The sequence below is a fragment of the uncultured Corynebacterium sp. genome (assembly GCF_946998835.1).
Taxonomy (GTDB): domain Bacteria; phylum Actinomycetota; class Actinomycetes; order Mycobacteriales; family Mycobacteriaceae; genus Corynebacterium.
This window is the reverse complement of sequence record NZ_CAMQAZ010000003.1, coordinates 1-57,671: the sequence shown is the minus strand read 5'-3', so window position 1 is coordinate 57,671 and position 57,671 is coordinate 1. Positions and strand designations below refer to the sequence as shown.

Annotated in this window: 45 protein-coding genes (1 of these 45 running past the window's edge); 27 read left to right on the top strand and 18 right to left on the bottom strand. The window is 59.0% G+C overall.

Annotated features, from left to right (window positions below; all coding sequences use genetic code 11):
- The 6 genes in view from Q0U90_RS01665 to Q0U90_RS01640 are tightly spaced (at most 10 nt apart) and all read left to right on the top strand, a layout consistent with a single transcriptional unit that may run on beyond the window.
- Window positions 1-342, top strand: the 3' portion of a protein-coding gene (locus Q0U90_RS01665; protein ID WP_297450706.1) for an NYN domain-containing protein. Its footprint begins 213 nt before the window's first position; 342 of the gene's 555 nt are visible here — the last part of the coding sequence; its start codon lies off the left edge, out of view; the stop codon is at window positions 340-342.
- Window positions 343-2,268: an N-6 DNA methylase gene (locus Q0U90_RS01660; protein ID WP_297450703.1), complete on the top strand. Its 1,926-nt coding sequence runs from the start codon at window positions 343-345 to the stop codon at window positions 2,266-2,268. It abuts the gene before it with no gap.
- A 10-nt stretch (window positions 2,269-2,278) separates the two neighbouring features.
- Entirely contained in the window at window positions 2,279-3,865 is a 1,587-nt protein-coding gene (locus Q0U90_RS01655) for a class I SAM-dependent DNA methyltransferase (protein ID WP_297450700.1), read from the top strand.
- 2 nt (window positions 3,866-3,867) lie between these two features.
- On the top strand, window positions 3,868-5,073 hold the full coding sequence (locus Q0U90_RS01650; RefSeq protein WP_297450697.1) for a restriction endonuclease subunit S: 1,206 nt from the start codon (window positions 3,868-3,870) through the stop codon (window positions 5,071-5,073).
- A 2-nt stretch (window positions 5,074-5,075) separates the two neighbouring features.
- Window positions 5,076-8,252, top strand: a complete 3,177-nt coding sequence (locus Q0U90_RS01645) for a type I restriction endonuclease subunit R (protein ID WP_297450694.1) — start codon at window positions 5,076-5,078, stop codon at window positions 8,250-8,252.
- Window positions 8,252-9,262, top strand: a complete 1,011-nt coding sequence (locus Q0U90_RS01640; RefSeq protein ID WP_297450691.1) for an abortive infection family protein — start codon at window positions 8,252-8,254, stop codon at window positions 9,260-9,262. The genes Q0U90_RS01645 and Q0U90_RS01640 overlap by 1 nt, the downstream gene beginning before the upstream one ends.
- Before the next feature lie 104 nt (window positions 9,263-9,366).
- Here Q0U90_RS01640 and glf read toward each other — a convergent pair whose 3' ends face one another.
- Window positions 9,367-10,563 carry a UDP-galactopyranose mutase gene (gene glf / locus Q0U90_RS01635; protein WP_297450892.1) on the bottom strand — a complete coding sequence of 399 codons (1,197 nt, stop codon included), beginning with the start codon at window positions 10,561-10,563 and terminating at the stop codon, window positions 9,367-9,369.
- 330 nt (window positions 10,564-10,893) lie between these two features.
- On the opposite strand from glf, the gene Q0U90_RS01630 reads away from it, so the two are divergent.
- Both Q0U90_RS01630 and Q0U90_RS01625 read left to right on the top strand, forming a co-directional pair.
- Window positions 10,894-12,399: an N-acetylmuramoyl-L-alanine amidase gene (locus Q0U90_RS01630; RefSeq protein WP_297450688.1), complete on the top strand. Its 1,506-nt coding sequence runs from the start codon at window positions 10,894-10,896 to the stop codon at window positions 12,397-12,399.
- Between the two features lie 84 nt (window positions 12,400-12,483).
- Window positions 12,484-14,964, top strand: coding sequence for an N-acetylmuramoyl-L-alanine amidase (locus Q0U90_RS01625; protein ID WP_297450686.1), 2,481 nt, complete (start codon window positions 12,484-12,486; stop codon window positions 14,962-14,964).
- 67 nt (window positions 14,965-15,031) lie between these two features.
- On the opposite strand, the gene Q0U90_RS01620 is transcribed toward Q0U90_RS01625, so the two are convergent.
- Together Q0U90_RS01620 and Q0U90_RS01615 are read right to left on the bottom strand one after the other, a co-directional pair.
- On the bottom strand, window positions 15,032-15,865 hold the full coding sequence (locus Q0U90_RS01620; protein WP_297450683.1) for an HAD family hydrolase: 834 nt from the start codon (window positions 15,863-15,865) through the stop codon (window positions 15,032-15,034).
- 6 nt (window positions 15,866-15,871) lie between these two features.
- Window positions 15,872-17,563 carry a 1-acyl-sn-glycerol-3-phosphate acyltransferase gene (locus tag Q0U90_RS01615; protein WP_297450680.1) on the bottom strand — a complete coding sequence of 564 codons (1,692 nt, stop codon included), beginning with the start codon at window positions 17,561-17,563 and terminating at the stop codon, window positions 15,872-15,874.
- A gap of 442 nt (window positions 17,564-18,005) precedes the next feature.
- Here Q0U90_RS01615 and Q0U90_RS01610 point away from each other — a divergent pair, with 442 nt between their 5' ends.
- The 5 genes from Q0U90_RS01610 to Q0U90_RS01590 all read left to right on the top strand — a co-directional run bounded on the left by Q0U90_RS01610 (window position 18,006) and on the right by Q0U90_RS01590 (window position 23,963).
- Window positions 18,006-19,742 carry a glycerol-3-phosphate dehydrogenase/oxidase gene (locus Q0U90_RS01610; RefSeq protein WP_297450677.1) on the top strand — a complete coding sequence of 579 codons (1,737 nt, stop codon included), beginning with the start codon at window positions 18,006-18,008 and terminating at the stop codon, window positions 19,740-19,742.
- 247 nt (window positions 19,743-19,989) lie between these two features.
- Window positions 19,990-20,739, top strand: a complete 750-nt coding sequence (locus tag Q0U90_RS01605) for an MIP/aquaporin family protein (RefSeq protein WP_297450674.1) — start codon at window positions 19,990-19,992, stop codon at window positions 20,737-20,739.
- Window positions 20,740-20,841: 102 nt separating this feature from the next.
- Window positions 20,842-22,398: a glycerol kinase GlpK gene (glpK, locus tag Q0U90_RS01600; protein WP_297450671.1), complete on the top strand. Its 1,557-nt coding sequence runs from the start codon at window positions 20,842-20,844 to the stop codon at window positions 22,396-22,398.
- Between the two features lie 390 nt (window positions 22,399-22,788).
- Window positions 22,789-23,124 (top strand): PadR family transcriptional regulator, encoded by a 336-nt coding sequence (locus Q0U90_RS01595; protein WP_048732795.1) that lies wholly within the window; start codon window positions 22,789-22,791, stop codon window positions 23,122-23,124.
- Entirely contained in the window at window positions 23,121-23,963 is an 843-nt protein-coding gene (locus Q0U90_RS01590) for a hypothetical protein (RefSeq protein WP_297450665.1), read from the top strand. Before Q0U90_RS01595 ends, Q0U90_RS01590 begins: the two co-directional genes overlap by 4 nt.
- 428 nt (window positions 23,964-24,391) lie before the next feature.
- Here the strand turns inward: Q0U90_RS01590 and serS are convergent, their stop codons facing one another.
- Window positions 24,392-25,654 carry a serine--tRNA ligase gene (gene serS / locus Q0U90_RS01585; protein ID WP_297450662.1) on the bottom strand — a complete coding sequence of 421 codons (1,263 nt, stop codon included), beginning with the start codon at window positions 25,652-25,654 and terminating at the stop codon, window positions 24,392-24,394.
- A 46-nt stretch (window positions 25,655-25,700) separates the two neighbouring features.
- Window positions 25,701-26,351: a LysE family translocator gene (locus Q0U90_RS01580; protein ID WP_297450659.1), complete on the bottom strand. Its 651-nt coding sequence runs from the start codon at window positions 26,349-26,351 to the stop codon at window positions 25,701-25,703.
- Between the two features lie 170 nt (window positions 26,352-26,521).
- Between Q0U90_RS01580 and Q0U90_RS01575 the strand changes: the two genes are divergently transcribed.
- The 3 genes from Q0U90_RS01575 to Q0U90_RS01565 all read left to right on the top strand — a co-directional run bounded on the left by Q0U90_RS01575 (window position 26,522) and on the right by Q0U90_RS01565 (window position 28,708).
- Window positions 26,522-27,709 carry a septum formation family protein gene (locus Q0U90_RS01575; protein WP_297450656.1) on the top strand — a complete coding sequence of 396 codons (1,188 nt, stop codon included), beginning with the start codon at window positions 26,522-26,524 and terminating at the stop codon, window positions 27,707-27,709.
- 65 nt (window positions 27,710-27,774) lie between these two features.
- Window positions 27,775-28,119, top strand: coding sequence for a metallopeptidase family protein (locus Q0U90_RS01570; protein WP_297450653.1), 345 nt, complete (start codon window positions 27,775-27,777; stop codon window positions 28,117-28,119).
- Between the two features lie 43 nt (window positions 28,120-28,162).
- The gene (locus tag Q0U90_RS01565; protein ID WP_297450650.1) at window positions 28,163-28,708 is read left to right on the top strand and encodes a DUF1707 domain-containing protein; all 546 of its coding nucleotides are present in this window, start codon (window positions 28,163-28,165) and stop codon (window positions 28,706-28,708) included.
- Window positions 28,709-28,743: 35 nt separating this feature from the next.
- On the opposite strand, the gene Q0U90_RS01560 is transcribed toward Q0U90_RS01565, so the two are convergent.
- On the bottom strand, window positions 28,744-29,535 hold the full coding sequence (locus Q0U90_RS01560; protein ID WP_297450647.1) for a histidine phosphatase family protein: 792 nt from the start codon (window positions 29,533-29,535) through the stop codon (window positions 28,744-28,746).
- 3 nt (window positions 29,536-29,538) lie between these two features.
- Window positions 29,539-30,474 (bottom strand): prephenate dehydratase, encoded by a 936-nt coding sequence (pheA, locus tag Q0U90_RS01555; RefSeq protein ID WP_297450644.1) that lies wholly within the window; start codon window positions 30,472-30,474, stop codon window positions 29,539-29,541.
- Between the two features lie 33 nt (window positions 30,475-30,507).
- Between pheA and Q0U90_RS01550 the strand changes: the two genes are divergently transcribed.
- Entirely contained in the window at window positions 30,508-31,914 is a 1,407-nt protein-coding gene (locus tag Q0U90_RS01550) for an amidase (protein WP_297450641.1), read from the top strand.
- On the opposite strand, the gene Q0U90_RS01545 is transcribed toward Q0U90_RS01550, so the two are convergent.
- Window positions 31,911-32,720 (bottom strand): fructosamine kinase family protein, encoded by an 810-nt coding sequence (locus Q0U90_RS01545; RefSeq protein ID WP_297450638.1) that lies wholly within the window; start codon window positions 32,718-32,720, stop codon window positions 31,911-31,913. The two genes, Q0U90_RS01550 and Q0U90_RS01545, sit on opposite strands and share 4 nt — an antisense overlap.
- Before the next feature lie 131 nt (window positions 32,721-32,851).
- Here Q0U90_RS01545 and Q0U90_RS01540 point away from each other — a divergent pair, with 131 nt between their 5' ends.
- Window positions 32,852-34,255, top strand: a complete 1,404-nt coding sequence (locus Q0U90_RS01540; protein ID WP_297450637.1) for an LCP family protein — start codon at window positions 32,852-32,854, stop codon at window positions 34,253-34,255.
- A 23-nt stretch (window positions 34,256-34,278) separates the two neighbouring features.
- On the opposite strand, the gene Q0U90_RS01535 is transcribed toward Q0U90_RS01540, so the two are convergent.
- From Q0U90_RS01535 to Q0U90_RS01520, 4 genes are all read right to left on the bottom strand, one after another.
- Window positions 34,279-35,196 carry a DUF5926 family protein gene (locus tag Q0U90_RS01535; RefSeq protein WP_297450635.1) on the bottom strand — a complete coding sequence of 306 codons (918 nt, stop codon included), beginning with the start codon at window positions 35,194-35,196 and terminating at the stop codon, window positions 34,279-34,281.
- Window positions 35,197-35,244: 48 nt separating this feature from the next.
- Window positions 35,245-36,153 carry a hypothetical protein gene (locus Q0U90_RS01530; RefSeq protein WP_297450634.1) on the bottom strand — a complete coding sequence of 303 codons (909 nt, stop codon included), beginning with the start codon at window positions 36,151-36,153 and terminating at the stop codon, window positions 35,245-35,247.
- Between the two features lie 94 nt (window positions 36,154-36,247).
- Window positions 36,248-38,209 (bottom strand): pyruvate kinase, encoded by a 1,962-nt coding sequence (locus Q0U90_RS01525; protein WP_297450632.1) that lies wholly within the window; start codon window positions 38,207-38,209, stop codon window positions 36,248-36,250.
- A 138-nt stretch (window positions 38,210-38,347) separates the two neighbouring features.
- Window positions 38,348-39,295, bottom strand: a complete 948-nt coding sequence (locus tag Q0U90_RS01520; protein ID WP_297450629.1) for an L-lactate dehydrogenase — start codon at window positions 39,293-39,295, stop codon at window positions 38,348-38,350.
- A gap of 110 nt (window positions 39,296-39,405) precedes the next feature.
- Between Q0U90_RS01520 and Q0U90_RS01515 the strand changes: the two genes are divergently transcribed.
- From Q0U90_RS01515 to Q0U90_RS01505, 3 genes are all read left to right on the top strand, one after another.
- On the top strand, window positions 39,406-41,358 hold the full coding sequence (locus tag Q0U90_RS01515) for an alpha/beta-hydrolase family protein (RefSeq protein WP_297450626.1): 1,953 nt from the start codon (window positions 39,406-39,408) through the stop codon (window positions 41,356-41,358).
- A gap of 136 nt (window positions 41,359-41,494) precedes the next feature.
- Complete coding sequence (locus Q0U90_RS01510; protein WP_297450624.1) at window positions 41,495-42,091, top strand: superoxide dismutase; 597 nt, start codon at window positions 41,495-41,497, stop codon at window positions 42,089-42,091.
- A 177-nt stretch (window positions 42,092-42,268) separates the two neighbouring features.
- Complete coding sequence (locus Q0U90_RS01505) at window positions 42,269-43,114, top strand: crotonase/enoyl-CoA hydratase family protein (RefSeq protein ID WP_297450621.1); 846 nt, start codon at window positions 42,269-42,271, stop codon at window positions 43,112-43,114.
- Window positions 43,115-43,133: 19 nt separating this feature from the next.
- Here Q0U90_RS01505 and Q0U90_RS01500 read toward each other — a convergent pair whose 3' ends face one another.
- Window positions 43,134-44,957 carry a ribonuclease H-like domain-containing protein gene (locus Q0U90_RS01500; RefSeq protein WP_297450618.1) on the bottom strand — a complete coding sequence of 608 codons (1,824 nt, stop codon included), beginning with the start codon at window positions 44,955-44,957 and terminating at the stop codon, window positions 43,134-43,136.
- Window positions 44,958-45,132: 175 nt separating this feature from the next.
- Between Q0U90_RS01500 and Q0U90_RS01495 the strand changes: the two genes are divergently transcribed.
- The 3 genes from Q0U90_RS01495 to Q0U90_RS01485 all read left to right on the top strand — a co-directional run bounded on the left by Q0U90_RS01495 (window position 45,133) and on the right by Q0U90_RS01485 (window position 48,526).
- The gene (locus Q0U90_RS01495; RefSeq protein ID WP_297450615.1) at window positions 45,133-45,912 is read left to right on the top strand and encodes a DUF6474 family protein; all 780 of its coding nucleotides are present in this window, start codon (window positions 45,133-45,135) and stop codon (window positions 45,910-45,912) included.
- 171 nt (window positions 45,913-46,083) lie between these two features.
- Entirely contained in the window at window positions 46,084-47,847 is a 1,764-nt protein-coding gene (locus Q0U90_RS01490) for an alkaline phosphatase D family protein (protein WP_297450612.1), read from the top strand.
- A 325-nt stretch (window positions 47,848-48,172) separates the two neighbouring features.
- On the top strand, window positions 48,173-48,526 hold the full coding sequence (locus Q0U90_RS01485; protein WP_297450610.1) for an Lsr2 family protein: 354 nt from the start codon (window positions 48,173-48,175) through the stop codon (window positions 48,524-48,526).
- 223 nt (window positions 48,527-48,749) lie between these two features.
- On the opposite strand, the gene Q0U90_RS01480 is transcribed toward Q0U90_RS01485, so the two are convergent.
- The 3 genes from Q0U90_RS01480 to Q0U90_RS01470 all read right to left on the bottom strand — a co-directional run bounded on the left by Q0U90_RS01480 (window position 48,750) and on the right by Q0U90_RS01470 (window position 51,257).
- A complete protein-coding gene (locus Q0U90_RS01480; protein WP_297450608.1) occupies window positions 48,750-49,370 on the bottom strand; it encodes a TetR/AcrR family transcriptional regulator in 621 nt (206 codons plus the stop codon).
- A 347-nt stretch (window positions 49,371-49,717) separates the two neighbouring features.
- Complete coding sequence (locus Q0U90_RS01475) at window positions 49,718-50,011, bottom strand: GlsB/YeaQ/YmgE family stress response membrane protein (RefSeq protein WP_297450605.1); 294 nt, start codon at window positions 50,009-50,011, stop codon at window positions 49,718-49,720.
- 346 nt (window positions 50,012-50,357) lie between these two features.
- Window positions 50,358-51,257 (bottom strand): universal stress protein, encoded by a 900-nt coding sequence (locus tag Q0U90_RS01470; RefSeq protein ID WP_297450602.1) that lies wholly within the window; start codon window positions 51,255-51,257, stop codon window positions 50,358-50,360.
- Between the two features lie 295 nt (window positions 51,258-51,552).
- Here Q0U90_RS01470 and Q0U90_RS01465 point away from each other — a divergent pair, with 295 nt between their 5' ends.
- The 3 genes from Q0U90_RS01465 to Q0U90_RS01455 are packed head-to-tail and all read left to right on the top strand — an operon-like array spanning window position 51,553 to window position 56,051.
- Window positions 51,553-52,572, top strand: a complete 1,020-nt coding sequence (locus Q0U90_RS01465) for a pseudouridine synthase (protein ID WP_297450599.1) — start codon at window positions 51,553-51,555, stop codon at window positions 52,570-52,572.
- A gap of 39 nt (window positions 52,573-52,611) precedes the next feature.
- Window positions 52,612-53,406: an ABC transporter ATP-binding protein gene (locus tag Q0U90_RS01460; protein WP_297450595.1), complete on the top strand. Its 795-nt coding sequence runs from the start codon at window positions 52,612-52,614 to the stop codon at window positions 53,404-53,406.
- Window positions 53,407-53,426: 20 nt separating this feature from the next.
- Window positions 53,427-56,051: an ABC transporter permease gene (locus Q0U90_RS01455; RefSeq protein WP_297450592.1), complete on the top strand. Its 2,625-nt coding sequence runs from the start codon at window positions 53,427-53,429 to the stop codon at window positions 56,049-56,051.
- A gap of 81 nt (window positions 56,052-56,132) precedes the next feature.
- Here Q0U90_RS01455 and Q0U90_RS01450 read toward each other — a convergent pair whose 3' ends face one another.
- The gene (locus tag Q0U90_RS01450; RefSeq protein ID WP_297450589.1) at window positions 56,133-56,576 is read right to left on the bottom strand and encodes a DUF2871 domain-containing protein; all 444 of its coding nucleotides are present in this window, start codon (window positions 56,574-56,576) and stop codon (window positions 56,133-56,135) included.
- A 91-nt stretch (window positions 56,577-56,667) separates the two neighbouring features.
- Complete coding sequence (locus tag Q0U90_RS01445; RefSeq protein WP_297450586.1) at window positions 56,668-57,438, bottom strand: SDR family NAD(P)-dependent oxidoreductase; 771 nt, start codon at window positions 57,436-57,438, stop codon at window positions 56,668-56,670.
- Window positions 57,439-57,671: the final 233 nt, after the last annotated feature.

Here is a 57,671-nt window from a genome sequence, read left to right as displayed (position 1 = left end):
GGTTGGAAAGGTCCCCGCCTACTTATGGGAGTGGGGGCTGACGGCGCGGATAATCAACTAATCGAGGAGATTGAATACATGAACATCGGCCAGTTTGACGAGATTGCACTCGTCTCCGGAGACGGAATCTTCGCTAAGCCCGTTGCTCGCGCTGCTGAGCTCGGAGTGCCGACCACGGTTTACTCCCACAAGTTCCAGCTTTCCAAGCAACTCCAGCTTGCAGCAGCAGAGGTTTACCTAGCCGAGGATGGCTACGGTCGAAAAACTACTAAGACTGCTACATCCACAACTACGAACGCCGACATTATTCAGCTTTACCCAAACTCCAAGGAGACCGCATAAATGGTTGCCACCACCGGACATCTCACCCTCAAGGACATCGCAGAACTCGCCGAAGTCAGCCGACCAGCTGTCAGCAACTGGCGAAGGCGCCACGATGACTTCCCCATGCCTGTGGAGGAATCCACTCCACGTAAGCCACTTTTTGAAGCAGCGGCCGTTGTCGCTTGGCTTAAAGACAACGACCTCTTACCTAAAGATGCTGAAAGGGAGCTACAGCTCACGGGCCTTTGGGCTGTAGCGAACCTACTCCGCAATGAAATCGCCGTTGATGACATTCCATTAGTAATTCTCACGCTATTAGCTCTCGATAAAGACCCATCGTTTGAGCCCTCAGAGGAATTCAACGAGCTTCGGTCACGGATAAGTGCCGATACGCTAGAAGACGTCAAGCAGGGCATCGTCAAACTTAATGTAGATAATCACGGCGAAGCCGCCCGCTCAGTGGTCGACCGTTTCCTTGGTGTCGGATCACGAGGCGACCGCAGCCAGTACGGCACTGCCACCTCGCTTTCCAGCGCTACAATCGTAGCGGCCGCCGGCACCTCTGCTGAAAATGCTGACACTGTTTTGGACCCAGCCTGCGGCATTGCCGGGACACTTCTCGGAGTCGGACATTACACCCCAGAGGCTCAGCTATTCGGTGTCGAACTGCACCAACAGACTGCAACTCTGGCGCGCTTGCTTGTACACCTGACTAACAATGATGCGACCATCGTGACTGGTGATTCACTGACGAACGATCCGTTTGCGGACGTACGGGCCAATCTCATAGTTTGTGAACCTCCGCTAGGCATGCGCATTCCCCGAGAAATCTCAGAGCAGATGCAACGCAGTAGCTTCTTCGGTCACTCATTACGTAGCCCGCTCGGTGAGGAGCTGTTCCTGCTTTATGCGGCTCAGCATCTGGCCGCCGACGGTCATGCGTACATCCTCACTAGCATGTCCCCCACCTTCCGAGCACCGTTCAAGGAACAACGGCAGCGCCTCACAGCAGAGGGGCATGTCGAAGCCGTCGTAGAGCTACCAGCTGGACTGTTCTCAGCTACGCGCATACCTGCTGTGTTGTGGGTTCTGAGCTCCGAGGAAGTGAAGGAACCGCTGCTCATCGATGCCTCCACTCAGCCACCGCAATCGGTCCCCAACCGAATCGCGGAATGGTTGTCTGCTGCCCGCAACCATGAAGACACCGACGTGCCGTACAGGAGGGTGACACTGGCAGATGTTGTCACCAACGATGGTTCACTGTGTCCGTCGACCTATCTCACCGAGCCCACCAACCCCGCTGAGGCAAGGTCCACTTTCGACGCCGCTGTTCAATCCCTTGAAGAAGCCACCAAGGAACTCATGCATATCCGCACTCCACGCGTCACCGCAGACGTGATTCCCGTGTCCACCACGTTCACCACCCTCGGTGAGCTCATCCAAGATGGCCACTTCAAACGCATCAACGGCACTTACAGCCGCGACAAAGACATCGAGACGGGCAGCGCCTACCTCGCTGTCCCCAACCGGAATGCAACTCCTGCGTTCGTCGATGACTACGACGGCGCCGACGTCCTTCGCCCCGGCGACATCCTCATGCCTCGCGGCGGGCTCTCCGCCTGGGTCCACGAGGACGACGACAAGACCTGGGTCCCGTCGAACATGGTCACCGTGCTCCGTCCGCGGTCGGAAGAATATGACCCATACTTTATCGTTGCGTGCCTCAATGCACCTGCGAATATCGACACTCGAGGCACAGGTACAGTGACTCGCCGCCACCCGCTGTCCCGGATTGCCATCCCAGAGCTCAACCGCACTCAGCGTGCAGTCATCGCCGACACCACCCGCGCGCTCAGCACTGCTCACTCTGTTGCCCTCCAGCTCACCCACGAAGTCGAACAAACCAGCGATGCTTTGTTCAGCCTCATCCTCTCCGGAAAGTAAGCTCACAGATATGACTCCCACCCCCGCCAAGGAATTCGAGGACACTCTATGGAAGGCCGCCGATAAACTGCGCGGTTCCATGGATGCCTCTCAGTACAAGGACATCGTCCTCGGACTGGTGTTTCTGAAGTATGTGACCGATGCCTTTGACGCACGCCGCGAGGAACTCCTGGCAGAGCTGGAAGAAGATGGCGCAAGCGAAGAGGATATTCTCGAAGACCTCGAAGACCGGGACGCTTACCTGGAAAAGAACGTCTTCTGGGTAGCAAAGGAAGCCCGTTGGGATTACCTCCAACGCCACTCCAAAGGCAAGACCGCGAACGCCGGCAAAGAGTTTAAGAGCATCGGCAAGCTTATCGACGAGGCCTCTGAAACCCTTATGGCCGATAACCCCTCCTTGGATGGCACACTGCCGCACAATTACAACAGTGAGAGTGTGGATCAGCGCCGTCTGGGTGAGCTCGTGGACATGTTCAGCACGACTCGCTTCACTGCAGAAGGCCCGGAACGCGCACGTGACCTACTTGGGGAAGTGTACGAGTACTTCCTCGCACGCTTCGCTGCTGCTGAAGGAAAGCGTGGCGGAGAGTTCTACACTCCTCGCTCAGTGGTGCGCACGCTGGTGGAGATTCTCGAGCCGACAGAGGGCCGCGTCTACGACCCGTGCTGCGGTTCCGGCGGCATGTTCGTCCAGGCGGAAAAGTTCTTGGATGCCAACGATAAGGACCCGTCCGCAATCGCTATCTACGGCCAGGAGCTAAACGAGCGCACCTGGCGCATGGCGCGCATGAACTTGGCTATCCATGCACTTAGTTCGAAGGGCCTTGGTGAGCGTTGGGGCGACACCTTCGCCCGCGACATCCACCCGGGCGTGGAGATGGACTACATACTGGCCAACCCACCGTTCAACATCAAAGACTGGGCGCGCAGCACCGATGACAAGCGTTGGATTTACGGTGTGCCGCCGGAGAAGAATGCGAACTTCGGCTGGATGCAACACATCATCTACAAGCTCAGTCCTCAGGGTGAAGCGGGCGTGGTGATGGCTAATGGCACCATGACCTCCAACACCTCAGGCGAGGGTGAAATCCGTAAGAACATGCTTGAGGACGACATCGTCTCCTGCGTGGTCACGCTGCCTGCTCAGCTGTTCCGCGGCACGCAGATTCCGGTGTGTGTCTGGTTCTTCGCTAAAGACAAGGGCGCCGGTTCCAAGGGCTCCGTGGATCGTCGCGGGGAGTTCCTGCTGATCGACGCCCGCGAGCTCGGACACATGGTCGACCGCACCGAGCGCACCTTCTCAGACGAGGATGTCCAGAAAATCGCGAACACTTTCCGCACCTGGCGTGGCCGCTCGTCCGCTGAGGGGGAGTACGAAGACATCCCTGGTTACTGCAAGTCCGTTTCGTTGGATGAGATCCGTGAGGCTAATTACGCTCTCACCCCAGGCCGCTATGTCGGTTTCGCGGAGGAGGAAGAGGACGGCGAGCCGATCGACGAGAAGATCGCGCGCCTCACCGCAGAGCTCACAGCAGCCCTGGACGAGTCCGCGCGTCTCGACGCCGTGGTCCGCGAGCAGCTGGGGAGGTTGGTGTAACGATGCGACAGCTGAAAGATATCGGCCAGATCTATGACGGCCCTCATGCAACCCCCAAGCGCATCAACACAGGTAATCTGTACTTCCTTAATATCAGTGGACTATCCAATGGTCGCTTAAATCTATCTACTGCCGATAGACTCTCCCCTGCGGATTTCCGCACCTGGACTAGAAGGGTTCAGCCCAGGCAGGGCGACCTGTTGTTCTCGTATGAAACTCGCATTGGCGAAGCAGCCTTGATGCCACCAAAAATCGATGCTGCGCTCGGGCGTCGAATGGCTTTGCTAAGACCAGACATGAGTCTGATTGACCCCCGTTACCTTCTCTACTTCTGGTTAAGTCCCAGGTGGCAGTCTTTCTTGCAGGAGCGAACGCTATATGGGGCAACGGTAAACCGGATACCAATCGGCGAAATGCCTAATTGGCCAATTGATATCCCGGCAATCGCTATGCAAGAAAAAATCAGTGAAGTTCTCGGTTCCCTCGACGACAAGATCGCCGCGAACAACCATATTCTCGGAATCATCGACGAAACGATTCAATCTTTGTGGAAGCACGCTATTCAGTTGGGGGCAACCAATACCCGACTCGACGACGTGATTCAGATTAACCCAAGGACTCCTATCCCTAAGGGCACGGTAGTCAGGAAAATCGAGATGAAGAACCTTCCTGAAGCTGGGTTTTCCATCAGTGAATGGGAAGAGCACGAGGCCAAAGGGGGGTCCCGCTATCGAAACGGCGACACCCTTCTAGCTCGAATAACTCCCTGCTTTGAGAATGGAAAGTGCGGGTTCGTCGATTTCCTCGAAGCCGATGCAGTTGGTGCCGGATCAACGGAATTCATCGTTATGCGTCCACAGCTGGACATTCCACTCGCAGCACCATACGCAGTTGCTAATTCAGCAGATTTCCGCGCCTTTGCGGCACAGACAGTGACGGGCACTTCTGGCCGGCAGAGGGTTCAAGCTCGTGACCTGGCAGCATATGAAACCGTATGGCCCAACGAAGAGCAGCTCTCTAACTTTGGCTCCAGAACCACCCCGCTACTCGATTTCGCTGGCGAACTGCGCGACGAGGTTCGAGTCCTCACCAAAACCCGCGATGAGCTGCTTCCCCTGCTCATGAATGGGAAGATCACGGTGAGGGAAGCAAGCCAGGAAGCAGCAGCCGCCGGGGCACAGGTCTCGAGTGAGGAGAACGAGGTATAACCATGGCTTACAGTGAGGCGATGCTCGAAGTCGACGCGCTCGAGCTGCTCGGCGAGCTCGATTGGAAGCCGACCGAAGGTAAAGAACTCGCCCCCGGCAGCGGGGAGCGGGAGAATTGGCGCGACATCGTGCTTCGAGGTCGCCTCCTCAACGCCCTGCGCAACCTCAACCCCGGGGTTCCAGACGAGTACCTCCGCCAAGCAATGGCAGAGGTTCTCACCCCGCAATCCCAAAGCGCGATTGCGGAGAACCACCGCCTCCACCAGATCCTCGTGGAAGGCTACCGCGGCATCGAATACACCGACGCCGAGGGCAAGCACCAGAACCCCACCATCACGTTCTTCTCCCGCGACCCGAACAAAAACGACTACATCGCGGCGAACCAAATCACCATCCGGAACCTGGACAAGGAACGCCGCTTCGATGTAGTGCTCTACGTCAACGGCATGCCCCTGGCCATCATGGAGCTGAAACAATCCGGGTCCACCGCAACGGTGGAAGACGGCTACAACCAGCTGCGCACCTACGTCGAAGAATTCCCGATGGCTTTCCGCTTCGCCAACGTCGTCGTCGCCTCCGACGGGCTCGAAGCGATTTACGGCACCCCGTTCACCCCGCGGGAACACATGAGCAGCTGGCGCGTCGACGACGACGGCGAACCCTACATGCAGGGCCCACTCGTCGTCGTGGGCGGCGAGCAGATGACCGAGTTCGACATGCTCATGTGGGGTCTGTTCAACATCGAACGCTTCGGCCAAATCTTCATTGATTTCACTGCATTCGACGAAATCAATGGTGAGCTGCGTATGCGCGTAGCCAAGCCACACCAATACTTCGCCGTCTCTAAAGCCGCGGGCAGGACTATCCAGGCCGCCCGCAGCGACAAGAAGGCTGGCGTGGTGTGGCACACCACTGGCTCCGGCAAGTCCATGGAAATGGAGATGTACACCGCGAAGATCATGCGCGACGCGCGGCTGGACTCCCCCACCGTGGTCGTCCTGAACGACCGCAACGAGCTGGATAAACAGCTCCACGACACCTTCGCCGTCTCCACCCTCTTGCCCGAACCCCCGACCCACATTTCCAGCCGGGAGGACCTGCGCAATCAGCTTAGCCAGCGCCAATCAGGCGGGATCTACTTCGCCACCCTGCAGAAATTCGGCCTGAAGGGCGCAAAGGAAGACAGAGAGCTAGAACACCCTGTTCTTTCAGAACGCCACAACATCATCGTGATCTCCGACGAGGCGCACCGCTCCCACTACGGCTTCGGCGACACGAACGCCGACGGCTACGCGCACCACCTCCGCACCGCGCTGCCCAACGCCACGATGATTGCGTTCACCGGCACCCCGATTGACGAGTGGGACCGCAAAACCCGCGAGGTCTTCGGTGGTGAGATTGACGTCTACGACATGAACCGCGCGGTGGCTGACGGCGCGGTGGTCCCCGTATATTTCGAGCCGCGACTCATCCCGCTGGAGCGCATCCAGGGGATCACCGACGAGGACATCGACGACGCGGCAGCGGAGATCCTCGCCGACATCGAGGACGAAGACCGGGAGAAGGCGCAGCGCTCCGTCGCCGTGCTGAACACCGTGTACGGCTCCAATCAGCGCCTCAGCACCCTCGCGCTGGACTTCATCCTCCACTGGGAGGATCGCCGCGAGAACATGCGACAGTTCATCGGCGGGCCAGGTAAGGCGATGATTGTGGTGCAGACCCGCGACATCGCAGCCAACCTGTACGAGAAAATCGTCGAGCTGCGTCCCGACTGGCACAGCGACGATGACCTCGCCGGCAAAGTCAAGGTGATTTTCTCCGGCGCGGCCTCCGACCCCGCGCACCTACAGAAACACATCCGCAACCAAGCTCGGATGGATGCAATCAAGGACCGCATGAAGGACGCGGACGACGAGCTCGAAATCGCAATCGTGCAGGGCATGATGCTCACCGGTTTCGACGCTCCTCCGCTGCACACGCTATACCTCGACCGGCCGCTGAAGAGCGCTCTGCTCATGCAGACGCTGGCCCGCGTGAACCGCAAGTTCCGCCACAAGGAAAGCGGTCTACTGGTGGCCTACGCCCCGCTCATCGACAACCTGCAGAAGGCCATCGCTGAATTCACCAAGAGCGCCCCCGACGAAGATGAGAAGGTGATCGGGCAGAATATCGAGGAAGCCCTCGGCATCGTCCGCGGCTTCCTTGGCAAGCTCCACACCCTCGTGGGCGAAGACTGGCGCGAGTTAGAGGCCAATGGCGAGCAACGCAAGGCCCGCCTGCAGATCCTGGCCAAGCTTCGCGACCCACAGACCGCCGATGAGGAGGGCCGTTACCCGCTCGCCAAACAGTTCACCGAAACCGCAGGCAAACTAGCCCGGGCGTGGGCGCTGGCTTCCGGTAGCCCCGACGCCGCCCAGTACCGCGAGGACGTCCGCTTCTACTCCGACGTGCGCAACCAGCTGGCGAAGATGGACGCTGCCGACCGTCGGGCCAACGGTGAGCCACTGAGCGACGAGGTCCTCACCCTGCTCAGCCAGCTCGTCGTCGACTCAAGTGCCTCATCCACCGTCATCGACGTCTACGAGGAAATCGGCCGCGACCTGCCCAACCTGCAGGACCTGAACATCGACGCCTTGAAGACCAAGGACAAGACCGCCTCAGAGACCGCGCTGCTAATCGACGCGCTGCGGCGCTCCCTCCTCCAAGAATCCCGGGTAGCCACCGGAAACAACGAGGTTCGGGCGAAGCAGTTCTCCGAGCGCATCCGTGAGCTGATGAACCGCTACACCAACCAACAGCTCACCTCCGCCGAGGTCATCGCCGAGCTCATCGAGCTTTCGAAGGAGATCGTTGCGGAAAGCAAGCGCGGGGAATCCTTCAATCCGGCGCTCAGCAACGATGAGCTCGCGTTCTATGACGTCATCGCTGATACCAACTCCACCGATGAGGTCCTCGAGGACGATGTGTTGGCCCAGATTGCGCGCGATCTCGTCGAGACTCTCCGCCGGGATGCGAAGACAGACTGGACCGTGCGCGATGATGTGCGCGCCAAGCTACGGCGCTCGATTAAGACCTTGCTGCGCAAGCACAAATACCCGGCCGACAAGCGAAGCGAAGCTGTTGTTCTCGTGTTAGAGCAGATGGAGCGCTTTGCGCCCCGCTGGGCGGAGGCTGCGTAGTGAAGGAGCTTTTCAATGCTCATATCCTGGTCCCCCTGCAAAGACCAAACTATCTTGGATCTGAATACTGGAACGCTATTGACCTTGAACATCAGCGGCTCTTGCGAGCTCACGAAGCTAATGACCTAGGTGAGGTCGTTGGGCAGTGCAAGGCCTTGGTCGAAAGCATCAGCCGTGTGACGTTAGAGCTGGACGGAAGGCCCGCAGCCAGCGATGATTCTTTCGACAAGATTGTTAAAAATGCGCACAATCTACTGGTCGACCAACGAACTGAAGGCGACTCAGTTGATAGCGCGGGGCGGACAGCCGCAACACAGATTCGGAAGCTAGTTTGCTCTCTGGGGCCCTACCGAAACTCGAAGGGCTCGGGCCATGGACGAGCCTTCGTACCGGAAATCCTTGACGACACCGCCGGCCTGATTACCGTGTCATCCCTTGTTTGGGTTCATTGGGCGCTACCTCGAGTTGGAAAGTTTGCATACGGTCGGCCTGAGGCTCTCATTCGCGACCTCATCCTCGAAAGAGCCATCTTCCACCGCAACAGCCTCCTCGAACGCCTCCGAGATGCGGGCCTCCCAGAAATGGATCCGAAACACCAACGGGAAGTTGGCGTCGCTGTGGCCAGACGGGCAATGCAAGAAACCTTCATCGTGCAGCAGGAGGGCGTCGAGTCATGCAATCGATCAGATTCCTTGGATTTCTGGACCGAGCAATACCGACTTGGGGTTGCCACGGGGCTGTTCACGGACAAGAACGGCGAACTAACAGTGAATAAATGGGGAGTTGAACATGCACTCGCAGTATTGAACCCACTCAAGAACTTTGCGAACGAAATTGACAAAATCAATAATCTGCTCTGCCACTCATTATGGCCAGCCAAACCGTTCCTCACCAAAGAAGAAAAAGATCAGCTGGCTGAGGTCTTCACCCTCGCTGAGGAGTCCCACACCGGTGAGGATCTTCGGGCTATCCAAGCACTCCGCGAAACTCTTGACGTTCCGCCCTTCTGACCCGCCTACCTGTTCGAGCTAAGACGACGATCCAGCTATCCCTAAAAAGAGCCAGATTCCCAGAGCCAGCCGACCAGAGGAACCACAGCCCCCGAAGTCCGTGCTTAGTGCCCGCGCTCCTGCTCAATCGCTTCGCCGTCGTTGAAGAACGGTGCAATCTTGTTGTCGAACATCGACAGCGCCGAACCAATGGCCATGTGCATGTCCAGGTACTGGTAGGTGCCCAGACGACCACCGAAGAGAACCTTGTTCTCCTGCGCTTCTGCTGCAGCGAGCTTGCGGTAGGCCTCCAGCATCTCGCGGTCTTCCGGAGTGTTGATCGGGTAGTACACCTCGTCGCCATCGTCGGCGAAGCGGGAGTATTCCTTAACAATTACCGTCTTGTCCTTGACGTAATCGCGCTCCGGGTGGAAGTGGCGGAACTCGTGGATACGGGTGTATGGCACATCAGCGTCGTTGTAGTTCATCACCGAGGTGCCCTGGAAGTCGCCGGTGTTGAGGACTTCCATCTCAAAGTCCAGGGTGCGCCAACCCAGCTTGCCCTCTGCGTAGTTGAAGTAGCGGTCCAGCGGGCCGGTGTAGACGACCGGAGCATCCGGGGAGACAGCGCGCAGTTCGTCGCGCACCTCGAACCAGTCAGCGTCGACAACGACGTCAATCTTGTCGGAGGTCACCATGTTTTCCAGCCAGGCGGTGTAGCCGTCGACAGGCAGGCCTTCGTAGGTGTCGTTGAAGTAGCGGTTATTAAAGGTGTAGCGAACGGGCAGGCGGGTGATGTTTCCAGCCGGCAGGTTCTTCGGGTCGGTCTGCCACTGCTTGGCGGTGTAGTGCTTGACAAAAGCCTCGTACAGCGGACGACCGATGAGGGAGATAGCCTTTTCTTCAAGGTTCTTCGCGTCGCGCGGATCCAGGCCATCAGTCTGATCCTTAATCAGTTGGCGAGCCTCGTCCGGGCTGTAGTACTTGCCGAAAAACTGGTTAATCAGCCCCAGCCCCATCGGGAACTGGTACGCGGTGCCCTTGTACATAGCGAACACCCGGTGCTGGTAGTCGGTGAAGTCGGTGAACTGGTTGACGTAGTCCCACACCCTCTTATTAGAGGTATGGAACAGGTGCGCACCGTACTTGTGCACCTCGATGCCGGTTTCCGGCTCTGCTTCCGAGTAGGCGTTGCCGCCAATGTGGTTGCGGCGCTCGACAACGAGCACGCGCTTACCCAGCTCATTGGCGGTCCGCTCAGCAACGGTCAAACCGAAGAAACCCGAGCCGACCACGATGAGGTCGTAGTTGTTGTCCTTGATGTCCTGTAGGGACTTCGGAGCAAATTCATTGGCAGTGGTGTTCTTTTCGCTACTCACGCCTTAAAACCTATTGCATTTCCATCCGGTTTGCGGGTGTACACGCGGGCTTTACGACGTCCACGTGAACGTCCCCCAACGTTCATTTGGTCACACAATTCAATATTTTCCCCAAAATTAACGTAGAAAAACAGTGGCCTCACTAGATTTTTCTAGTCACACTGGTAACATCTTTCTCAGTATTTTCTGTTGCTGTGCAACTTTTCTTCAATTCGACCCCGGGCGACACCCCGGGTTGATGACTCTGTACCCCACATTTTTGGAGCTTTTACCGTGCCAACTCGCCGTCGCATCAATGCCCCGTCGATGGGCCGTCGTACCTTCCTCTATGGACTGGCAGCCACCGCTGCCGCAGCTCCGCTTGCATCCTGGGGTGTCCGCCAGGCGCCCACTCTGGTAGAAAGCCCTGGTATTTCCCCCATCGCGGCTAAGATCTCGACCTCGCCGCTGGCCGACGCTGTCACGATGATGATTGATGACGCGGCCGTCGGCACGCATGCCATTGCCGATGCCCTGCACCCACTTCGCGGATTCGTCAAGGACATCACCCGCGACGAACCGTTCTCGCAGTTCGCGCTGACCTGGCCAGGCGCTGAAAACCTGCAGCTCTACGTTCGCGCTGAGCGCGAAGACGGCACCTTTGGCCCGTGGTTCCACGCCGATTCCCACGGTCCGATGAACAACTCCGGACAGTCCGGCACTGAGCTGCTGTTCGTCGAGCCAACCAAGCGCGTGCAGGTCTCCACTGTCGGCCTGAACCTCCTCGAGGGGCTGGATCCGCGTAGCATCATTGGTGCCGACAACCTCGACCCCGCCACAATTGGCGACACTCTGCAGGGCCTTATCGACGGCACCGCATCGCTGGCACTCAATGCTGTCCAGGCGGTCTTCGTCGACGGTGTCGAGCAGTCGGGTGAGATTATTCAGCCGGTTGCATATGAGTCTTCGATTGCCGGTGCGCCGAGTGTCATCAGCCGTGCCGCATGGGGCGCTGACGAGTCCGCACGCGGCGGATCGAGCTCCTACAGCACTTTCAAGGGCACCTGTATCCACCACACCGCTGGCTCCAATAACTACTCGGAGTCCCAGGGGCCGGCCATTGTCCGCGGTATTTACGCCTACCACGCAAAGACACTGGGCTGGGGCGATGTTGGCTACAACGCGCTGGTCGACAAGTACGGCAACATCTACGAAGGCCGCTACGGCGGCCTGGACAAGAACATCGAGGGCGCCCACGCAGGTGGCTTCAACAATGGCACTTTCGGCATCTCGGTGATGGGTAACTACGACCAGCTGCCGATTCCAGCTGCGGCTATCACCGCGCTGGGCGAGATGGTCGGCTGGCGCATGAAGGTCGGTGGCGTTGATCCGATGTCCACCGCCGCGCTAACCAGCTCCGGATACTCGAAGGCCCGCTACGGTTCGGGCCAGACCGTGAACCTACCGGCCATCTTCGGTCACCGCGACACCGGTTACACCTCATGCCCAGGCAACTTCGGCTACCAGCAGATGGACGACATCCGCGCGGCAGCCAAGGCCAAGTTCGACGGTGCCAGCGGAGCCGGCATTCCTGGCGGTTCGGCGGAGCCGGGCAACCAGGATGGAGAGGCCGCCAACCTCCCGCCAGCTCCGGGTGCCGGTGAGTCGAGTGACGACGGAGGTTCCCTCGGGAACGCGGAAATGTCATCTCCAGCCCAGGCGCTGGGCGAATATCTGACCGATGGGCTCCCGGCCAACCCGGCCGAAGCCGCCCAGGCACTGTTCGCACCACAGAACTAAGTCCCCTTCCCTCCCCAGTACGCATAACCGCATCACATTGTGGTGCAGCAGCAGATTCTCAGTTATCACGCAGGAGTTAATAACGTGTTTAGTCGTCGCCGCATTAATCGCCGCGCAGGCACCAAGCAATCTTTGGTGCTCGCTGCTGTGGCGACCCTTGCCCTGACCCCAGTTGTGGTTGTCGGTGGGGGCGCCGCTTATGACCTCATCGAAGACAACGGTTCTGGCCCCATCGACCCCGTCGTCCAGAACAAGTCACTTGCCGACAGTGAATCGGTTCTCGTCGATGATGCCGCGATTGCGACCCAGTCGATTGCCGACGAGGAGCACCCCAACCGCGGTGTCGTCAAGGAAATTACCTCCGACACCGAGTTTTCCCAGTTCGCGCTTACTTGGACCGGTAACCCTGATATCGCCAGCTACGTCCGCGCCGAGCGTGCCGACGGCTCCTGGTCGGACTGGTACAGCGTCGAACCGGACTACCCCGCGGACGGCAACGGCAGCGGCCTGAACGGCACCGAGCTGATCTACATCGAGCCGACCAAGCGCGTCCAGGTTTCCACCCACGGCCTCAATATCTTCGGTCCGGGCTCCGGTGTGGAGCTGGAGGACGTCAAGGGCGCCGAGAAGCTGGACATGTCCCAGATCAACCTCGACGAGATTAATGCCGAGGGCGAAAAGCAGGCTCCGGAAGCCGCTCCAGAACCTGCTTCTGAGACCACTCCCGAGGACGCATCCGAGGAGCAGATGGCTCAGGCCGACACCAAGACCGATGCCGACGCCCCGAAGCACGAATCGGAAAACACCCCTGTGAAGTGGACTGACATCGAGCCAGTCGCCGATGAACTGCCTATTAATCAGGTCGACGCAGTACTTATCGACGGCCAGGCCGCCGCATCCGGCATTGACCCGATTGTGGATGCCAAGAATGTCACGGGCATGCCAAAGGTCATTACCCGTGCCGGCTGGGGCGCCAACGAAAATAACCGCTGCCAGGGCGCATACTACGACAATAAGCTCGTCGGCGCGACCGTGCACCACACCGCTGGTTCGAACAACTACACCGAGAGCCAGTCCGCTGGTATCGTTCGCGGCATCTACCAGTACCACGCTCAGACTCTGGGCTGGTGCGATATCGGATACAACGCGTTGGTCGACAAGTACGGCAACATCTTCGAAGGCCGCTACGGTGGCCTGGACAAGAACGTCCAGGGCGCCCACGCAGGTGGCTTCAACACCGGTACTTTCGGTATCTCGATGATGGGTAACTACACCTCGGTTGCGCCGAGCCAGGCAGCACTGAACTCGGTGGGCAACATGATTGGTTGGCGCCTGAAGGTCGCCGGCATCAAGCCGACCGGCCAGATTCAAATGACTTCCGGTGGTACCAGCTACTCCAAGTACGCATACGGCACGAAGGTCACGCTGCCGACAATTTTCGCGCACCGCGATGTCGGTAACACCACCTGCCCGGGCGACGCTGGCTACGCCCAGATGAACCAGATCCGTTCGATTGCCGAGAAGAAGTACAACACCCTCACCAGCGGAAAGGTCGAAAACGAGGGCCCGAATGGTCCGAGTGACCTACTCGTCCCGCAGGACAACGATGCCGACAAGGGCAAGACGACGCAGTCGAGTACGTCGAGCACTTCGACCACTCCGAGCACGACCAAGTCGAGCACGTCGTCCAAGACGACTACTTCTACCTCCAGCTCGGCAACCTCGACCAAGTCGTCCAAGTCGACCACCTCGACTAAGTCAAGCTCGACCACGTCAACCAAGTCGACCACCTCGACTAAGTCAACCTCGACCAAGTCGACCACGTCGTCCAAGACCTCCTCCAGCACAACGAACCGCTCCTCAACGCCGAGCACCAAGTCGACCACCTCTACTACGGCAGAGCCAACCGACGCTACGACCACCACTGGCACTTCTACGGCTAAGCCCCCCGCCTCGTCGTCAAGCGAACCGAGCGATTCCGCCGCACCAGCCACACCGAATGCACCTGTCGATCCGCAGAAGGCACAGGCCCTGGAAGCAGTTGCGGGCGCACGTTCGATGCTGGCCTCCGCACTGGGAATGCTGGGCGCACCGGGCCTGGGACAGACCGCCGAGGCGATTCTGGGTGCCGTTGGACGCTCGATTGAAAACGGCCCATCCATCGCCGACCTGCCAGTTCTGATTGATCAGATCATCGCGATTGACGAGCAGAACGATCTGGCCGCCGAATGGCGCCATGTCACCGAGGAAGTAGGTTCTGTGCTCGGCTACGCAATGTCCGGCATTCAGAACGGTTCCACTGTGGCGAACAACGCTGGCCAGGCCGATGTCCTGCGCTACGTGAAGTTCTCCAACGGTGTCATTACTGACTCCGAGACCACCGGCGCCCACGCAATCTGGGGCAAGATTGCCGACGAGTGGGCTCGCCAGGGCTTCGAGGTTGGCAAGCTGGGCGCCCCAACGGCAACCCAGGTTGTCGACGGAGATGTCGAGCGCGCCGAGTTCCAGAACGGAACGATCATCTACATCCGCACAACCGGCGAAATCAAGGTTGAGCTGAAGTAAACGCTGAAGGCAGCCACTGTCGGAGCGCTGGTCAGCTAGCTGGCGCGGTAAATAACCGCAAGATCAGCTAGAACCAGCGCTCCAACACACGAGCAACACCGTCATCATCATTGGTGGCGGTGATTTCGTCTGCAATCTCCTTGACGTTGTCGGCCGCGTTGCCCATTGCTACGCCCGTGCCCGCCCACGACAACATCTCAATATCGTTCGGCATATCGCCGAAGCAAACCACATCTTTCGCGGTTGCGCCGACCAATTCAGCCACGTATTCCAGCCCGGCGCGCTTGGTCACACCCGGCGCGGACACCTCCAACAGCCCGTCAGGCATGGAGTACGTCACGTGCGCGAGGCTTGCATCAATTGCAGGGGCAACCAGCTCGAATAGCTGCGCACTGTTCACATCGGAGTTACGCAATAGGAGCTTCGTCGCGGGCTCCGAAAGCACGGCATCTTCAGCAAGCTCACCGTGCTCGTCCGATTCCCACGCATGGTCATAGGACGGTGCCACCACGAAGAGCTCATCGATGGCATCGTTCGCCGATGTCCCAGCGCGCTCAGCCGCAATACCAATTCCGCCGATGGACCGCGTCGCTTCGCGCGCACGCTTTACGACGTATCGCAGCGTCTCCGGCTTCAACGTATTAGCGGCGACCATTTCATCACGACTGGAGTCATAAATCACCGCGCCATTAGCGCAGACACACAGTGGCCGAACCGGAAGCTGCTCGAGCACTGGCTGCAACCAGCGAGCGGGCCTTCCCGTAGCCAACACCAGCGGGGTGCCGCGGCGTAGCATCCGTGCGACAGCCTGACGCAGACGCGGAGTCACCCGTTCCCGGGAGTCAATGAAAGTTCCGTCAATATCCGAAGCCACGAGTAGTGGATGTAGTCTCTCGGTCACGGCGAATTACTTGCCGTCCTCAGCGTTGTCATCGCCAGAGTTGTCAGCCTTACCGTGGGCATCCTCCGCATTGTCACTGAACCGTTCGTGCAACAACTGCAGCGTCGCAGCCACTCCCCCGTGCTCGACGGTGTCGATGACCCAGTCCGCAGTCTTCAGCAGAGGCCAATCTGCATCGGCCATAACAACTGGCATACCGACGCGCTGCGTGGCCTCTTCAAAGTTCGAGCGAGCCGCAAAAAGCATCGCGGTCTCTTCCCCGCGAGCCTGCTTGCGCAGGGTCGTCACTACCGCATTGGTCACATCCAGCTTGCTGGCGTCCTCCGGCAGTTCCACAACCTGCAGGTCAGCGCATTCCAAAGCCGACAAGTCCGGCTTATCCCCCGGCTCATGCAGGACGACGATTGTGGCGCCGTCATCACCGAGCTGCTGCAAGGCGTTCAAGGTTTCTTCGCTGATGTTGCCCGCATCGTCGGCAAGCGAAACGGAGTAATCGAAGATAAACGTCTCCGGTTTAGCGGTGATGAGCTTGTTCAGGCGCTGTGGCAGCTTGTCGCGGATCATCTTCGACTGGCCGATGAGACGGTAGACGCTCTGTTGTGTCAGCTCAGCGCCGGAGGCGGAAGCCTTCTCCAACTGCACATACGTTTCGCGGAACGTCACGCGCATCGAATCCGTGGCAGCGCGAACGGAATCCTTACTTTCCTTGGCGCCGGCGACGACTTCATCGGCCATCTGCTCCACAGACTGACGCAGCTGTGCGAGCATCGCGGTTGTCTGTTCCTTAGCGCGAGCGGACTCCGCGCTCATCGTTTGAGTCATCGTCTGCGAAGCTCCTGTGAACTGCTGCTTCGTCTTATCGCCGAATTCACGTGCGTTATCAGCAAATTCACGTGCCGACTCAGCCAGCTTGTCCTTAAATGCGGCCAGGTCACTGCGCAAACGACGGATGCGCTGACGCTCTTCTTCGACCTTGAGGTCTTCTGCTTGGGCCTCTTCGAAAGTCGGCGCGCCACCGCCTAGACGTGCCGGTACCCAGTAGGCGCCCTTCGGCAGTGGCCCTTCTTCAGCTGCGTACTCGTCCCAGAGCTGACGAACGCCCTGATCCATGATTTCGTGCAGCTTCTCCGTTTCCTCTACCGGATCTCCCTCCGGGTACCACGGCGGCAAAACCGAAATGTGAATCGGAGTATTGCTACGGCCGAGATGCTTGGGGTGTCCCTTCGTCCACACGCGCTGGGATCCCACAATCAGCACGGGGATGATGGGCTTGCCGGTGCGCTGCGCCATACGCACTGCGCCGGACTTCAAATTCTTGACCTCGAAACTGCGCGAGATAGTCGACTCCGGGAAGATACCTACCAACTCGTCTTTTTCCAGCTTCTTGCAGGCCTCTTCGAAAGACTTCGAGCCGTCGGTGCGGTCGACCGGAATGTGCTTACAAGCGCGCATGATTGGCCCTGCAATGGAATGGTCGAAGACCTCTTTCTTCGCCATGAAGCGCACGTAACGACGGTACTTGCGGAAGGGAAGACCGACATAGGTGAAGTCCATGTATCCGGTGTGGTTAGTAACCACCACGGCGCCAGAATCCTTCGGTACGTTTTCCCAGCCCTTAACGGTGAACTTCAAACCTTGGGCAAAGAAGACGGTGCGCGCCAATCCGATAATCGTTAAGTACACAGGATCCTTGAACATGACCTTTACTCTACAATCTTTCGCACCCCTTAGCGGGGCAATATGTGCTGGTATCTGCATCGGTATCTGCATCGGTATCTGTTGCCCGCGAATAAAGGTCGTTACAGGTCAATAGTCGTGTGTAACAGCCGATACGACCGGCAGTCGCCGCCCCTGCATGCATTGCGTGCACTACCAGCCTTTTGCTACCCCATCATGGGGGTATTTCTAACAGCCCTCGTCTCCGGTGATAAAAATAGGAAAATTCTAAAATTATAGCCCCTACCTGGGACTATATGAATAGTAGCTTCAATGCCTTTCGCTGGCCTTTTCAGACCTTTGTTTATATCTACGTAACCGTAGGTTAGCGCTCACGAATGGGCGCATTTTTTGTTAACGTGAGCCGTGAACCGAGAAATTCTCTTCGACGAAATACAACGCCCACACCGGGAAGGATTGGAAAATGTCGTCCTCTTCATCTCTCGCCCCCTCTGCCGTTCTCAACAAGGAACAGCACGAAAAGACCTGGGAGAAATTCGGTAACGAGCAATACGACGTCGTCATTATCGGCGGCGGTTCCGTAGGCGCTGGCGCTGCGCTCGATGCTGCTACCCGTGGTTTGAAGACTGCAGTCATTGAAACCCGCGACTTCGCAGGCGGTACCTCCAGCCGCTCCTCCAAGATGTTCCACGGCGGTCTGCGTTACCTGCAGATGCTGGACTTCCGCCTGGTTGCCGAATCCCTGCGCGAGCGCGAACTGTCCATGTCCCACTTGGCACCGCACCTGGTCAAGCCACTGCGCTTCGTCTTCCCACTGACTCACCGTGTGTGGGAGCGCCCGTTCATGGCATCCGGCTTCTTCCTTTACGACGTCATGGGTGGCGCTAAGCAGGTTCCGATGCAGAAGCACTACTCCCGCAAGGGAACCCTGAAGCAGGCTCCGGGTCTGAAGGAAGACGCTGTGGTCGGCGGTGTTCGTTACTACGACACTCTGGTTGACGATGCCCGTCACACCATGACCGTCCTGCGCACCGCTGCTCACTTCGGCGCTGATGTCCGCACCTCCACTCAGGTCGTCGACTTCGTCAAGGAAGGCGAGCGCATCGTCGGTGCAAAGCTCCTTGACACCGACACTGGCGCTACCACCACCATCCGCGGCAACGTTTTTGTCAACGCCACTGGCATTTGGTCCGATGAGATTGAGAAGCTGGCAGGAGTGACCGGCAAGTTCCGCGTCCACACCTCCAAGGGTGTCCACATCGTTATTCCGAAGTCCGCTCTCGAGGGCTCGGTGGCAATGACCTTCGTGACCGAGAAGTCCGTCCTGTTCGTTATCCCGTGGGGTGAGTACTGGATCATCGGTACCACCGACACTGACTGGACCATGAACCTGGCCAACCCAGCAGCTACCCGCGCTGACATCGACTACATCCTCGATCACGTCAACGCCAAGGTTCGTCGTCCGATTACTTACGACGACATCGTCGGCGTCTACTCGGGTCTGCGTCCGCTGGTGGAAGGTGACTCCGACTCCACCACCAACCTCTCCCGCAACCACGCTGTTGCCCACGTTGCTCCGGGCATGGTCTCCGTCGCAGGCGGTAAGTACACCACCTACCGCGTCATCGGCGCCGACACCATTGACGCTGCAGTCCAGGATGTCCCACGTAAGGTACCGGAGTCCGTCACCGCTGATGTTCCGCTGCTCGGTGCTGATGGTTACCACGCACTGAACAACCAGAAGGCAGAGCTGGCCAAGCAGTTCGGTATCACCGAGAAGCAGGTCGAGCACCTACTCAACCGCTACGGCTCCCTTATCTACGAGGTTCTGGCTCCGGCAGCTGAGGACAAGTCCCTGCTCGAGCCACTGGAGGCCGCTGAGCAGTACATGCGCGCTGAGGTCCTCTACGCAGTGACCCACGAGGGCGCAATGCACCTCGACGATATCCTGGAGCGCCGCCTGCGTGTCTCCATGGAGTACGCACACCGCGGCGTCGACAGTGCCCGGGCCACCGCAGAGCTGGTTGCCCCGGCTCTGGGTTGGGACAAGGAGACGATGGAGAAGGAGATCAAGGTCTTCATCGAGCGCGTCGAAGCAACCCTGGCAGCTGAGCATGAGCTGACCGACAAGGCCGCTAACGAGATTGCCGCTCACGCAGTGGAAACTCGCGCGGACGTAGACGTTAGCCTCGACCGCTAGATCATTTCCCACCCTCCCCTAGGTGGCCATACGAGTTAGCTCCTGAATGGCCACCAGCGCTGTAGCCACAACGAAATAGCTTCCTTCTTGAAAAATGGCTTCGCACTTCAAAGGGCTGATGGGGTCGAAATAAAAGTGCCGGCGAAAAATAGTTTCTCGCCGGCATTTCTTATACCTAAAGAATTCTACGTTGCAAGATTCATCGTGACCTTGCCCGGTCACGACTCACAGAGAGTTTCTACATCTCATGGAGACAATCACAGGATCCCAGGCATTCCTCTGGGAGTTTTTCGGAACCGCAATTTTGATTCTTCTCGGTAACGGAGTCTGTGCCTCTGTCAACCTTCGGACAACCCGTGCGGCAAATGCCGGATGGCTAGGCATCGCCTTTGGTTGGGGTTTGGCCGTTTTCGCCGGTGCATCTATCGCTGATGTATCCGGTGGCCACCTGAACCCGGCGGTAACCGTTGCCCTGGCGGTCAAGGGCAGCTTGGAATGGAGTCTCGTCCCGTACTATGCCGCAGGTCAGCTGTTGGGCGCATTCGTCGGAGCCATCCTCGCATGGGCCGCGTTTAAGCAGCTTTTCGACGCCAACGGTGTCGACGACAACGGCAACCCAACCAATGCCAATGCCGAAACAGGCGGCAACTTCTTCACCGCACCGGTTCACCCGAACAACTTCTGGAATGCCGTCACTGAGTTCATCGCAACCTTCGTTCTGCTGTCGTTCATTCTGTTCGGCCCAGCTGGCGGCGAGCTTGGTCCGCTGACCTACTTCGGTGTCTCGTTCATCATTGTGTCGATTGGTCTTTCCCTCGGTTCCCCAACCGGTTACGCCATCAACCCGGTTCGTGACCTCGGCCCCCGTCTGGCCTACGCTTTCGTTCTTCCAATCAAGGGCAAGGGCGATCCGAACTGGGCCTATGCATGGGTTCCAATCGTCGCACCGATGCTAGCGGCTGTGGCTGCAGGCGCTCTTGCCTTTGCCATCGGGTAACGGGAACATGAGAGCAACCGCACAATAAAGTAGCGCGAGTCTGAAAAAATAGCGCTAGTTCACAACTCACATCTACACACAATTTCGCTAGGAGTATCCCCCATGATGCACAGCAAATACGTCCTCGCCATTGACCAGGGAACCACTTCCACCCGCTGCATCATTTTCAACCATGAAGCAGAAATCGTCACTGTCGCTCAAATGGAGCACAAGCAGATCTTCCCGGAAGAGGGTTGGGTCGAGCACGACGCTCAAGAGATTTGGACAAACACCCGTCGCGTAGTCAGCGAAGCTCTCGCAGACGTCGACATACCCTCCGAGGATGTTGATGCCATCGGTATCACTAACCAGCGCGAAACCACTGTCGTCTGGGACAAGCACACTGGCGAGCCGATTTACAACGCCATCGTGTGGCAGGACACCCGCACGAATGAGATCTGCAAGGAGCTCATGGGTGACGAAGGTCCCGACCGCTGGCGCGAAACCACTGGCCTGCGTATCAACTCCTACCCGGCCGCACCAAAGGTGCGCTGGATTCTCGACAACGTCGAGGGAGCTCGCGAAAAGGCTGAGGCCGGCGACCTGCTCTTCGGCACCATCGATACCTGGCTGCTGTGGAACCTCACCGGTGGCGCAGAGGGCGACAACGGCGAAGATGCAGTTCACGCAACCGATGTCACCAACGCCTCCCGCACTCTCCTCATGGACCTCAAGACCCTGGAATGGGATGAGGACATTTGCCGCGAAATCGGCATTCCGATGTCGATGCTGCCTGACATCCGACCGTCGGTAGGCGACTTTGGGCGTATCCGTGCCCGCGGCTCTCTTGCAGGTCGGCCGATTACTGGCATCCTCGGCGACCAGCAGGCTGCCATGTTCGGTCAGGGGTGCTTCGGCGAGGGCGACACCAAGAACACCTACGGCACTGGCCTGTTCATGCTGATGAATACTGGCGAGAAGCCGAAGTGGTCCGACCACGGACTCATCTCCACCGTCTGCTACCAAATCAAGGATGAGAAGCCGGTCTACGCTCTCGAGGGCTCTGTCTCCATGGGTGGTGCACTTGTTCAGTGGCTGCGTGACGAGCTGCAGATGATTCCGAATGCCGCGTCTATCGAGAACAAGGCAAAGAGCGTCAAGGACAACGGTGGCGTGTACATCGTGCCGGCCTTCTCCGGTCTGTTTGCCCCTCGTTGGCAGCCGGATGCCCGCGGTGTCATTGTCGGCCTAACCCGCTTTGTCAACCGTAACCACATTGCCCGCGCCGTACTGGAGGCCGCTGCGTACCAGACCCGCGAGGTCCTCGACGCTATGGTCGCAGAATCGGACACGGACATTACGACGCTGAGCGTCGACGGTGGCATGACCATGAATGAATTCCTGATGCAGTTCCAGTCCGACATCCTGGACGTTACTGTCACGCGCCCGAACAACATTGAAACTACGGCTCTTGGTGCGGCATACGCTGCGGGTCTCGGTATCGGCTTCTGGTCCGACCTGGATGAGGTCAAGGCTCACATCACGATTGACAAGAAGTGGCGTCCGAAGATGGAAGCCGAAGAACGCGACCGCCTGTTCCACCAGTGGAACCGTGCTGTTGAGCGCACCTACGGCTGGGTCGAGGATTCGGATGCCGAAGAAGCACCGAAGCCCGAGTAGAAAGCGCTTCCGGACGTCCGAGCGCTGCTGTCAAAGTTTATGGACTCTTCGTCCATGGGCTCTCCGTCGACTGGCGAATTCTCGTTAGAGCCAACTCGATGGAATGAGGGACGGTTGCCTTTTGGCAATCGTCCCTCATTTTTCTTTGCGCTCTTTTGTTTTGCACTGTTCTAAATATGCTGCCTTTAGATGCGCTGTTTCAGGCGCTCCCCCCACATTGCACAGCAGGAATCGACTCAACAGTCCTACACACAGCGCTTCATCCACAACCCAACCACTACTTGGCAATACAAACTACTGCGCCTATAGTTGGCATTACAAGGTACTAGGTATGGACAGGGTTCCATTCGAGCAGATCTCTCCATACCGCTGGAAAGAAGGCAGAACGCAATGCCCAAACGCCCACAAACGCAACTGAAGAAAGGGGTACTTGAGCTCGCCATTCTCAAGCTGATTTCTCGCGAAGAGCTCTATGGCGCGGCACTCGTCGCAAAGCTCAATGCCTATCCTCACCTCAGCGCGCCCGCAGGAACTGTCTACCCCCTACTCTCGCGGCTGACCAGCAACGGCTTGATCAGCAATCGCTGGGAGGAGTCCCCCAAGGGACCACCTCGCAAGTACTACTCGCTGACAGAAAAGGGGCAGCAAACACTCACGCAGCTACATCAGGACTTCATCGACCTATCCGCCGACATGACCGCACTATTTTCCGAGGAGCCCCAATGAACACCTACCTCACCGCCATTGACCGCAAACTGCGTGAAATCGGCACGCCGCACGCGCAACGCCAGGCAATCATTTCCGAGCAGGAGAGTCTTCTGCAAGAGCTTAACGACGTCCACGCGGACCTGGCCGAAGAGCTGGGAACGGCGACCGAATATGCCGAGCGAGTCGCCGAACAAGTTGGTGAACCGAGCGTTTTGCGCAGGTACCTCTCCAAACCGCTTCGGGTATTTTCCAAGCAAGGTCGCACTTCCCTCTGGAACATGGATGACCCGCGGATCCTCCAACCTCACCTGCTCGGTTTTGGCTGGTCAATCAATTGGGCTGCGGTAGCGATCAAGCTGGGAATCGTCCGCCCGGACGATATCGACGGCGAGGTCGTCTCTGAAATTCCGACTCGCGCACTGCAGGCGACTGCTCTTCTGCCTGCGGCCATGACGGTTGCACACGGGCTTGCACTGACCATGTCCTGGAAGCAGTTGCCTTCAGAAGTCCACACAAAGTGGAAGTACAACGGCGAGGCAGTTCAGAAAACTGCACCAAAGGGCGCCCTACTTCTCCCCTTGGCAATTTCTTCCGTCGGAGCTGGGCTTTCGGCCGCCTCCTTGCTCAATGACGGCGACCGTGAAGACACTTTGCGAGTTGCATCCCTGGGCACTCTCGCAAGCACAATTGCGCCATCTCAGCTGATCGGCGTTCTCACGGAAGAAAACTCCAAGGTCAATCCAGCATTAGTGCGAGCTGGTGTTGCCTTCACCTCGGCTGTGGCTTCGTCCGCCTGCCTCACCCTTCCCCTCCGAGCCGGACTGAAGGCTACCTGGAAGAAAGCTGGGGTGTCGTAAATCACGGTGCAGCAACGTCAGCGCAGCTGTTGTAATCCCGAATGTTGCAAACAACCTCTACCGCCTCGAATGAGGCTATCCCCTGGTTCGGTTGCGTTTTTAGTTGTGTTTTCGGTTGTGTTTCTACTATCAACCTTCCTGGTGTTTCCACCTTCTCAATCCCCCCAATTAATTTTTTAGCGCAGTTAAACGACTCGCGCCCGAAAAAAATAGAAAATTTTTCAAACAGAATCAATCAAAGTTAGTCAAAGCTGGTCAGGGCCGGTCGGAGCTGGTCGGAGCCGACCGAAGTTCCGCCACCCCCGAGCCGGCCGAAGCTCCCCCCTAGGGCACTTCACGACACCTATGGCACCTCATGCCACCTCCGCAGCTGGCATGAGGTGCCATAGGTGTCGTGAAGTGAATGTGTGGCTGTGTCGGGGCCACACCTACTTAACCGGCTCGAGAACTTCCTTGCCCATCATGAACGGACGCAGCGCCTCCGGGATCACCACAGAACCATCGGCCTGCTGGTGGTTCTCCAGAATGGCGACCAGCCAACGCGTCGTGGCCAGCGTGCCATTCAGGGTGGCGCAGTACTGCGACTTGCCGTCGGCATCGCGGTAGCGGGTCTTCAAACGACGAGCCTGGAAAGTCGTGCAGTTCGAAGTCGAGGTCAACTCACGGTAAGTGTTCTGAGTCGGCACCCACGCCTCGGTATCGAACTTGCGGGAAGCCGATGCACCCAGGTCACCACCAGCAACATCGATGATGCGGTACGGAACATCAACCGCGGCCAGCATCTCGCGCTCCATGTTCAGCAGCTTCTGGTGCTCCTCCTCCGCCTGCTCCGGCGGACAGTAGGAGAACATCTCCAGCTTGTCGAACTGGTGCACGCGCAGAATACCGCGGGTGTCCTTACCGTAAGAGCCCGCTTCACGACGGAAACAGGAGGACCAACCCGCGTAGCGACGCGGCCCCTCCGACAGGTCAATAATCTCGTTGGAGTGGTAGCCGGCCAGCGCGACTTCCGAGGTACCGACCAGGTAGAGGTCATCTTCCTGCAGGTAGTAGATCTCATCGGAGTGCGCACCGAGGAAGCCAGTACCCGACATGGTCTCCGGTCGGACCAGCACCGGTGGCACCATCAGCTGGAAGCCGTTCTGGATTGCCTTCTGAGCAGCCAAGTTCATCATGGCCAGCTGCAGCATGGCGCCATAGCCGGTCAGGAAGTAAAAGCGGGAGCCGGAGACCTTGACGCCGCGCTCCATATCAATAAGACCCAGCGATTCGCCGAGATCCAGGTGGTCCTTGGGCTCAAAGTCGAACTGCGGAATCTCGCCAATCTCCTCCAGCACGACAAAGTCATCTTCGCCACCTGCAGGCGCACCGGTAACGATGTTGCCAATCAGGTACTGCAGACGCTCGACCTCAGCCTCAGCTTCCTTCTGCTCCGCTTCGGCTGCCTTCACGGCGTCGGAAAGCTCCTTGGCCTTCTCCAGCATGGCCGGACGCTCTTCCTTCGACGCCTGACCAATCTTCTTACCGAAGCCCTTCTGCTCCGAACGCAGCGCGTCCGTGGAGGCAATAACCTCACGGCGCTTAGCGTCAGCCTCCAGCAGCTGATCGACCAATGCCGGGTCCTCACCACGGGTGCGCTGGGACTCGCGGGCTACTTCAGGGTTTTCGCGGAGAAATTTGAGATCAATCACGTCACCTAGAGTACCTGGTTTACGTCGATAAGCAGGTACGCGTGGTCTAGAGCGCCGCTTCCGCTCCTGAAGCGACCAGCATCGCGCCGAGGACGAGGAAGATTACGCCGGCAACGGTGTCAATCCACGGCCCTGCCAGCACCATTCGCTTCACGACGGCATCCGTCGACACCACGATCGCGATAAATAGGAAGAAAGCAATTTGGGAGGCGATTAGCACCAGCGTACAAAGCACAAGCGTGCCCACGGATGCGCCTGCGGGAATGAACTGTGAGAGCACTGCCGTGAGGAAGAGAACAATCTTCGGGTTCGACATATTGGTGAAAAAGCCCTGGCGGAATGTTGCCTTCGGCGATTTCAGAGTCTCGCTACCGAGAGCCGGGGTGGCGCCTGCACGCAGTTCGCGGAGGGTGCTGATGCCCGCCTTGGCCATGCTGATGCCCATGTAGATGAGATAACAACCACCGACGAGCTGAATCACGCCCATCAACAGCGGATTTGCAGTAATGATGGCTGCAAAACCAAAAACGGTAAGCGTCATCCAGATAGTGGCACCAGTACTGATGCCCGCAACTGCCGCGATGGCATGCTTACGGGATTTGGTGGCAAGGCGCAGAATTAAGAAAACGTCAGGCCCTGGTGAGGCCATACCAATAATATGGACGCCCAACAGGCTGAGTAGTGCAGTCCAGGTCAAGAATCGTGTCCTCGGGTAGCGAACAAATACCGGACTATTGTAGTGCTTAACGCTTCTGAACGAACTCGGGCAGGGCATAGGCGCCAAGGCAGCAACGCTAATGGGGGCGTTGCCGCTTTCTACGCGTTGCCTTGTCCACAGGCTCGCTACCGATGCACAATAGGGACACTATGGCTGATGACAATTTGAACCAGGATTGCGGGTACGCTGCCGCCACAGACAACGCCGCCACAGACACTGATGCCGGCACCGATACTGGCACAGCGGCCGGTGCTGGTGCAGCTGCCGCAGCCATTAACGACACCAACGCTTCCGGCACTTCACGCGGAAGTTGGGGGATGCGCGCTCTGTCGACAGCAATGCTGGTAGGTGCCGCGGGCATGGCTTTCGCTCTGCAAGTGGGGGCTATCGAACCGCCGACGGGGCCGCTTGGGGGCGGGGGCACGTCGTCAAGCGTGACTTCGTCGACTACAACGAGCATCGCCGATAAAGAGACGACGGCGTTCACCAGCGCGACCGCGGGCGACTGCCTGAATTGGAACCTGGCGGCGGATTTGAATGTCTCTGACTTCCGCGTCGTTCCCTGCTCGCAGCCACACGCCTATGAGGTGGCAAAGAAGCTGAACCTCTCCGACTACGAGGAGTATTCGGGTCAGTACTCTAAAACAGCCGCTTACCCGACCGCAGAGAACCTGATTGCCCTACAAAATGGTGTGTGTAGCGAGACCGTGACGGAATATCTGAACGGCAAATACGATCCGCAGGGGCGGTTTATTACGGCGCCGATTATTCCTTCGCCCAGCCAGTGGGAAAAGGGCGATCGCACCTTCCTGTGCGGCATCCAGGTCGTCGATGAAGACGGCAAGACGGCGCGCATGGCCGGACCGGCCGCGGGACAGGATCAGTCCCGTGTATTCGACGGCGGCCGCTGTGTGACGCTGGATGAAAACGGTTCCATCCAGCAGGTGCCCTGCACCGAGGATCACCTGATGGAATCAACCGGCATTGTTAATCTGCGCGACCACTTTGGTGACTATGCTCCCACTGACCAGGAGCAAAATGATGTGCTCGCAGAGCAGTGCGTAACTCTGGCGCAGAATTACCTCGGTGGCGATGACGCGTTGTACAACTCCACGCTGCTGCCGTTTTGGACATCGCTTTCGCCCGAGTCAGTTAATGCGGGCTCGCGAAGTGTGAACTGCTGGCTGATTAAGGACAACGGTCAGGGCGGGTTCTCCACCCTCAATGGTCATGCCAACGAGTCCTTCACTATCGACGGTCAGCCGCCAGTGGCTCCGCCGCCGCGCAACCCGCTGCGGGAGGAGCAGGGTGAGGCGAGTGCTGGCGCCGGCCAGTAGAACGACCGCGCCGCAAAACGACGAGATAGTACAACAGCAGGACAGGTTGCGAGGCAGCATCAGAAATGGTTGACGTGAGCCCGGAGCATTTCGATGCGCTCGTCGATGAGGCCATCGACCGTATCCCTACGCAGTTTCTCGACCAGCTCGATCAGGTCATCATCCAAGTTCACCCGTACAACCTCGACAAGCCCACGCTACTGGGACTCTACGAGGGCATACCTCTGACCGAACGTGACAGCGCCCACTGGGGGCCGCCCGACCAGATCAGCCTGTACCGCGACATGCTCTGCCACATCAGCCACACTGAAGAGGAGCTGGTGGAACAGATTCGGGTCACGCTCCTGCACGAAATCGGGCATTACTTCGGTCTCGAAGAAGAAGATCTGGACCGACTCGGCTACGGGTGAGTTCGTCTTCCCTCACGTCTTCTTCCCTGTAGCCTTATCAACTATGAGCGACAACTCGAGCAACACACCAGAGATCCGAGTCGGCGATAGGGAGCGCAACGCCGCCATGGAGCGTCTTGGCAATCATTTCGCTGATGGTTACTTGGATATCAATGAGTTTTCCAAGCGCACCGAAGCTGCCGCCGTCGCAAAGACCCGCGCTCAGCTGCAAACACTCTTTGCAGATCTTCCCGCTGAGGTAGAGTCAGACAGCTCACAGAACACTCCTGCTAACGCGCAGCACCAAAGTGTCGATCAAGAGCTGCAAAGCCTGCTGAAAAAGGGCCGCCAGCTCAACATTATTGACTCTGCTGCAGGCGTAATTGTCTTAGTCACTATCGGCCTGATGATTTTCACCGATATCGACAAGGCGTGGTTCGGCTTCATCGCCGCTGCGGCCGTAGCCATTATCGGGCGCGCTGCCCTGAACATCGATGATGACGAAGAAGAACTCCTCAACGAAATCAATGAGGAGGAATCCAAACGTCGCGCTGACCGCCTCCGCCTGGCAGCTCAAAAACGCCGCGAAATTCAGGAGGGCCAGCAGTAACGGCCAGCGGTGACGGTCGCCGCCTAGCTCCCCTTCTACGGCAACTCGTTGTCGCCCCAACGGCGCACATCCCACGTGCCCGGCTCGATGCCAGCACGCTTGTCGACGGTCGCTGCGTTCGGAACCAGCTCAATTCGCTCGGTATTCGCGATGCGGTGTCGCAGTGCGTATTCCGGGTCCACGCCGGTCAGGTACTGCCCAATCAGTCGGATAGCCGCACCGTGGCTGACAATGACAACATCCTTGACATCCTTGTTGCCGTCCTTCTCGGATGCTCCACCTGTCGCTCCTTCCTGCTCCAGCAGCTGCTGTAGCGTCGGTAGGTAGCGATTCAGCACGTCTGTCCCGGAGTCACCGCCGGGAAGGCGGTACTCCAGCTCCCCGTTGAGCCACTGGTAAAAGGCGCGCATGTACTCCATGTGCGCATCGCGGTCGTTACGTCCCTCCAGGTCACCGGCCTGAATCTCGTGGAGACCATCCTCATGGCGAATACGAACGGAAGTCTCTCCAAGGTGGTGCAGGCTTGCGACCGCACCCGCGCCAGTTTGGCGTGCACGCAGGGCATGAGATGTGACGATGTCACCGATTCTGTGGACGTCGGGAAGCAAAAGGCGCCCCAGGCTGCGTGCCTGCCTCACGCCGAGGTCGGTGAGCGGTGCGCCCGGCAGCGCGGTGTCCAGACGGCGGTTGATGTTGCCGGTGGTCTGACCGTGGCGGATGAAAATAATGCGCTGCGAGTCCACCGGCATGATAGATTCCGGGTGGTCAGGACGGTCGTCGAGGAATGGCAGCTGTCCAACTGGGTTTTCGGGCGCGGCGGGAGTCATGTTTTACCTTCGTCCTTCCTTCAGTGCGTCGACCCATTCGATTGACTGGGAGAGGTCTGGCGGCGGGGTCATAATGCTGCGACGGCCACCCTCCGCGACTGGCCAGGATCCCAGAAAACGCAGATCCTCGGCGTATTCGTGCAGTGCTGCGAGCGCAGCGGCAACCTGCGAGTCATCGACGTGACCATTGCAGTCGATATAGAAGCGATAGAGGCCGAACAGCTCGCGCGTTGGGCGCGACTCGATGCGAGTGAGGTTAATCTGCCGCACTGCAAACTCATTCATGGCACGCATCAATGTTCCGGGCTGATTCGGCAGCGTGAAGGAGACCGAGGTGCGGTCGGCACCCGTGCGCGGCGTCGGCACGCCGGGGCGCCCCACCAACAGGAAACGAGTGCGGGCGCCGCGCACGTCAGCGACCTCAGTGGCCAGTGCCTCCAGTCCGAGCAACTCACCCGCGCGAGCCGGGGCCGCGCAGGCATCGTGGGTACCCTCAGCGACCTGGTGGGCGGCCGCCGCATTAGAGCTGGCCTGGTGAACTTCCACACCTGGAAGGTTGGCATCCACCCACTGTTTAACCTGCGGATACGCTACCGGATGTGTTGTAAAAGTACGTACCTGCTCCGCCTTTGTGCCGGGGCGAACCAGGATGGAGAACACCACTCCGACCTCGGTTTCGCGGAAGACCTGGAGCTCCGGACCAGCGGTCAGGGCATCAAACGTTGGCGTGACCGGACCATCCACGCTGCTTTCGATGGCCACGCAGGCAAAGTCCGCCTCACCTCGGCGCACGGCTCCGAGCGCGGTCGCAGGGCTATCCACCGGCACCGCCTCGACTGCGGATTCCCCTGCCGGATCAATTTCTCCGGCACGCGCCATATCCCACAGCGCCTGCTCGGTGAATGTTCCCGCAGGACCCAAATAAGTAACCGTTGTCATAAGCTCAGATTAGAGGGCTTCTACACTTATTGCATGACCTTTTGCCCTGAGATGCCCGCCCGCGCCCTCACCGAAGCCGTGCGCAGTGGCGCAATCTCGGTATTGGAAATCGCTTCGGAATTTGCCACGCTTGCCGACGATGCCGCGACCACCCCCGCTCGTTCCGGCATTGCCACGTCCCTGGCTGGACACGCTGTCGACCGCGCACGCAGCCTCAGCGGCGAATCCGAAACCACCCGCCGCGCAGGCCACGGTCTCCCGCACGACCTCCTGGGCCTGCCAGTGGCGGTCAAGGATCTGTTCACCATCGCCGGTGTCGAATGCACGATGGGCTCGACCAACTTGGCCTTCACAGCGATCGAAACGTCCGAGCCCGTGGCGAAACTCCTGGCTCGCGGTGCCGTTCTTACCGCGACTACGCACACCTCCGAAGTTGGGATGACGGCCTACACCGAACCGATTGGCTACACGGCCCCGGAAAACCCCTACTTCACCGCGCCCAACCAGCGGCCTACTCGGCTGTCTAATCAGCCTGCCAATCCCCTCGGCGGCCAGCCGCGGACTCCCGGCGGCTCCTCGGGCGGCAGCGCGGTGGCAGTGGCCACTGGTGTCGTTCCTGCAGCTCTGGGCTCTGACGGTGGCGGCTCCATCCGTGTGCCGGCCGCCTGCTGTGGCCTCGTCGGGCTGAAGCCGGCGCACGATATTACGGGCGGAAATCTCTCCACGCCCGCCTTTCTTACGCGCACAGTCGATGACGCAGCGCTGCTGTCCGGGGTGCCATTTTCCCCAGGCCAGCTCGCTTTCCGACGACCCCAGCGCCCCCTTCGCATCGGTGTTACCGTCAGCCCTTTTCATGCTGAAGTGGACGTCGATAAGCGATGGGCAAACGGTGCGTGGGCGGCGGCTGACCGTCTTGCCGACGCCGGGTACGACGTGGTGGAAGTGCCCAGCCCCTATGACCCGTCGGGACCGGACGTGTTCGAGATTTTTCGACGGACCATCACGAGGATGTCCACAAAGCTACCGCACGCGGACTACTCCGAGATTGTGCAGTGGATTCGAGCCTGTGGCCAGGAGATTTCTGCCGCAGAGGCGGCGGCGACACATCAGCAGCGACTGGCCCTGCCCGGCGTGATTCGGTCGCGTTGGGACGTCGATGCGGTAATCACGCCCACGCTGGCGTTTGATCCGCCGCGCCTTGGGCACTTCTCTGCGTTGGCGCCGTGGGAGGACTTCGACGAGCAAACCAGGTGGACACCGTGGCTATCGCTATGGAATCTGACCGGCTGGGCGAGTCTTTCGGTACCGATTGCCGTGGCGGACACTAGCGGCGCTAGCGCAGCACTCCCCGCCACCAGCGTCAACGTCGGTGCGGTGCGCTGTGGCGAAGCAGAACTGCTGCAAATTGCTAGCGTGCTGGAGGGTTCTACGAACGGTTAGCGCACATACTTCGCCGCAATCGCCGCAGCCTGTCCGGCGTATCCGCCACCAAATAGCACTGCGTGCATGAGCACAGCGTACAGCTGGTGGAGCTCGCAGCTCTCGGCGAATCCAGGCACGGGATGCACGGACTCGTAGCCACGTAAGATCTCGTCGAAGTGCGTTGCTCCGAATAGCGCCAGCAGTGCCAGATCCTCCTCGCGGGCGCCACCGTGTGCCGCCGGATCAATCAGAATCGCGCCGGTTGCATCCCACATGAGATTTCCCCACCACAGGTCACCGTGGACGCGCGCCGCATCTGGTTCGTTGTCAAAGTCACCCGCCACGAGCCTGTCAATGAGCTGGTCAAAGATATCTAACTGACGATTATTGTAGGAGCTTTCCAACTTTCCCAGCGCGGGCAGTAGGCGCCCTTTCGCCCAGTATTCACCGAAGCTTTCCCGTGGTGTCAAGTCCATTTGTAGCGGTTGATCCAGCGGACCGAAGTAGCCGTTCCCCTCCCAGCCATCGGGGCCGGCACCCCAGCCAGCAGCACCCTGGTCGTGGGTGATGGCCAACGATTTTCCAAACTCGTATGCGGCCTGTGGGGTTGGTGCCGCGGACTGGACTCGACGCAAGTGCAGCGCATGCCCACTGACACCCAGCACATCCACCACGCGCGCACCGCCCTCGGCCTCCCCCTCGCGCAGCCAGTCCAGTCCTGCCGCCTCACAGGCGAAGAAATCTCTCGGGACGCCATGCCGACTCTTGACATAGGCATCCGAGTCGCTGACTGCACGATCGTTTTTCTGGCTCATTCCGGACATAGCTCGACCATATTCCTCTTCGCCCCTAGCCCCGTTTAGGGCGCTGAAATTACGCTAGCGCCAGCACTACCACGAGTTGTATTGCTGTCGAGGTTCTCTAAGTGCACTGTCGTTGCCTATTCTTAATTGCTATGGAAGGCAACTTCGACGACTCACGCATTGCCCGCGACCGATATGGTCGGCCGCTTAAAGATCGCTACGGCCGCCCCATCTACCGCCGCGTGGACGAGGCGACGCCGAAGCCTGACCGCCCGCTCGGGTCCAATTCGCATCGTGCTTCACGACGGCCCATTCCTCCCCGCCCCGATGCCTCTTCTCGGGCAGGGGCAGCTCGTCCGGCGGAAAAGCCTCAGCGCAGGCCAGCGCCGCAACCGGAACGTCGGCAAGCGGCGCCCAGCAAGGAGCTGTTGAACGAAACTCGTATTCAGCCCCGTCCGTCGATGCGTAGCGATGGCAGCGATCCGAGGTTTCCGCCACCCGGCTATGACCCAGATGCAGATTTCCGCTCCTCCTCGCGGGGTTCGTCATACGGCGGCTACAGCCGAACTCAGCAGCAGAACTTTTCCCCGGCCCCGCAGCCAGGCGGTTCTGGCCGTGGCGGCGGCATGTCCGGTCTTCGAAAGCCACGGATTCGGCGTCCGCGCATGCGTTTTAAGGGCATCATCCTGGTTCTCGTCATCTGCCTCGTTGCGGTAATGGCACTTGTCGACATCCGGCTGACCAGGGTCGACGCCTTCTCCGGCCTGCAGAATCGTCCCTCCAACACCATGGCCTCCAACTGGCTACTGGTCGGTTCGGACTCCCGCGCGGGCCTGTCTGAGGAGGATGGGGCGAAGCTGGCGACGGGAAGCGGCGATGTCGGTCAGCGCACCGACACCATCATGATTGCCCACATTCCGGTTTTCGGTAAACCAAAACTGGTCAGTATCCCGCGTGACTCCTTTGTGGATATCCCGGGCAATGACAAGAACAAAATCAATGCGGCATTCGCATTTGGTGGTCCACAGTTGCTGATTGACACCGTGGAGAAGAACACCGGAATCCACATCGACCACTATGCCGAGATTGGCTTTGGCGGCTTCGCCGGTGTTGTCGACGCCGTCGGTGGCATTGAGATGTGTCCGGAAGAGCCCATCGACGATCCGCTTGCGGGTCTTAATATTCAGCCCGGTTGCCAGAAGTTCGACGGCCCAGGCGCCCTGGGCTACGTGCGCACGCGCGCCACTGCACAGGGAGACCTGGACCGCGTGCAGCGACAGCGTGAATTCATGGGTGCGCTGATGGGACGGCTGAAGTCACCTGCGGTATGGCTTAACCCCTACCGCGGACTTCGCCTTGCCAATGCCGCCACCAAGGCCATGTTCGTCGGCGATGGTGACCACGTCTGGCATATCAGCTGGCTGATGTTACGCATGCTCTTCGGCGCCGATTCGATAACCGTGCCCACTTCTGGCGCCATGGATGTCGACTACGCAGGCAATGTGCTGCTCTGGGACGAGATCGAAGCGCCGGCATTGTTTGCGGAACTGAGATAGTTCCCCCCCCAAAAAAAAGGAACCTAGTTCCGAATGGTCACCTGGCGCGACACGATGGTCTCGCGCGACTTACGCTCGTCAGCGGTCAGCGGCTCTTCGCTGGCCAGCGCCTCAGCGATACGTTTGTCGGCCTCTTCCACGGCAGCAATCCAGTGGTCGTGCGGCTTGGTGTTGTCCAGGTCCCAGACCGGCACCAACAGGCCATCGGTGCGGAAGACTCCGGCGAACTTCGTGCCCTCGCCCAGCGAGAGGTTATCCGCAGCGTGTACGCGTGCCAGGGCATCCAGTAGTGGCTTTTCCTCTTCACGGCGGACCCAGCGGATGTGCGCACGCTCGCCCGGATCAATCCACCAGACAGCGCCAGCGACCTTCGCATCCAGGCGGTACGACGGCAGGACCGCGTCATTAGCCACGGCCAGGTTCTGCTCAATCATCGGGGTGCGCTCGGTGCCCTTTGGAATCCACCACTCGAAGTCCTGGTGGACCTCCATATTGTCGAGATCCACGGCGGTCAGAACGTCGGTAAGCGGTGCGGCCTCGCCGTCGGTGGCAGCGGAGAGCTGCTGACCCGACTCTACGTCGCGAGCCCACGCCAGCGCACGGGAGAGGTCCGCAGCGCCGTCATTGGTGCGAGCCTGCGTCTGCAGCGCAACGAAAGCCTCATTGCCCTGATCAGCGGCACGAGTCAGCGCGGCAACGCCACCCGGTAGCACCGTGCAGAGCTTAATGTCGCGCTCGGCGCCAGCGACCGTGACCGGAATGACCACAGACGGAGCGAACTCGCGGACGGCCACAATGTCGGCTTCTTCGTCATAGTCCTTGAATGGACGCGGATTGCCCAGCAGTGCCGCACGCTCAGCGGCGCGGGCAGCCAGTTTCGCCTGACGGCGGCTCATGCCCTCCGGGGCCTGATTATTCTTCTTACGAGATTTCTTTCCCACAAGGCCACAGAATACCTATTCACCGTCCGGTCTGAGCGACTACCTCTGTCACTTATAAAAATCGTCGACGAAATCGCTCGCCGTTCCCTCGAAAAGCTGCTTGTCGACGGCCACTGCGCCCTCATCCCCCTGCTCATCGGTAGCTTCACTGGGAATGAAACCCTTGGACCAGAAGCCGGGCTGGGTGCGCTCCCGGCCGGCCCCAACGGGAATGTAGCGGTGTACTTCCTCGGGAGCCAACACGTAGCGGAGTAAACGCGCCGTAACAGCGGTCGTCGCACAGGCTAAAACGGTGATGATACCGGCCTGGAAGTATGTCCGGGATACGTCGGCGGCGATAAACCAACCGACTGCAAGCGGCCACAATATGCAGGTCAGATACCAGATAAAGCGGCCTGGCCCCATCACGGCGGTGACTCCTGTTTCCGCCAGAGCGACTACCGGTCCCGTGATGTTGCGCACCGGCCACATGTGCATCGTGGCCACATCCGTCGCCGTGCGCGACAGCAGCGGCCGGGCATACGTTGCGCGGTCGCGCAGCACTTGGAGTGTCTTGTAGACCGAAAATCCCAGGCCAATGAGGGAAACCATGCCGCAGAGACCGAAAACCCCCGCCCCCAGTTCACCGAGAAGGGAAACCACTAAATCCTGGCCTGGGCTCAGGATGCTCATCCAAACAAAACCGGAGAAAGCAGCGAAAACTCCGGCACCGCTCATCGCCCACCGAAAGACGCTGTCCGAGCGTGTGCGGACAATCTCATCGGCCTTCCAGCGCGGTGTCGCACCCACTATGGTCAAATCCGACACAGGCGGCTGCCAAGCCTGCGGCGATGGCATCACCACCTGTGGTGGCATTTGGGGTGCCTGCTGCCTCTGTGGCGACGGCGACGGAGACTGAGGCGGCGGGGACTGAGGCGGCACGGCCCACCCCGCGTTTTCTGCCTGTGCATTAGACATCTTCCGCAGGGCTCCTCTCTCGCGCATGACCGGATTTCTTCCGCAGTCTTTTCCGACCGCGGTCTTTGTAGGCGCGCTCCCTAACCTACCTAAATTAATCCGACCAGCTGCGAATCTTCCGCAGCATGATGCGGCTCTTACGCTGCGAGCGACCCATCTTCCGGGCCAGGTTGTTCAAAATTGCGATGGCCTCAGTGATGTGCGGTCCCTTGTTCAGCATCACGCACTCGGCACGCAGGGCGAAGGCCGCATCGGTAATCTCCGCGCGGGACGGCAGGCCGGCCTTGGCCATGTTCTCCAGCACCTGAGTACCCAGAATGGTCGGCACACCGGCTGCCTGCGCCAGCGTCAGAATCTGGCCCGGAACCTCGCCCATGCGGTCGAAGCCCAGCTCCACGGCGAGGTCACCGCGGGCAATCATCAGACCGGACTTGGCTCGCTTCATGCTGGTGATGATAATCCCCGGCAGGTTCTGGAACGCCGGAATGGTCTCAATCTTCAGCACAACGCCCAAGTTCCGAGCCCTCGACGCCAGATCCTCGCGGCCTTCCGCCTCATGTTCCGCCGCAATCTCGTCGAGCACCTTATAGACGTACTCAGCATCCTCCTGCGTACGAATAAAGCTCACCGCAGCAATGTCCGCATGTTCCACAACAAAGCGCAGGTGCTCGATGTCCTCATCGGTAAGTGAATTGAGCGGCAAATCGGTGTTCGGCAGATTGATGCCCTTGTGCGCTGCCAACGGCTGCCCATTCGGCTTGGTGCGCAGGACACGCAGACGGGCATCGACGTAGCCATCTTCGCTTGCCGACGTCTCGGAGACCTCAACCACCTCAGCGCCGAGTGCACCGTCGTCGAAAAGCACCGGATCGCCCGGCTTCAGAGCCGCCACGGCAGACGTCAGCGAGCAGGAGACGCGCGGAATCTCGTCGTCGGTGCGTGGAATGGTGGTGATTTCCTCGCGGCTGGTGAGGATGAACTCGTCGCCGGTGTGGAAACGTAGCTTCTGCACGGTCGGCGGCACTCCACCAGCGCGAGTGACCTCGTAGTTGCTGCGCAGGTGTGTGCCCTCGGCAATCCAAGCGTTCTTTTCGCCCTCCGCGAGCACGGCCTCGACCTCGCCCTCGGCGTCGGTGTCGATGCGCACAACAGTGAAGTGGCGCTTGGCCGAGCGGGAGTCATGCAGCGTAATGACATCCTCTAGCTGCAGCTGCTCCAACCACCCCTGATCTGCTTCCAGCGGCAGAGCTGGGCGACCCGGCAGGTCACTCGGAGCGGGCTTCGGGTGCTCATCCAAACGCGGGGTCAGCCAGATCTTGGACTTGGAGATGACCGTGCCGGCGTCGTCACGCACAACGCGGGCGCGACCCACGCGCGGCCCCGGTTCAATGTCACCAGTGCGTAGCTTCGGGCCGGCCAGGTCCATGGACACGAAGATGCGACGGCCGACCTTCTCAGCTGCAGCATTGACATTGTCAATCATGCGTCGCCACTGCTCAGGGCCGTCGTGGGCGCAGTTGATGCGGGCGAGATCCATACCGGCGACAGCGAAGCTCTCCACCAGTTCGGCATCGTCGGCGGCCTCAGCGGGCAGGGTCACCATGATGTGCGAAGTGATGTCTTCGCGCTCCTGGCCGAACAGTTCCGTGGCGTTGTTATCCAGGGCGATGTCCGCGCGCTCATCGTCGGCGATAATGCGGGCGACATCGATGTCCGAGGTGCGTCCAGCCAGCGCCAACAACGCGTTGAGAGCCAGCTCAAGGCGGCCCCGAGTGAAGGTCTCCACCGTGGTCAGACTGGTCACGCCCAGGTCATGCAGATTGTTCTGCAGCTCACGGATGTCAATCGTGCGCAGGTGTGCGTAGTGCAGCAGGTTCTCCGCGTGCCGACGGCGCTCCTCCGGCACCTCAGCGAGCAGTGCAGATGCCTCCCGCGAGACGTCATCCAACTCTGTAATCAGGTCAGTGACCTGGCTAATGAGGTCATCCAAACGCGGTACGACCGCGTCGGTCTCAGTGTTGTCAGTTGCTATGTCCTGGGGGCTCTGCGCTGCCATAGAGAAGGCACTCCTTGTGTAAAGACGAAGCGTTGGCCGGGGTCGGTCACGCGGGCCAATAGAAGGTGGGCATTCTCATTCTCAAATGAGATGGCCGAAAGCGCATGTCGAGAAGACCTCTACTTTCGCTACCAGCACTTACTTCCAGAACGGATCTTGCACCTCACGGAGAGTCTGAACAGACTTATCCAGCTGCTCCTTTTCGTATTCGTCGAGCTCAAGCTCGATAACACGGCGGATACCTCGGCGGTTCACAATAGCCGGCGTACCGATGAAAACATCCTCATGGCCATACTCACCCTGCAGGTAAGCGGATACCGGCAGAGCCACCTCTTGGTTTTGGAAAATGGCGCGCGTGATGCGGGCCAGGCCCATACCGATTCCGTAGGAAGTGGAGCCCTTGGCATCAATAATCTCGTAGGCGGCATCGCGAGTGCGGATGAAGATGTTCTCCAGCTCGTCGTGAAGCGCGGGTTCATCGGCGAGCCGCTTGGACAGGCTGACACCTGCGACGTTAGCGCTCGACAGTACTGGCAGTTCCGAGTCGCCGTGTTCACCGATAATGTACGCGTGCACGCTCATCGGGGAAACATCGTAGTATTCGCCCAGCATGTAGCGGAATCGCGCAGTGTCCAGGATCGTGCCGGAACCGAAGACACGGTTGTGCGGCAGACCGGAGTACTTCCACGCGGCGTATGTGAGTACGTCGACGGGGTTGGAGGCAATGAGCAGCAGCCCATCAAAACCGCTGTCCATGACGGATTCGATGATGGACTTCATGATTTTCATGTTCTTGTCCACCAGCTGCAGGCGAGTCTCGCCGGGCTTTTGAGCCGCACCTGCGCAGATGACCACCAGCGCGGCATCGTCGCAGTCAGCGTATGTGCCCTGGGTGACCTTGGTGCGCGATGACGCCCACACCACGCCATGGTTTAAGTCCATGACGTTGCCCATCGTCTTCTTTTCATCGATGTCAATGATTGCCAAATGATCGACAGTGCCCTGATTGACCAGCGAGTACGCGTATGCCACGCCCACGTCGCCAGCGCCGATGAGTACGACCTTATTTCCTGTAGATAGCTTCATAGCTCTCGAATCCTTCTCAACCGATTCGGAAAAAGTGCGTCACCGACAGGCTACGCTCTGTGCGGACAACCGGCGCGGGATGAATGACCCCGGCAGAAAAATTTTTTGCCATGATGGGAGGCATGGGATTCCTGCGTCGCGCTGTTACTTCGATTGCGCCCTCGATTGCGTCTGCGAGCACCACACATGTAGCTCAGCCAAACGAGACCGCCAAGGCAGCGCGGGCAGGAATTGCAGGGCTAGCTGGCACGGCCAGCGCACTCGGCGCAGTTGGCACCGGCAGCTTAATGGCCGCCAACAAGGTCTTCCGCGAGCGTCTATTGGGCTCTGGGCCAGGAACTATCCGCAGCGCACTGCGAGCGGGCATTCCCTCCAACCCGGGTTTGATTGGTGCAGAAATTGCCTCATGGGCTGCCTTTAGCCCTTCGCTGATGCCACGTACTCGGACGGCTACTGTCACCGTGACCTTCACTGCACAGCTGGCAGGTCACGTCACCGGTGTGGCCGTCGGCTACGGCTACAACACGGTCCTGCGACGCCTAGCCCGCACTCCGCTCAGCCGCTTCGCACTGGCACCTCGGCACGAGCGCGCACTAGCAGTGACCTTTCACGTGGCCACAACGGCCACCACTGTGGCACTGTGGCTGCGCTCCATTTCGCAGCAGCGCGAAATCGGCAGATTGGTGGGCAAGGACGAGCAGGAATCGGCACGCAGTCAGCTCGCCTCTACGATGATTGCCAGTGGCCTCTACCTGACTACCCGCGGCCTGTCCGCACTGGCCAACCGCGGCTATGACCTGCTGCGGGACAACCTTCGCCCCTGGCTTCCCCGGGGGCTTGCCCCGGTTCTCAGCGGCGCCATCGTCGGCGGCGCGGTGGCCGCCAGCATTGACCAGCTGCTGGTCCGCCGCACCCTTGAGTCCATTGCCAAGAAGTCCCGCTACTTAAACACCCTGGTGGTTCCCGGCCGCATGCAGCCGTGGGAGCCGGAACGCTCCGGGAGTCCGTGGTCGCTGGAGCCGTGGTATGCCCTCGGCGCCGAGGGCCGAGTCTTTGTCGCCGAAGGTCCCCGCGCCCGGGATTTGGCAGCAGTCACCGGGAAACCGGTTACTGAGCTGCAGGAACCCATCCGTATTTATGCGGGCAAGGTGCCCGGCCGGTCACTTCGGGAACAGGCGGAGCTCATCATCCGCGAGATGCACCGCACCGGCGCTTTCCGGCGCGACCACTTGGTTGTCTTCACCACTACCGGCACTGGTTGGGTGCCACCATGGTCGTCACAGGCCGCAGAGTTCTTGACGCTGGGCAACTGCGCCACCGTCGCACTGCAGTACTCCGACCTCCCCTCGCCAGTGGCTTGGCTGACAGACCATGACACGCCGATTGCCGCTGGTCGCACACTTATTCATCGGGTACTGCAGGAAGTCGACAAGATGCCGGAGAACGACCGGCCAAAGGTCTATGTCGCCGGTGAATCCCTCGGCGGGTTCGGCGGTCTCGGCGCATTCGATGATTCAGCCGACATGCTCTCGCGTGTCGATGGCGCGGTCTGGACTGGCGCGCCGCAGTTCTCCGCGATGTGGAAAGAACTGACGCATCGTCGCACAAAGGGTTCGCCGGAAATCGCTCCGGTCATCGACGAGGGCCGAAACATCCGCTTCGCCACGCGCCCCGACGAGCTCTACCACTCCTTCTACGGCACCAAGTTCGGGCCGTGGGAGTTCCCGCGCGTCGCAATCCTGCAGCATGCCTCCGACCCCATCGTGTGGTGGGACTACCCCTTGGCCTGGCGCCGCCCAGATTGGCTTGCCGAGCGCGTCGGCCGCGACGTACTGCCGTCCATGCGCTGGTACCCGTTCGTCACGTTCTGGCAGGTGCTTATCGACGGCCTCGCGTCCGTCACTGTCCCGGGTGGTCACGGCCACCGATACGAGGAAGAAATGCTGCCCACATGGGCATCCATTCTCGACATTCCGCTTGACGACGACCTGGGTGGCGCGGCCGGGATGCGCTTCAAGCGCGTGAGTAAATGGATTCGCCGCAATCAGCCACCCCGTTCATAGACTTGTGACAATCACCTCTGAACAGTGCTTTTCGCTAATTTCGCACTAATTCTATTGTTTAATTGGTTGCGCATCCGCTCATCTTGAGTACCATCGACGGCACAACGTTAAAACGTGTTGAGGAGGAATTTTCCTAATGGCTAAGTACGAGCTTCCTGAGCTGGATTACGCTTACGACGCTCTGGAGCCGCATATCTCCGGCGAGATTATGGAGCTGCACCACAGCAAGCACCACGCTAATTACGTCAACGGTGCAAACGCTGCACTGGAGAAGCTCGCCGCTGCTCGCGAGTCCGGCGACTTCGCAGCTGTTACCGGCCTGTCCAAGGACCTGGCCTTTAACCTGGGTGGCCACACCAACCACTCCCTGTTCTGGAAGCTGCTGTCCCCGAACGGTGGCGGCCAGCCGACCGGTGAGCTGGCTGAGGCTATTGAGCGCGACTTCGGCTCTTTCGAGAAGTTCCAGGCTCACTTCAACGCTGCTGCCCTGGGCCTGCAGGGCTCCGGCTGGGCTGTTCTGGGCTACGACACCATCGCAGAGCGCCTGGTTATTGAGCAGATGACTGACCAGCAGGGCAACCTGTCCATCAACCTGAAGCCGGTTCTGCTGCTGGATATGTGGGAGCACGCTTTCTACCTGCAGTACAAGAACGTCAAGGCTGACTACGTCAAGGCTGTCTGGAACGTCTTCAACTGGGATTACGCTGCAGAGCTGTTCGCAGCTGCCAAGTAATCTGCTAATAAGCGCGCGGCTTTCTTACGCGTCCCTGTCGCGCGTTTTATTTGAGATGGCTTACCGGCTCGCTGACGGGGTTGTACCCTCAGCGGGTCGGTTTTTTATGTCCTGATTCTTGGTCACTTTTGACATTTCCAGGGCGGCACAGGTGGCCGTCGTTTAGCGTTAGTGCCCATGAGCACCAGCAATAACGTCACCGTCACCTATGAACACCTCGCCGTGGATAATGCCGAGGTGACAAAGATTGCCGTCGTCAGTTTGGACCGTGGGAATAAGCTGAACGGTCTCACACTAGAGATGCTGACCGAACTGTCCGCCGTCTCCCGGAAACTGGCGGCCGACCGCGATCTGCGGGGCGTGATTCTGCGCGGCGAAGGCAAGTCATTTTGTGCCGGACTGGATTTTGCCTCCGCGTTTAAGAAGCCCTCGCGTGTCCTGCGTTCATTTGTCCCCGATATTCACGGCACAAACTTGTTCCAGCGTGCCTGCTGGGACTGGAGTCGCCTACCAGTGCCGGTCATCGCGGCGGTTCATGGACACTGCTACGGCGGTGGGCTTCAAATTGCACTGGGTGCCGATTTCCGCATTACGACGAGCGACGCCAAGTGGTCAATCCTCGAAGCGAAATGGGGCCTGATTCCGGATATGTCCGGCATGCGCACCATCCTCGACGAGGTCAGCGCCGATACCGCACGCTGGCTGACCATGTCCGGCGAAGAGCTCAGCGGTGCGGACGCCACTGAGATTGGTCTGGCGACATGGACTGTCGAGACGGAAGCGGCCGCGCTTGACCTGGCCAAGGAGAAGCTAGCGCAGCTGGCGACACGTTCGCCGGATCAGCTGGCGGCGACGAAGCGACTCTTCCGCGATGTGCACCGCTCTCCGCGCGCTACATTCCGCGCCGAGCGCACTCAACAGCTGATTCTGCTAGCCCGCAAGAACACGACCATCATCCGCAATGCCGCAATGAAGAAGGTCTCACCGAAGTTTGCCCGGCGCGGCACGTGGGCTCGTGGTTAAGCCACGCGACTCAGTTCTGTTAGGGAACCGGCAGGTCATCGCCATGCGGCAGGTCCGCTGCCGCTTTCTGCGAATCCAGCCAGTCGCGGACGTGGGCAACCGAGCGGCAATCATCGCCGTTGTAGCGCAATAGCATGGCACGCGCCTCGGCTTGAGTCAGCTGTTCAAAGGACTGCTCCGCGACGAAGTCGAGGTCGGTGGCCGTCGCAATGCGGTACAGGTCGAGCGATGCCTCGCCATCGACATCGGCGTCGCGCCAATGGAATCCCGACCACGGTGCCACCACTTTAAGCCCCATACCGACGGTAGAAAGAATCTGGCGGCGGGCGACCTTCAGCATGTCCACCCACTCCTCCGAGTCAATGAACTGGTCCACTTCTTCGCGAGTCGGCACCCGCATAATCTTCGTGGGAGACCCTGGCACGGAACCGGAACCGGCCGCATTGCCCGCGGTCACATTCACCGCATTCGCAGGCACCACAAACTCCTGACCACCGAACCGGGTAGCGCTCTGGCGCAGCCAGTAGTTTTCTCCCTCAGCCGCCCAGCAGTAGGCGCGGAAAGTCTTAGCCTGCTCATGCGCTGCATTGCGGCGCCCCATCAGGTAATCCCAGAAAATGGCAAAATTCCTGGCCTCCGCCGTGCCACCTAGCCCCTCCGGCCCCGGCGGCTCCCAGGTGATGAATCCGCGGTAGTCCTCACCGGGTACCCATGTCCCCCACAGGTAGGCGCCATCGTTGGGGTACGCCTCCATATCGATGTCCATCTCAATATCGCCGCGCGGGGCCGATGTCTTGGTGGTTACCCGGAGCGCGTCGACGTCGGCAAGCCGCGCCCGCGCCATCCACACCTGTTCCTTGCTGACGTGTGGGGTGTTGGTACTCGCCTGCGCCAGCGCTGTGACCGTGTCGATACCCACACTGCGCAGCCGCATGGCCTTATCCCCCGGCAGCAGGAGGGAAATATCGTCGTGTGCGGTCAGCTCGTCGAAGCAAAAGTCGTGGTGACGGCAGGTTCGGCACTCCCGGATGCGTCGCGGCGCCAACGGCCAGGTCCCCGGCGTAAACCGCGATGGTCGGCCCTGTGAGGCAGCGACCGCATCCCCCGCGTCCCGCAGCGCCATTCGATACGACGCGACACGCGAGCCCTCATCGGCTATTACGATATGCCGGGTATCCAGGTTCATTCCCGTGGCACTGATTGCCCCCACCAGACCACAGGACACGCCCAGCCGGTGCAGCATCGCCGCCGCCTGCCCGAGCTCTACCGCGTCGGGCCCATAATGGCGCAGCTTCCACTCATCCGTGACAACCATCGCCTGACGCAGCGTCCGCCCCATCACACCGTCCCGTCCGAGCCGCTCCACGCCAAGCAGTCGCACCTGCATCGCCGCCGCACGCGCCGCATTGCTTGCCGACGGTGGCTTGCGCCGCCGGCCCTGTTTGCGCTCAGAGAGCAAATGTCGAGTGACAACGAGCACTGGCATATACGTCGGGGAGGTTGTCTGTGGCGCATCATCGACTTTGACCAGCAAATCAGGGTGACAAATCTCGTCGATTCCCGAGTACACGCCGCCGGGAATGGGGCGCTCGTGCAGGAGCACAGCACCGGCGATGACGTTTTCTCCGCGAGCGATGGCCTCAAGGGTATCCAGGTGGGCGTCCGGCCCTGGGGACACGGTGTAGAGACCGGGGATGGACGCAATGGACATCGGCAAGCGGTGCTCGCGGTGGGAAGCGGGTTCGACAAGCCGCCCCTCGCAGAAATCGAGGCTCAGCCGATAGCGGCAGCCGATGAGGTCACTCGCGTGGAGAAGCGGGCGCGAAACGGATGAATCAGTCACAATGAGAATTAGCGTATCGCCACTCGGTAGGAAGTTTCACGTTAAGCTTGGATGGCAAGAATCGTGATGCAGCCGCTGCATCTGGCAAGCGCGCTCCGGCGCGGTGGGGTTTTAAGGGTTTTCCCGCCCCTCCTTTCCGGAGGAACTATCTGCGAGCAACTAGGCGAAGGAAAAAATGAGCTTCTTGGGTGACATCCGTGAGCGTCGGCGCGAAACCGCCAAGCAGGTTAAGGCCGCCAAGGCGAAGGCCAAGGAAGAGGCTCGCCACGCGGCTCGGCTGAACCGAAAGGCACACAAGGCCGAGGTCAAAGCTGCGAAACGCGACCAGAAGCACCAGCACAAACTGGAGCTGAAGGAAGCCGCAAAACGCGTTCGTTCTGAGGAAAAGCTTGGCAAGAAGGAACTGAAGCTAGAAAACCGTGCGCTCAAGCGCGCGGAGAAGATGCGCAAGGCAAGCGTCAAGGACGAGAAGAGGGCTTTGGCCGCCAAGCAGCGCCACCAGGCCAAGATGGCGGAGAAGATCCTGGAACAGCAGCGCAACCAGGGCTTTACCAAGGACAAGGCGAAGTCGTGGATTGGCGGCGCCCGCCTGCTGGTACCGGTTCTGGTTCCGCTGGCTTATCGCGCCATCACCGCCGTTCAGCGCCGTGAGCACTCCGCGGTAGCGCAGAAGTTCGGCGTTTCCGCTGACGATGCCGCTCGTTACCAGGGGCACGGCGCACCGCTGCTCGCCCGCATTGAAGCCACTCGCGGTTCGCTGACGGAGCTGCGTAAGTCGGGAGCCAAGGGCACCGATGGTTTTATCAAGGACGCTAACTCGCGTTTGGACGTTATGGCTGATGCAATTAACGCCGCTGAGAAGATGACTCCGGAGCAGCGTCGTCGCGCGCACCACTCCATTACTGCAGAGCTGGACTCCCTGGACCGCCAGATTATCTCGGAGCTGGGCGCGTAGGCCTAACCGCCTCGCCCCCTGGCCGCTTCGACACATCGAGCCGCGCGGGGCTGTTATAGGGGGGCAGCAACAGCCACTCCTTCGCTTTTTGCACCCCCGTATCGGGCTAATTGCCTCGGCTTGTATCTCTTCCGATAGCGCGATTGTCGGGGAGCCCTTGTAATTAGGGCTATGCCATCTTCAGATAAAGCTCAGACTGCAGCCTCGAACCTGAACGGCACAGTCTCAAACGGCGACGCAACAGCCCAGAAGCCTTTTACTCCTTCTCGTCGTGCCGTACTGCGTGCCGGCGCCACCGGTGCAGCTGTCGGTGCTATTGGCCTGGCAACTGCTACTGATGCAGCGGCCAATATGGAATCCCAGCCGCAGCCGCCCGCCGATGCTGCCGGCTCCAGTGATTTCCCGGTCTTCCAGCACAGCGTGGCCTCTGGCGACCCACTGCCGGACTCTGTTCTTATCTGGACCCGCGTTACCTCGCACCCAGGCGATACCGCAGGTGCTAACCAGGGGCGTCCAGTTGCCCTGAAGTGGGAAGTTGCTTCTGATGAGGGTTTTGGCAACATCGTTGCCTTCGGCGCCCTGAACACCGACCCGGATGCTGACAACACCGTCAAGATTGATGTCAAGGGTCTCGCCGCAGATTCGCACTACTTCTACCGGTTTACCGTTACCGCTGGTGACTACGCTGGTCAGGTCTCCCCGATTGGCAAGACTCGTACTGCGCCGCCGGTCAACTCTTCGCCGGACCACCTGGGAATCGCGTTGACTTCCTGCGCTAACTGGGAAAGCGGCTTCTTCTCCGCGTACCGCGATATGGCGGACAATGACCGCATCGACATCATTATGTGTGTCGGCGACTACATCTACGAGTACGAGGCTGGCGGTTACTCCGGCAAAGGCCCGGTTCGTGACCACAAGCCGGAGCACGAGATTATCTCTCTGGCCGATTACCGTCTGCGCTACGCCACCTACCGCACTGATGCGGACCTGCAGGAAGCCCACCGTGCAAAGCCGTGGATTGTGACCTGGGATGACCACGAGGTTGCCAACGATGACTGGCACAGCGGTGCTGAGAACCACGACCCGGAGACCGAGGGTGACTACTTCGCCCGCCGCGATGCCGCTATCCAGGCTTACCTGGAGTGGCTGCCGGTCCGTGCTGTCCCGTTCTCGGAGGGCGGCAAGCTCTACCGCAGTTTCCGCTTCGGCGATCTCGCCGATCTGACCATGCTGGATCTGCGCACCTACCGTGATGAGCAGCTGAAGTTCATCCGCGCTGGCCAGACCGATGATCAGAGCCGCACCATGCTCGGCTCTGAGCAGCTCAACTACCTGCTCGGCCAGTGGCGCTCCTCTAGCGCAAAGTGGCGTGTCGTGGGCAACTCCGTCATGTTCACCCCGGTACTGATTCCACCGCTGGATCCAGAGGCCACTCGCGCTGTCACCGAGCTGTTGGGCCTGCCGCAGGACGGTCTGCCGTACAACCTCGATCAGTGGGATGGCTACGCTGCTGAGCGCCGCAAGCTCATCAACATCATGGGCCAGGAAGGCTACGACAACATCGTCTTCCTCACCGGCGACATTCACTCCTCCTGGAGCTGCAACGTGCCGCAGGTTCCAGGCCAGTACCCGCGCGCTGGCATTGCTGCCATGGAGATTGTCTGTACTTCCGTCAGTGCCCCGAACATCGACGACATCGTAAAGCTGCCGCAGGACAACCCAATTTCTCTGGCCGCAACCGCTGGCCTCAAAGCTGCGAATCCGTACGTCAACTACCTCGAGTTCGACCGCCACGGCTACACCGCTGTTTACTTTGGCCGCGAGGACATTATCGCTGAGTACCGGCTGCTCGAGGTCAAGGAAGTGCCGGACCAGCCGCTGCGCGTCGCTGCAATCTTCCGCGGCAAGCCTGGTCAGGGCTTGGCTCCGGCTTAAAGTCTCGCGCTTTTCGCTTTACGACGATTACCGAGAACGCACCCCTTTATCACCCTCGGCCGCGTAGTTGCTGTTCAGACTGGCCCTGCACGATATACAGGGCCAGTTTTCTTTTCCCAATTACCCAGCACAATTAATCGAATTATTAACAAACCATGTATTTAATATAAGTTGCGCAATCTAGCTAAATTATCGCCAATGGACATTAAAATTCTTTGCACTTATACTGTTGGGGAATAGAAATCGGACTTGATATTAAAGTGAAGTTTCACTATCAGTTTTCTTTATTATTACAAGTCCAACCCCAGTTTTAGACAGGAATTCTATGGCACGCCGCGAACTAATTCAGTACATTGACGACCTCGACGGGACGCCCCTTGATTCTGATGACCACCAGGTCGTTCGTTTCTCTTTCCGCGGAAAGAACTACATCCTCGACCTTTCCCAGGAAAATGCGGAGAAGTTTGAACAGGTATTAGAACCGTATATTGCCAAGGCCACTATTGACCACAGCACGGTTGTTGCTCCGCGTAAGCGCACCTCCACCAACCCCAACGCTGCCGAGGCCCGTGACCGCAACCGCAAGATTCGTCAGTGGGCACGGGAGAATGGCCTGGAAGTAGCGGACCGTGGTGCGCTGCCGAAGTCCATTATTGAACAGTATGAGAGCGCTAACTAGCTTCTCAATTCATTGATTTTTCATCGGGCTTCGTCTGGTCCCATTGGTATGCTGGAACCAAAGCGGTGGAAATCAACAACCGAAACTCGCATTGGCCCGCGATTGCCAGCCATAAACCCAGCCGCTAACTTGCATTGCGGCAAGTGGGTTTAAATTGGGGCGTGCAATTTAACTCGCTAAAGAAATCGCCCTGATATGGCAGGCACTGATTCAAATTAAGTAATTACGTGACCAGGTCGCGGGCGAGATCACGCGCCATCTGCAGCGGGTTTAAGTCCTTGGACATCTTGGCGCCAGCAAGACCACCATCGAGGTAGAGCAGCAGCATATTTGCGTGGGCTGATGGCATGCTGCAGCCATTTTCAGCCAGCAGCGTGTGTAGTTGCTGCCACACCCAGGCACGGTGATCAGCTGCAGCCTGACGGATATCCTGCTCTGACTCCGTTTCCGGTCGCGGGTATTCACTTGCCGCATTTTGGAAGTGGGAGCCACGGAAGTCAATCGCAGGCTGCTCCGCAATACACTGATCGAAGAAAGCGAGAATCTTCTCTGCCGGGGTATCCAACGACTCCACTCGCTGCTCCCAGGCCTCGCGCCACTTGGTGTCCAGGTCTTGCAGATAGGCGATGACTAGCTTGTCCTTGGAACCGAACAGCGAGTAAAGGCTGGCTTTGGCGACATCGGCTTCCCGAAGGATGCGATCGATACCGACAACACGAATGCCTTCCGTTGTAAACAGAGTTGTCGCGGAGGCCAGAAGGCGCTCCCGCGGACTAGGCCGGTTACGGCGGCGAGACGAAGCTCGGCCGCCTTTTGCGCCCTTGCCCGTTGTCGCTTCTGCCACGGCAGTACCTCTCGTCCTTCCAAAGTCGCACCCTGTTCTAGCAGCTGCTTTCTCGCGAGTTCTGCAAACCAAGCCAATGCTTTGTTGTCATTGAACAGGGTGTTCGTAGTCTGTGATATTCCATTGTAGGCGTATCCGCGACTGTGATTTTGTAAAAGAACAAACTAGTCGGTCTTAGAGCCTCTAGTCCTACTTTAGCGTGCGAGGTTTGCTGCCCCAACAGATACCGGGGGAATCTCGGAAAGCAATCTCGCCACAACTGCACAGGAGCTGCACAACAAAAAGGGGCATCCCACTGTTTATGGGATGCCCCGCGCTCTAATCGCGCTGTGTATTCAATTACTTGGTTACTTGCGCTTCTGAATCATGCCAACAATCCACAGCAGAATTACCGCGCCGATTAGACACGTGAGGAAGCTGAAGAACTTTCCACCACCGGCGACATCAACACCAAACAGGGTGAGCAGCCAACCGCCGAGAAAACCACCGACGATACCGACGACGATATTCAGGGTGATACCCATCTGCTCATCGGTGTCCATGATCTTAGAGCCAATCCAACCGGCAAGACCACCGATGATGATCCAGCTGATGAAGCCCATAGTGGGAGTAAATGTTGCAGCAAGAAGAATCTCGTTCATGATAGATATTCCTTTCCCGAAATCGTTCTGACTCAACTATAAGTCTTTCCAAAATATCTTGCACCCACTACAAGCATCATCACAGTATTTTGGACACGGGGAAACCAGCTAGATAACAGACGGATAACTACACGGAACCTCTTATGGAGCCTGTAATTTCTGCATGAAAACAAGGTTTATGCAGCCGAGAGGCCCCATTTCCGCAAAACCAAAGCCGGCCTCCGATGACTATCGGAAACCGGCTAGGTTCTACTTATAAATATTCGGTAACGGTTTCTGCGCACAGCGCCAAACGCGACTTCGCAGATGGCACCGTGTCGTTTCCCGGCTGCTCCAGGAAGACGATTTAGGCGTCAGTCTCCGGACGGACAACCATCATCGGGCAAGCGGCTGCCTGCAGCAGTGCACGCGAGGTGGAGCCGAGCAGCATGCCCTTGAAACCACCGCGGCCGTGGCTACCGACGACCAGCAGCTGAGCGCCCTCCGACGCATCGGCCAGTGCACGAACCGGACGGTCCCGGGTGACAACCTTCTTGATAGCGACATCCGGGTACTTCTTAGCGAACTTCTCCAGGCGGTGGCCGAGCAGAGCCTTCTGCTCGTCTTCCACAACCTGCCACTGGCTCTGAGCTGCAGACAGACCAGCCAGAGAAGCCTGTACCTGCATGTCCATCCAGGTGTGAACCGCAATCAGCTCTGCACCACGGGCATCGGCCTCACGGAATGCGTACTCCGTTGCCTTCTCTGAGATGTCGGAGCCGTCGACACCGACAACGACCGGGCCGTACTTGGTCTCATCAGTGACCAGGTTGTCCTCGCGGACAACAACAACCGGGCACGATGCGTGGGAAACAACAGCGGCGGAAACGGAACCCATGACCATGCCGGAGAGACCGCCCAGGCCACGGGAGCCCATAACCACCATGGTTGCCTGCTCGGACAGGTCGAGCAGCATGTCAATCGGGCTGCCCTCTTCAATCTGGTGGCTGACATCTACCGACGGAGCGAAGTCGAGGGCAATCTTCTTGGCCTCATTAATCTTCTCCAGGGTCTCGGCCTCAAGATCGTCGTAAAGCTCCTGCGGCGGAACCATGCCCTCTGCGTAGAGGAACTGCGGCATAGAGTAGCTGCTGACCAGACGGAGCGGCTCACCGCGCTTGACTGCGGTGTTTGCGGCCCACTTGACGGCGGTCTTGGATGCCTCTGAGCCATCGACCGCGCACACAATGATGTTCTGCCTTGGCATTGATTGCCTCCTTATTATGCGATCCATAAAAATTGGCTCTCCGCGGCCCGACTGCAACGCAGCTACACCTATCGCACCTGCTTGGATGCCATTTTAATGGACAAGCTCTGCTATTTAGCCGGCCCTTCCGAGCCGACCTTTTTGTTACTTTCACCTCCACCCTACCCCCATTATGTTGAGATCAACAGGTCAAAATGTTGGCTATCTATGCCATTGAGGGCGATGCCAACACGACCGCGCACTAGCAGCTCTGCTGGCATCAGATGCATCCGGGTCACCTGTTAGAGTCAGCCCTATGCGTCGCATGCCACTGCCCATTCGCGATGGGCTCAACCCATCCCGCATCGCTGCTCCCGGGCGCCGTGGCGATGCCCCCACCCGTGCGTGGAATCTCCTCGCGGAGGCTATTAAAGGCCAAACACACCGCCACCCGGACGACAATGAAGCTGCCGTGGCCAAGCGTTTTGCAGATGGGCTCGTCGTTCGCGCCAACTCGGTACCGTACAGCCCGGATGACATGGTGAAGCCCGGCGCGGAAATGTGGTTTTACCGCACTCCGGCACCGGAGCGCACAATCGCGGGGCCGATGCCGATTGTCTTTCAGGATGACAACCTTGTGGTCGTCGACAAGCCGTCGTTTTTGGCAACGATGCCGCGCGGCCGACACATTACGGAGACCGCCGTGGTGCGCCTGCGGCGGGAGTTGGGGAATCCGGAGTTGGTTCCCGCGCATCGGCTCGACAGGCTGACGTCAGGGTTGCTCATCTTCACCGCCCGACGCGAGGTTCGTGGCGCTTACCAGGGGCTTTTCGCATCTGGAGAGGTCACTAAGCGCTATCACGCGCTGACGTCGCCCACGCCTGGCACCGGCGCGGCCGTGGGAACTCTTCCCGAAGCCCCGCTGGAACTGCGCACACGACAGCACAAGATTGCCGGCCAGATGCAGGCCTACACTCTCGAGGGCGAGCCGAACGCTCACACCATCGTCGAACGCATTTCGCTTGTCGACGTGCCTTCGGACGCCGACGGCCTCGCTGCCGACAGTGGGCGCGTTGCGCTGTGGCAGTTGAAACCGATTACAGGACGTACGCATCAGCTGCGGCTACATTTGAGCGAGCTGGGCTTTCCCATCCTGGGTGACCAGTACTATCCGGAGATTCAGCCGCTGGAAGCCGAGGATGTCTCAGAGCCCCTGCACTTGGTCTGTGTGGAAATGAGTTTTGCGGACCCCGTAACAGGTGAGCAGCGTACGTTCCATTCCCGTCGCAGCGTGTTTAATCCGCTTTCGCTGCCGGATATGACCGATATTGATTAGACGTATAAGACCAGTAGTTAGAAGAGAGCCCTTTCCCCCATGTCTGCTAAACATGCAAAGCCATCTGCTAAAACCTCCGCTAGTTCTTCTTCTGAGCACTCCGCCACGCAGGCAGCCGCATACGCTGAGGGGCTAACCAAGAAGTACGGCATCGGCAATGCCGCAGTTACCGCACTAGACCATGTTGATATCTCTTTTGCCGCCGGTGAGTTCACCGCGATTATGGGTCCGTCTGGATCCGGCAAGTCGACATTGATGCACTGTATGGCCGGCTTGGACTCCGCGACGTCGGGAAGCGCGTACATCGGCACTACGGAGCTGTCGAAGCTGTCCGACAAGGAAATCACTGCCCTGCGGCGTGACCGGCTGGGCTTTGTGTTCCAGTCGTTTAACCTGGTGCCGACGTTGACCGCGGCAGAGAACATCACCTTACCCATCGATATCGCTGGTCGGAAGGTGGATAAGCAGTGGTTCGAGGAAGTCACCACGCGTCTTGGCCTGAAAGAGCGGCTTTCGCACCGCCCAGCGGAACTATCCGGTGGCCAGCAGCAGCGTGTTGCCTGTGCGCGCGCCATTGTCAGCCGGCCGGAGATTATCTTCGGCGACGAACCGACGGGCAACTTGGATTCGAACTCCTCCCGCGAGGTGCTGACAATCCTCCGCGATGCGGTTGATGACATTGGCCAGACCGTTGTCATTGTGACGCATGATGCCACCGCCGCGTCTTATGCAGACCGCGTGGTCTTCCTCGCCGACGGTCACGTGGTTGGAGAACTCCGCAATCCCACGCCCGCCGATATTTTGGCGCGCATGGCAGATATTGAAAATCTTTAGGAAGGCAGGTCATCTCCCTCATGGCATCATCGTCTTCCACGCTGGGCCGCGTCGCCTGGCGAAATATCACTGCACACAAGTTGCGCCTTGTGCTCACTATCATTTCGGTCGTACTGGGCACGGCCTTCATCACCGGCGCTTTCGTGTTCACGTCCTCGCTGGATAAAGCCTTTAAAGGCGCGCTCAGTACCGCTTATGACGGCATCGACGTGGTGGTCACGGCCCCGGCGGACAATCCCGCGGCGCTCACCACCGAACTCGAGCAGGAAGTCGAAGACTTCCCCGGGGTGCGCGCCCTCAACATCGGCAATCCCAGCAACAGCATCACTGCCACGGGAGCCGACGGTAAGCCGATTCAAACCAATGGCTCGCCATCGATGGGGCTTCCCTACTATCCGTCGGCCGAAGCGGTGGGCAACAAAGTTACCGTCACCGAGGGGCGCGTGCCCGAAGCTCCAGGTGAGGTGGTCATTAACTCCGCGACCGCCGAGCTCGGCAACCTCCACGTCGGCTCTGAAATCAAAGTGGCCACCCGCCTCGACCAGGCGACGGTGAAGGTCGTCGGCATCGCCGATACCTCCATCGATGAAACTGGCTATCTCGCGGTCTTTTTCACTCAGAATCAGTGGCGAGACCTCTACGGTGAAGACGGCCACGTAGACATGTTCACTCTCGCTGCCGATTCCTCTACTGATGCCGCCACGCTCACCCGCGACGTCGCGGCTGCATTCCCCGACCTCAAGGTAGAGGCCGGCTCTAAACTCGCCGACGAGGCCTCCGAACGAGTCTCCTCAGCCTTGAGCTTTGTCAATTACTTCCTCATCGCCTTCGGGCTCATTGGCCTGCTGGTCGGCATTTTCATCATCTCCAACACCTTCACCATGCTGGTCACTCAGCGTATGAAGGAATTCGCTCTCCTCCGCGCGCTCGGCGCTTCGCGACAACAGCTCACTGCGTCCGTCCTACTGGAAGCACTCATTGTTGGCCTCATTGGTTCCGCACTGGGGGTAATCACGGGATTCGGACTGAGCCAGGGACTATTCCTGCTTCTCGATGCAATGAATATCTCCATGCCCAGCGACGGCCTGACATTCGAACCAGTGGCAATCATCGTGCCCCTTATTGTCGGCGTGGTCATCACCATGATTGCCGCCTGGACACCAGCCGCCCGCGCTGGCGCTGTACCACCAGTGGAGGCCATGCGCTCTGGGGATCAAACTACTAACAACAGTCTTGGTGCCCGGACGTGGACCGGCGCTGTGCTGGCCTCCGCTGCTATCGCAATCATTGCCTGGGCGCTGCAGTGGAATGATGCGGACACCAACACCCGCGCCATTTTCGTGGGCATCGGGGCAGTGTTGGCCGTCGCCTCTATCTGGCTTGTCGGCCCCGCGCTGTCCATGCCTCTACTCGGAGGGCTGGGACGCGTTCTCGGGGCGCCTTTTGGAACCGTCGGCAAGCTGGCGGCGACCAATTCCCACCGCAATCCGCGCCGAACCGGAACCACCTCGTTTGCATTAACGCTCGGGCTTGCACTGGTGACCGCAATTGGCATGTTCGGCGTGTCCATGAAAACGGCGATTACCGAATGGTCAGAGACCAATCTGACGGCAGACTTTGTGCTCTCGCCCCCTCTGTCCGCGCATTCGGCTTTGCCCCTCGGTATCGAGGATGCGGTGAAGGATATCGATGGTGTAGAGGACACCGCGACGTTCTCGATTGGTGCATTTCTGGTTGTCTCGCCTGCTGAAGCCGCCGCACTGACGGAATCCATGCCCGAGCAACTCGAGGGTGGCCCGGAAGGTGGCGATGCATCTGTGTTCAATGGTGACGTTGCCAAGTGGTACGGCACCCACGCCGTTCAGGGCTCTCTCGATTTGGCCGAGCCGGATGCGGGCATTGTCATCAGTGAATCGACGGCTCAGAAGAATCGATGGCAGGTTGGCACCGAACTCGCAGTAGTCGCTAAGAGTGGCGTCGTGAAGTTCCCCGTCACCGGTATCTTTGCCGAAACTGGTGACCCCGGCCAGTCCATCATCATCTCCGATGCGGCCATCCATAAGCACATCAACAGCAGGCTTATCCTGCCCTTCCAGACCTACGTCGATGTCTCCGATTCCATTGCTGCTAACAGCGATTCTATGGATGAGATGAAGCACAAGCTTAGCGACGCAGTTGCGGACTACCTCGTGGTACAGGTGATGACTGCGAAGGAGTTTGCGGGCATGGCCAATGCCTCTATCGATGTCATGTTGGGAATTGTCTACGCGCTGCTGGCATTGGCGGTCATCATTTCGATTTTGGGCATTATCAATACTGTTGCGCTCTCAGTTGTCGAGCGTCGCCAAGAGATTGGCATGCTTCGAGCCGTCGGTATGCAGCGTTCGGGAATTCGCCGCATGATTCGTCTGGAGTCTGTAGAAATCTCTATTTTCGGCGCAGTTGTGGGTATTGTCCTCGGCCTATTCCTTGGTTGGTCGCTGCTGACCGTGCTGGAAGATGAAGGCTTGAATACTATCGTGGTGCCGTGGCTGCAAATCGTGTTTATGCTGCTAGGTTCCGCGCTTGTAGGAGTTATTGCGGCTCTTGGACCTGGTCAGAAAGCCGCGAAGACGCCGCCGCTCGCAGCTATTGCGGACGAATAGACCTCGATAAACGAAAGCGCCCCGTGCAGATACTGTTTCTGCACGGGGTTTCTTGCGCTGTAACTTTTTATGTGGGAGCGCTTATGCGGCGACGTTTGCCTTGCGGATGTCTCGCTCACGATTCTTCAGCGCCTTATTGAGCAGCATAAAGAACCACACAAAACCGACCGTCAGAATAATATGGCCGAGGCCGGCAATTCCCGAGTACATCGCGCCCCAAGCCTCCGGGCCGGAAACAATGTGGACGATGCCATTTGCCGTCATCATGCCGATTGTCCAAACAATGCCAACATTCTGGACAATGAACCAACGATCAAAGCCCTTGACCGCTGAGATATTAAACTGGCCGTCCAATGCCAACGCAATCAAGAAAAAGAGTGTGCCAAGCACTAGGAAATGAGTGTGCAGCGTATTGAGCTGCGTTTTATCCGCGAAATCCATCGCACGGGTGAACTCACGATAGAAAACGCCGGAGAATAGACCAAAACCAAGATAGACCGAAGCAGCAGTGAATAACTTACGCATGCCTCGTAGCCTACTCAGATAACACTGGTTTCTAAATGGATTAAACCCAGGGGGTTATACAAAAGTTTGATACGCCGAATTCGAATGCGAATCACACCAGACTCGCCAATCGCACAATTACACCCGCCGGCAGAATTCTAAATGCTGCCATTACCAGGCTATATACACCGGGAGTCACTTCTGCGCGTCCCCGCTCGGCCGCACGCAACGTTCGCCTCACCAAATACTTGACGCTCTGCACTGGCATAAGCCGTAACTTCGCCGACGCCGCTTGCTTTACGACGTCGCGGAGAGCCTGGGTCCGAATCTTACCCGGGTAACAAATGGTGACAGTTACTCCATAGGGCTTCAATTCCTCTCGGAGACTCAAACCCCAATGCCGAATGAAAGCTTTCGAAGCTGTATACACCGCCAATCCCGGCGTCGGCGCTAAGGCTGAGATTGATGACACCAGAATAATGTGGCTGTCTTTCTCAAAGAGAGTTCGTAGTGAATACACCGCCGACACAGTGCCACGAATATTCGTGTGAATCATTTGGTCGGCTTGCGAGAAACTTTGTTCATCAACAGAGCCATAGTCAGCCTGAGCCGCATTGAGAATTAAATAGGCAATTGATGCTCGATTTGCTTGAGCATAGTTGAAAAGACTTTCCCCAAAACTATCTACAGATTGATCGAAAGCTATCTGCCGATAACGGGGTCCACGATGCGTTGAGACTCCCTGCTTATCAGCAGCGACAGTGCGCATTCCAGTACGAGAAATACACCAAATCTCATCTAAATCCGGACGAGCCCCGCCCAGCTGTTTGGCAAATTCGGCACCTATACCCCGAGATGCGCCAGTAACGATTCCAACCCGCATGCACATAAAGATACCGCTCGCCGTCAGCGGCTAGGCCAACTGAACTAGCAGTAGACCTGAAAGCTCATTCCAAGAAATGCAGAACTATCATGCGCGATACATAATAAACGGCATTCACCCGTGGGTAAACAAAAAGTGTGGGGCGCGGTCCCCCACCCCCACAACAACAAGGAGGTAGGCAACCACGCCCCACACACACAATAAACTTTTATGCCGGCGGCGACCTACTCTCC

Bases quoted from the DNA above. Each gene is read 5' to 3' on its own strand.
- Q0U90_RS01660 (WP_297450703.1), top strand. From the start codon at position 343: ATGGTTGCCACCACCGGACATCTCACCCTCAAGGACATCGCAGAACTC.
- Q0U90_RS01655 (WP_297450700.1), top strand. From the start codon at position 2,279: ATGACTCCCACCCCCGCCAAGGAATTCGAGGACACTCTATGGAAGGCC.
- Q0U90_RS01650 (WP_297450697.1), top strand. From the start codon at position 3,868: ATGCGACAGCTGAAAGATATCGGCCAGATCTATGACGGCCCTCATGCA.
- Q0U90_RS01645 (WP_297450694.1), top strand. From the start codon at position 5,076: ATGGCTTACAGTGAGGCGATGCTCGAAGTCGACGCGCTCGAGCTGCTC.
- Q0U90_RS01615 (WP_297450680.1), bottom strand. From the start codon at position 17,563: ATGTTCAAGGATCCTGTGTACTTAACGATTATCGGATTGGCGCGCACC.
- Q0U90_RS01610 (WP_297450677.1), top strand. From the start codon at position 18,006: ATGTCGTCCTCTTCATCTCTCGCCCCCTCTGCCGTTCTCAACAAGGAA.
- Q0U90_RS01605 (WP_297450674.1), top strand. From the start codon at position 19,990: ATGGAGACAATCACAGGATCCCAGGCATTCCTCTGGGAGTTTTTCGGA.
- glpK (WP_297450671.1), top strand. From the start codon at position 20,842: ATGATGCACAGCAAATACGTCCTCGCCATTGACCAGGGAACCACTTCC.
- Q0U90_RS01595 (WP_048732795.1), top strand. From the start codon at position 22,789: ATGCCCAAACGCCCACAAACGCAACTGAAGAAAGGGGTACTTGAGCTC.
- Q0U90_RS01590 (WP_297450665.1), top strand. From the start codon at position 23,121: ATGAACACCTACCTCACCGCCATTGACCGCAAACTGCGTGAAATCGGC.
- Q0U90_RS01575 (WP_297450656.1), top strand. From the start codon at position 26,522: ATGGCTGATGACAATTTGAACCAGGATTGCGGGTACGCTGCCGCCACA.
- Q0U90_RS01570 (WP_297450653.1), top strand. From the start codon at position 27,775: ATGGTTGACGTGAGCCCGGAGCATTTCGATGCGCTCGTCGATGAGGCC.
- Q0U90_RS01565 (WP_297450650.1), top strand. From the start codon at position 28,163: ATGAGCGACAACTCGAGCAACACACCAGAGATCCGAGTCGGCGATAGG.
- Q0U90_RS01560 (WP_297450647.1), bottom strand. From the start codon at position 29,535: ATGACTCCCGCCGCGCCCGAAAACCCAGTTGGACAGCTGCCATTCCTC.
- pheA (WP_297450644.1), bottom strand. From the start codon at position 30,474: ATGACAACGGTTACTTATTTGGGTCCTGCGGGAACATTCACCGAGCAG.
- Q0U90_RS01550 (WP_297450641.1), top strand. From the start codon at position 30,508: ATGACCTTTTGCCCTGAGATGCCCGCCCGCGCCCTCACCGAAGCCGTG.
- Q0U90_RS01545 (WP_297450638.1), bottom strand. From the start codon at position 32,720: ATGTCCGGAATGAGCCAGAAAAACGATCGTGCAGTCAGCGACTCGGAT.
- Q0U90_RS01540 (WP_297450637.1), top strand. From the start codon at position 32,852: ATGGAAGGCAACTTCGACGACTCACGCATTGCCCGCGACCGATATGGT.
- Q0U90_RS01530 (WP_297450634.1), bottom strand. From the start codon at position 36,153: ATGTCTAATGCACAGGCAGAAAACGCGGGGTGGGCCGTGCCGCCTCAG.
- Q0U90_RS01525 (WP_297450632.1), bottom strand. From the start codon at position 38,209: ATGGCAGCGCAGAGCCCCCAGGACATAGCAACTGACAACACTGAGACC.
- Q0U90_RS01520 (WP_297450629.1), bottom strand. From the start codon at position 39,295: ATGAAGCTATCTACAGGAAATAAGGTCGTACTCATCGGCGCTGGCGAC.
- Q0U90_RS01515 (WP_297450626.1), top strand. From the start codon at position 39,406: ATGATGGGAGGCATGGGATTCCTGCGTCGCGCTGTTACTTCGATTGCG.
- Q0U90_RS01510 (WP_297450624.1), top strand. From the start codon at position 41,495: ATGGCTAAGTACGAGCTTCCTGAGCTGGATTACGCTTACGACGCTCTG.
- Q0U90_RS01505 (WP_297450621.1), top strand. From the start codon at position 42,269: ATGAGCACCAGCAATAACGTCACCGTCACCTATGAACACCTCGCCGTG.
- Q0U90_RS01495 (WP_297450615.1), top strand. From the start codon at position 45,133: ATGAGCTTCTTGGGTGACATCCGTGAGCGTCGGCGCGAAACCGCCAAG.
- Q0U90_RS01490 (WP_297450612.1), top strand. From the start codon at position 46,084: ATGCCATCTTCAGATAAAGCTCAGACTGCAGCCTCGAACCTGAACGGC.
- Q0U90_RS01485 (WP_297450610.1), top strand. From the start codon at position 48,173: ATGGCACGCCGCGAACTAATTCAGTACATTGACGACCTCGACGGGACG.
- Q0U90_RS01475 (WP_297450605.1), bottom strand. From the start codon at position 50,011: ATGAACGAGATTCTTCTTGCTGCAACATTTACTCCCACTATGGGCTTC.
- Q0U90_RS01470 (WP_297450602.1), bottom strand. From the start codon at position 51,257: ATGCCAAGGCAGAACATCATTGTGTGCGCGGTCGATGGCTCAGAGGCA.
- Q0U90_RS01465 (WP_297450599.1), top strand. From the start codon at position 51,553: ATGCGTCGCATGCCACTGCCCATTCGCGATGGGCTCAACCCATCCCGC.
- Q0U90_RS01460 (WP_297450595.1), top strand. From the start codon at position 52,612: ATGTCTGCTAAACATGCAAAGCCATCTGCTAAAACCTCCGCTAGTTCT.
- Q0U90_RS01455 (WP_297450592.1), top strand. From the start codon at position 53,427: ATGGCATCATCGTCTTCCACGCTGGGCCGCGTCGCCTGGCGAAATATC.
- Q0U90_RS01450 (WP_297450589.1), bottom strand. From the start codon at position 56,576: ATGCGTAAGTTATTCACTGCTGCTTCGGTCTATCTTGGTTTTGGTCTA.
- Q0U90_RS01445 (WP_297450586.1), bottom strand. From the start codon at position 57,438: ATGCGGGTTGGAATCGTTACTGGCGCATCTCGGGGTATAGGTGCCGAA.